Consider the following 57,671-nt stretch of genomic DNA (forward strand, 5'->3'; position numbering starts at 1 on the left):
TGGCTGCTCAACAGCGCCGATTCTCCCGCGGCCGCCGCGCGGGAGAGCCACGTCGGGCGCGCGTTCGACGCGCTGCGCGCAGGGCAATTCGATCGGCTCGGCGAGCTGATCGTGCGCAAGCTGCGGATGAACGTGCACCTGATCGGCGCATCCGCATGGAGCAAAGTGCTCATCACGAGCCTGTTCGTGATGGCGGTGCTGGTGCTGCGCCCCCGTGGGCGGCTTATGCTGTGGCAGCGCCAATACCCGTACTGGATGTACGGGTTCTCGGCCAATACGCTCGGAGCCGTAGCAGCTTTGCTGCTCAACGACTCCGGCATCGTGGCGGCGGCGACGATGATCGTCTACGTCGCGGTGCCGATGCTCCTGCTGCGCCTGCAGGAGCTGGAGCTCCGCCCGCCCGACTCCGCCAGCGGGCCTGCAGAAAGACTCGCCGGCTAGAGCCGGCTCATCTCCTTGGCAGCGCGGAGAATTGCTGCAACAGCCCGCCATGCCGCCGGGCGCCACCCATGCCGCCGTTGCCGGTTTATCATCCTTTTGCTGCTGGATACGCTTGCCTCGACTAAAAGCCTGCAAATTTCAGGCTGTTGAGAAAGTGATGCGTTAGAGGAACCGGAGGGGGCGCACCGTTCTCACGCAGGTTGCGGCGCTGCTCAGTGAGAGAGAGCATGAAGAGGCTGGACAGGGAGAAAACCTGCAAAAGTCAGGCATGTTGAGAAAGCCGCAATACTCAGTTAGGGCTACGGGAAAAAGTGAGGCCCTAATTTGAGGGACAGCCACTTTTTCCGGGCGCGCACCTCTCCTTGTGAGATCGCGGAACTGAACAAAATGGGCGGGAGACATCGTGATAGGGAAAAAACCTGCGAAAGTGCAGGTTTTTTATCCGAAATTGGCGTAATTTGGCGAAAATCCTGCGAAAGTACAGGAATTTTCGCTAAAAGTGAACCTGAGCCCATGTCCCCGCTGAAAAGCCTGCACTTTTGCAGGAATTGTTCGTGGACAGCGATCAAGGACGCAAATTCATGTATTTTTGCAGGTTTTCTTCGTGCAGTCAAGCAAATTGTGGTTATCGCCTCTGACGCGGGGGTTTTACAAAAGCCTGCGAAAGTGCAGGCTTTATCCGTGAATGCAGCCCGTCTGGAGGAAAAGCCTGCAATTGTGCAGGAAATTCCCGATCATACCGGGCCTAAGCCCCGAATTTTAGCGAAAAAACTGCACATTTGCAGGAATTCCCGGAAACCAGCGCATCAGTGAGTAAAAAGCTGCACTTTTGCAGGCTTTCTGTTCAGGGGCCCGCAGGGGCGGCGATTTTTTGCCCGCCGGATGCCTGGGAGTCCGACCGAGGGAGTTACTTTTGTACATCGTACAGACTTACTAGACCAGCAGCGTCTCCCATTCTTCATAGCAGGCGGCGAGCTCGCTTTTTTTCAGCTCAGCCGCTGCCGTTTTCTTCTGCACGAGCACGTAATTGTTGTACACGTCCGGATCGGCCAGCTCGGCTTCGACCGCCGAGATTTCTTCTTCCAGCCGGGCGATGTCCTGCTCCAGCTGTTCAAGCCTGCGCTGGCGGTTGCGTTCTTCGCGCTTAGCCTGCTTGTCGGCTTCGTAGCTGCCGCCTGCGCCTGCACCTGAGCCCGCGGAGCTTCCTCCGGCGGCGGCGCTTTTCTTCTCGGCCTCTTTGGCCAGGCGCTTCGCTTCCATTTCGGCCAGCTCCGCCTTTTTTTCCACGTAGTCGTCGTAGTTGCCCAAATATGTGTGGATGCCGGCAGGGGTCATCTCCAGCATGCTTTCCGCCATTTTGTTCAGGAAATAGCGGTCATGGGAAATGAACAGCAGCGTTCCTTCGTAATCGATGAGGGCCGATTCCAGCACTTCCTTGCTGTACAGATCGAGATGGTTCGTCGGCTCGTCGAGAATGAGCACGTTCGCTTTTTGCAGCATCAGCTTGGCCAGCGCGACTCTTGCCTTCTCGCCGCCGCTCAGGGCGGACACTTTTTTGAACACGTCCTCACCGCTAAAAAGAAAGCTGCCGAGCACCGTGCGAATGCGCGCTTCCTCCAGATTCGGGTAGGCGTTCCAGACTTCGCCCAGCACCGAGTTGGCCGGATTCAGGCCGGTTTGCTCCTGGTCGTAATAGCCGATCGTCACATTCGCGCCCCATTTCAGGCCGCCCTGATCCTGCGCATGCTGTCCGATCAGCGTCTTGAGCAGCGTCGATTTGCCGATGCCGTTCGGCCCGATCAAAGCGGCGGTTTCCCCGCGGCGCAGGTGGAAGGAGATATTGTCCGCCAGCCGCTTTTTCCCGCCGTAGGAAAGCGCCAGGCCGTCAACCTGCAGCACCTCTTTGCCCGAGGTCTGCTCGATTTCAAAAGAAAACGAAGCCCGCTTCAAATCGCCCAGCGGCTTGTCGAGACGCTCCATTTTTTCGAGCGTTTTGCGGCGGCTTTGCGCTCTTTTGGTCGTGGAAGCCCTGACGATATTGCGCTGGACAAAATCCTCCAGCTTGGCGATTTCTTCCTGCTGCTTTTCGTACTGCTTCATTTGGATTTCGTAGTCGGCCGCCTTGATTTCAATGAAGCGCGAGTAGTTGCCTGTATACCGCCTGGAAGCGTGCCGCTCGATTTCATAAATGGAAGTGACAAGCGCGTCCAAAAAGAAACGGTCATGCGATACGACGAGAATCGCGCCCGGATATCCGCGCAAATAGCCTTCCAGCCACGTCAGCGTGGCGATGTCCAGATGGTTCGTCGGCTCGTCGAGCATCAGCAGATCGGGCTCTTCGAGCAGCATTTTGGCCAAGGCGAGCCGGGTTTTTTGCCCTCCGCTGAGCGTCGCCACTTTCGTCTCCGGCGGAAACTGCCCGAAGCCCATACCGTGCAAAATACCGCGGATTTTCGCCTCGATCTCGTATCCGCCCTGCTCGCGGAACCACTCGGATTTTTGCGCGTAGCGGTTCATGGTAGCTTCGTATTTTTTCTCGTCGGCTGCGAGATCGGGGTCGGCCATGGACGCTTCCAGCTCGCGCAGCTCTTTTTCCGCATCCAGCAGTCCCGCGAAAACGCCGAGCAGCTCGTTCCATATCGATTTGTCCGTGTTCAAGCCGCTGTTTTGGCGCAAGTAGCCGATTTTGGTTTCCTTCGCCTTGAACAGTTCGCCGCTGTCGTAGGATATCTCGCCAGCGATGATTTGCAGCAGCGTCGATTTGCCCGCGCCGTTGACTCCGACCAGGCCGATGCGCTCTTTATTTTCAATCTGCAGCGTTATATTGGAAAGCACGGAGCGTACGCCGTAACTTTTGGATAAGTTCGATACTTGCAATAACATCCTGCCTCTTGCCTCCTGCTTGAGTAATAATGCCGTCAATTTATTAGTATACACCATTTCTGCGGCGCGTCGTAAGCCGGATTTGCCCGGACACGGTTTCGGCCATGCGCTATTTTGCCTGCTGGAGGCGGTTTCGGCGGGCTTCGGGGTACGAGTGTAGTTTTTTTTCTTGTTTATGTTAAAATGAGGGAAACCACTCCTCTTTAGTGAAGGACTGAGCATCTATGAACATCCGAGAGCGGAAAATTGAACTGCGCAAGGCCGTTGAAGCGAAGCGCGCCTCCCTGACGCCCGAGGAGCGCAAAGAGAAGCAGCAACGCATCCATGAGCGCCTCGTCGCGCTGTGTGAGGACAAGCTGAAAGGGGCGGACGGCAATCAACCGGCTTCCCGCGTTCCGACGCTGCTTTCTTATATGCCGTTTCGTACTGAACCCGATATTGCTCCGCTTATGGCCTGGTGCTGGGACAACGGAATCCGCGTTTTGCTGCCGAGAGTGGCTGCCGATACGAAAACGATGAATCTGCATGTCGTACAAAGCCCGGATGATTTGGAAAAAGGCGCATACGGCCTCAGGGAACCCCGCCCGCATTTGGCGGTAGAGCACGATTTGTCCGTCATCTCGATGATTTTGGTGCCGGGACTCGCTTTCGATACGGATTATGGCAGGCTTGGTTACGGCGGCGGCTACTACGACCGCTTCATGCAGTTGTTTGCCGCACGCGGGTTGAAACGGCCTTTGGCGGTTGCCGCCGCTTTCGATATTCAGCTGATTCCCCAGGTGCCTTCTTCCTGGCACGATTTTCGGGTGGACTGTCTTGTAACCGAAAGCAGACAAATGTTTAAATCATAAAAGATTGAGGTGAGTGCGCTGAGCGAATCTCCGGATTTGACCCATTTTAACGAGCAGGGACGGGCGCGGATGGTCGACGTTTCCGATAAAGCGGAGACAAAGCGAACTGCAACGGCGCGTTCCGCCATCATCATGAAGCCTGAGACGCTGGATTTGATCAAACAGGGCAAGCTGAAAAAAGGCGATGTGCTCGCCGTAGCCCAGGTAGCGGGCATTATGGCGGCGAAAAAAACGGCGGACTGGATTCCGATGTGCCATCCGATTCCGCTCACCGGCATTGACATCGTTTTTGGCGACAACGGTTTGAATGAATTATACATAGAAGCAACCGTGCGTACGACCGGCCAGACCGGAGTCGAGATGGAGGCGCTCACTGCCGTATCGGCGGCGGCGCTGACGGTCTATGACATGTGCAAAGCGGTGGAAAAGGACATGGTGATCGGCCCCACGATGTTGATCAGCAAAACGGGAGGCAAGAACGGGGACTTTCACCGCAGCGATCGATAAAGGGAGAGGTGACAGAGGATGAGCTGGAAGGTTGCGATTTTGACAGCCAGTGATCGCGGTTACCGGGGAGAGAGAGAAGACACAAGCGCACAGGTAATTCGCGAACTGGTCGAAGAAGAGATTCAGGGGGAAATCATCGAGTATCGGGTAGTGCCGGATGAAATGGATGAAATTATGGCTTCTTTGATTGAAATGACCGATTATTATCAGGCTGACCTCATTCTGACCACCGGAGGGACGGGGCTCGCTCCCCGGGATGTCACTCCGGAGGCGACCTTGAACGTAGTTGACCGCGTCGCGCCGGGATTCGCCGAGGCGATGCGGATGGTTTCGATGCAGCGGACGCCCAGGGCGATGCTTTCGCGGGCCGTCTCCGGCATTCGGGGGCGGACGCTCATTATTAATCTGCCGGGAAGCCCGAAGGGCGTGCAGGAAAATTTGATGGCGATTATCGATCAGCTGCCGCATGCACTCGGCATTTTGACCGGCAAAGAGGGTGATCACGGTTGAGCAAAGTGGATGGCATGCTTCGTGAAGTCAAAGTGGAAGATGCGGTCGGGATGATCCTGCCGCACGATTTGACGCAAATTTTGCCGGGCGAATTCAAAGGCCGCCTCTTTCGCAAAGGGCATCAAATCAGCGAAGGGGACATTCCCGCGCTCCTGAGCATAGGCAAGGAGCACATCTATGCGATGGAGCTTGAGCCCGGCTATCTCCATGAGGATGAAGCCGCCCTGCGCATGGCGCGGGCGGTTCAGGGAGCGAACGTGACGCTGACGGAGCCGCACGAAGGCAAAGTGAACGTGAAGTCGGCGATTCACGGATTGGCGCGAATCGATCGTGCTTTTATCGATCGCGTGAACGCGATAGATCAGATCGTCATGTCGACGATTCGGACGAACACGGTCGTGCAGGCCGGCGCTTCGCTGCTCGGGACGCGCGTCATTCCGCTGATCGTCGAGGAAGCGAAGATCGAGGCAATCGAGCGGCTCGCTGCGGAGCGGCGGGCGGAAGGCGCGGCTTTGGTCGAGGTCAAGCCGTTTCGCCGGCTGCGTGTCGGCGTCATTACGACCGGCAGCGAGGTGTTCAAGGGCCGAATCGAAGATAAATTCGGCCCGGTTGTCAAAGCCAAGGTCGCCGCGCTCGGCTCCGAGGTCGTGGACCAACGCTTCGTCCCGGACGATAGCGAGGCGATTGTTCGCGAAATCCGCGCTTTCCAGGCGGAGGGCGCGGATTTGATCCTGGTCACGGGCGGCATGTCCGTGGACCCTGACGATCGTACCCCGGGCGCGATCAAGCAGGCCGGGGCCCGTGTGGTCAGCTACGGCACGCCGATGCTGCCGGGCTCGATGCTGATGATCGCCTATCTGGGCGATCTGCCGGTTATGGGACTGCCGGGTTGCGTGATGCACGACCCGTACACGTCCTTTGACGTGCTTCTGCCGCGCATCTGCGCCGGCGAAGAGATTGTGCGCCAAGACATCGCCGAGATGGGCTACGGCGGCTTTTACCAATGTTAGCGGATGTTTAAAGAGCCGGCTTTGATAACGAAGCTAAATCCGAGGGATTACTCGGCATCGAATCTTGAACGAAATCGGGAAGTCCGGTACTCATGCAGCAAATCACTGCACTCCGTTCCTCCTTCTCCGATTATCGTCCAACCTTCTCGGTTCTGAAAGCAAGTTAAGCATAATAGATGGAGATGAAGCGATATGTTTCAAAATATCGGATTTACCGAGCTGCTGCTGATTGCGATCGTCGGGCTGCTGCTGTTCGGTCCGCAAAAGCTGCCGGAACTTGGCAGGGCGATAGGGCGGACGATCAGCGAGTTCAAAAAAGGGACGCGCGACCTGATGAATGACGTAAAAACGGCGCCGGGGCAGGAAACGGCGGTTAAATCCGACGTTATTGAAGCCGTCGGCGGGCAGGCGCCGCAAGGGCCGCAAGCCGAGCCCGCGCGCAAAGAAGCGGACGTGCCGGGCCCGTCGCGGCGGCTGCCGGACTAAGCCGGGGCTGTCGGGGATTAAGTGAGCGGGCAGACCGTTCGCTTCACAAAGGTTAGGTTGGTGGACACATGACAACGAATGAAGAAATGTCGCTCGTCGAGCATTTGAGCGAGCTTCGCAAGCGAATCATCTGGGTTTTGGTCGTACTGGTGCTCGGCATGGTGGTCGGACTTATTTGCGCCAGACCGATCATTCGCTTTCTCAAAAATATTCCCCCGGCCAGCGGCATCGGCTGGAACATCTTTTCGCCGTGGGATGCGCTGCGGTTATATATGAATTTTGGTCTGGCCGTAGGCATTCTGGTCACTTTGCCTGTCGCGCTTTATCATATCTGGGCTTTCGTGAAGCCCGGTTTGAGCGAAATCGAGCAGAAAGCTTCGATTATTTACATTCCTGCGGCGTTTCTGCTGTTTTTGGTGGGGATTGCCTTCGGCTATTTCGTCGTGTTTCCGATGGCTTTTTACTTTACGTCTTCCATCAGCAAAAGCCTGGAAATTACCGAGCTGTACGGGGCCGCACAGTATTTCTCTTTCATGTTCAACATCATCCTGCCGCTGGCGCTGCTGTTCGAGCTGCCGATTGTGGTGATGTTTTTGACCAAAATCCGCCTGCTGAACCCGAAACGGCTGCACAAATTCCGGCGCTACGCTTACATGGTGCTCGTTATTTTGGCCACCGTCATTACGCCTCCAGATGCGATTTCAGCGATTCTGGTTGCGGTGCCGCTTATCATTTTGTATGAGTTCAGCGTGTTTTTATCGGGAATTATTCATCGGAAGCAGCTCGCGAAAGATGCTGAGTGGGAAAAGGAATACGGCCCTAAATAACGACAGTCTGCGGTTTGCCGCAGGCTGTTTTTGGCGCTTAAGGGGGCTGGGCGGCAGGAACCCGCGGACTTTTTGCTGGGAACCGGGTTCTGCAGTAACTCCGCCCGCCGGAATCCTATGAATTTTCTCGCGGCGAAGAATATTTGCATCCGCTTTGGATAGAATGAGGGGGGTGCCCCAAGAAGTGAAAAATGTGTAAAAAGACTTGCAAAATGCTTCTGGAATGATTATCATAAGAATTGTTGTTAGCACTAAACACATTCGAGTGCTAATAAGCTTGAAACATATCCAATACCTATTTCTAAAGGAGGCTATTTTTCCATGATCAGACCGTTAGGTGATCGCGTAGTCATTGAAGCCATTGCGAAAGAGGAGACAACTGCCAGCGGCATCGTGCTGCCGGATTCAGCTAAAGAAAAACCGCAAGAAGGCAAAGTATTAGCTGTTGGCGCGGGTGCATTGAAAGACGGCGTGCGTGTTCCGCTTGAAGTTAAAGAAGGCGACCGCATTATTTTCTCCAAATACGCTGGAACTGAAGTGAAATACGAAGGCCGCGAACTGTTGATCTTGCGCGAAAGCGATATTCTCGCTGTTTTAGCCTAATTTAGCAGTCATAGAGCTGCAGCAGCGCCCTGCGCTGACGGCAGCGCCGGTTCGAGAGTATACTTAAGTTTTTACCGAAATCGCTACTTACTTCGTATATGGATCCGTTCCGTCACCGGCTTGGTGAGGACGGTTTCGAAATATTTATAAATACAAGGAGGCTTCCTATATCATGGCAAAGGAAATTAAGTTCAGTGAAGACGCACGCCGCGCGATGCTTCGCGGGGTTGATGCATTAGCGAATGCCGTAAAAGTAACCCTGGGTCCAAAAGGCCGCAATGTTGTTCTTGAGAAAAAATTCGGCAGCCCGCTGATCACGAATGACGGCGTAACGATCGCGAAAGAAATCGAGCTTGAAGATGCTTTCGAGAACATGGGCGCTCAACTTGTTAAAGAAGTAGCTACCAAAACAAACGATGTTGCCGGTGACGGTACGACTACAGCGACGGTTCTGGCTCAAGCGATCATTCGCGAAGGTCTGAAAAACGTAACTGCAGGCGCTAACCCGATGGTTATCCGCAAAGGTATCGACAAAGCGGTTAAAGCGGCTGTAGAAGAGCTGAAAGCTATCTCCAAATCAATCGAAGGCAAACAATCCATCGCGCAAGTTGCTTCCATTTCCGCAGCTGACGATGAAGTAGGCCAATTGATCGCGGAAGCTATGGAAAAAGTGGGCAACGACGGCGTCATCACCGTTGAAGAGTCCAAAGGCTTCGCTACCGAGCTTGAAGTTGTAGAAGGTATGCAATTCGACCGCGGCTACACTTCCCCTTACATGATTACCGATACGGATAAAATGGAAGCTGTCCTTGACAACCCATACATCCTGATCACTGACAAAAAAATCTCCAACATCCAAGAGATCCTGCCTGTGCTTGAAAAAGTGGTGCAATCCGGCAAACAATTGCTGATCATCGCTGAAGACGTTGAAGGCGAAGCGCAAGCGACTCTGGTTGTGAATAAACTTCGCGGCACGTTCACTTGCGTAGCTGTTAAGGCTCCTGGTTTCGGCGACCGCCGCAAAGCTATGCTGGGCGACATCGCTGCATTGACTGGCGGCCAAGTGATCACGGAAGAGCTGGGATTGGATCTGAAATCCGCAACTCCTGATCAACTGGGCAGCGCGCGTCAAGTTCGCGTAACTAAAGAAAACACGATTATCGTGGACGGCGCTGGCGACAAAAAAGACATCGGCGCTCGCATCACGCAAATCCGTGCTCAACTGGAAGAAACGACTTCCGATTTCGATAAAGAAAAACTTCAAGAGCGTCTGGCTAAACTTGCCGGCGGCGTAGCCGTTATCAAAGTTGGCGCAGCGACTGAAACCGAGCTGAAAGAGCGCAAACTGCGCATCGAAGACGCTCTGAACGCAACTCGCGCAGCCGTTGAAGAGGGCATCGTTTCCGGTGGCGGTACAGCCCTCGTGAACGTGTTCAATGCTGTATCCAAGGTAGCAGCTTCCGGCGACGAGCAAACAGGCGTTAACATCATCCTGCGCGCTCTGGAAGAGCCTGTTCGCACGATCGCGGCTAACGCCGGTCAAGAAGGCTCCGTTATCGTTGAGCGCCTGAAAAACGAAAAAGTCGGCATCGGCTACAACGCAGCTACCGGCGAGTGGGTAAACATGTTCGAAGCAGGCATCGTCGACCCTGCCAAAGTAACGCGCTCCGCGCTGCAAAACGCAGCTTCCGTAGCGGCTATGTTCCTGACAACCGAGGCTGTCATCGCCGACAAGCCTGAAAAAGACAAACCGGCTATGCCAGACATGGGCGGCATGGGTGGAATGGGCGGCATGATGTAAGAAGGGCTTCGAGCCCTGATACATCAATAGTTTCCGCCGAGCGGAAACGCCGTTTGATCAGATTTAATAAAAAAGAGGCTTCTCACGAGTTCAAATCGAACTTTGTGAGAAGCCTCTTTTCGCCTACCCCAATATCTTTTTCTTCTTCGCTTCGGCGATGGCTTTCGTGCGGCGGTTCACATTTAATTTGCTGAAGATGTTGTGGATATGGACTTTAACCGTACCTGCCGTTACGCCGAGTTGAAAGGCGATTTCTTTATTTGTCATTCCCGACGCCATCAGGTTCAGCACTTCGAGCTCGCGGTCGGTCAAGGAGTCTATGGACTGCTCTTCAGACTTTTCGGCCTGCTGGATAGCCGAGACAGACGCATCGCCGAAGGAGTCGGAAAGCTTCCAAACGAAAAGAGCCTGCGATGCCAAAATGCGGAGCGTTTCGATGCGCTCATCCGTAAACAGACGGTGAACACGATTATCCTCCAAGTACAACACACCGGAAAATTGTTCCTGAGAAAAAAGCGGCAAACAACAAACCGTTTTGCAGCGATTCCGGGCTATATATGGATCGGACCGAAAAAGATCGTCCTGTGCGGCATCCATCAGCTGAACCGGTTTCTCAAGCCGGGAGGTGTACTGAATTAAGGATACCGGCACATCTTTGCTGTCAACCAATAGCTCCGCTTCCCATGCCGATTCCCCGTTTGCGTCGAATACCGTTTCCACCCGCAAATCCCCGTTTCTGCGAACGATCAGGCATCCCTTTTCCGTTTCGGAAGCTTCCATAATGATCGACATGAGCTGTTTCAGAATATCTTTCAAGTCCATGCCTTGCGACAAGGATGCGGAAGCTTTTACAATAGCGGCCAGGTCAATCTCTCCTGCGCCAGACGCAATTCCTTCCAATTTGTCCGTTTGCAGCGAGACAAAGCTTTCATCCGCGGCTTTTGCGGCAGCGGCCAACGCATTACCGCTTGGCGGTTCATCCAGCCACCCCGGATACTCAGTCCGCATTTTGCTCCGCTTGGACTCCGCGCCCCACAATCCATACGCCTCATAAGCCTCTTTCAAATATCCGACCGCAACTCTCTCTCTGCCCTTTTGCAGATGATATTTCGCCGCTTGTTCACAAGCCACTGCCTGATACTGGAGGTAATTGTGCTCGCGTGCAAAAAGGATGGAGCGATCGTAAAGCTCGATAATCTCCTTTTCCAAACCTTTGAACCGGGCGAGTTCCGCTTGGAGCAGCAAAAACTTATGCCTGAAGTTTTCCGGCGACATCCGGTCCCAAGCTTTGAACTGGCGATACCGCCGTTTCAATCTTTTTGAACACTCGGCTCTTTCGTCGACGGGAAGTTCGTCCCAGGCAGCTAAAATAGATAGCGCTTCATACAAATGATGCTCCGGCAAATGAGGGGCATGGACAGAAAGGAGCTCATACGGATTGGCTTGTTCCGCAAAGCCGACCGCTTCCCGGTAGCGTCCGAACAAATAATAAATTTGTGCTTTGTAGGTGTATAGCTGATAGAGTGTTACGGCTCGGCTCTCGTCTTTCATCACGTCATCCAGGAAATTTGCTTCGCTTGCACGGCCGTCAGTGAGGTGGAACGCATCTCCATGGGGGGATTGCAGTTTTTTCGCCATATCCATGTACACTAATGCATTTTTAAAAACGAGATCCTCCTTGGTGTGCTCGATCACCTGCAAATTTTTGCGGTTGACTCTCAGCATATGATCCATAGAATCTCTGACATAAGACAAATTAATAAGACTTCCGACCGCATAACTGGCGTACACGTAATCGCCCGCTTCCAAACCAAGCTTTGCAGCTTGCTCCAGCTTGGCTTCATCATCCCGATCATATCGCACCCACGGGGAAATTACACCGTAAAACATCACATGCACCTTGCATCTCACAGAAGCAATGGCGGATTGATCGGCCAGATCAAGTGCGATTTTCCCCAATTGATACGCCATAGGGTACTGGTCGAGCACGGTGCCTAGCAACATGCCGAAAGAAGCATACAAGCTTGGCGCCACGGGGCAAGAACCGTACTTGTAAGCCAGCCGGATGAATTTCGAAGCAATGACGGCGAACACTTCCCGATTAGAAAAGAAGGTCGGCGCTACAAGCGAAACTAGCAGTTCCATCATGACTTTGATTTGAAGGTTGTCAATCTCCGGTAGCGAGAGGAGTTCGTTCATCCTTTTGTCCAACAGCCGCTTCGTTACAAGCATTTCTTTAATAATCACGAGCTTATGCGGCCGCTCTGATATGCGGATCCCGACTTCCCGAAGGGCTTGCAGCCCCAATTCGATAGCCTGCGAATATTTTCCCGTATTGCTGTACTGTCCGATTTTTAAAATATACACCTGGGCTCGCTCAGCCCACGTTCTTGCCCGCTTCAGCACATCGTTCAACCTGGCCTCAGCCCGCCCATAATGCGCACACAAATAATCGCACTCGGAACACTTTAAATAAAGCTGAAACGTGAATTCAAAATGGCCCGCCCAAAAATCGTTCGGAAGACATTCGATCCCAGTTTCGAAGTATTGCAGCGCTGTCGAGTAGGCGGAGGATTGCATCGCTTTCCTTCCCGCTTGCTCATTCAGCCGGGCTGTCAATTCCAGCTCCTCTGCGGACAGCAAATCCAACGCTTGATTAAAATGGTTCACGATATCGAACAAAGCTTGTTCTTTTTCGTTGGAATTGTCGAATTCAAGCAAAACCCGGCCTGCCGACAAATGAATTTCCATCCGCCGCCGACTGTTCAACAGCGAATAAACCGCCTGCTGAATCCGGTCGTGAGTAAATTGATACTGCCTGATAGCCTCAGGCTCTTCAAAAATGCTCAAAAGTCCTTCATTCACGGCGGACGATAAAATATGGACCAACCCATCCTCGTTGTTCCCACTAACGGCATGCAATACCCGGATGTTGAACTTGCCGCCCAGACAAGCACCAATCATCAGTAATTCTCTGGTTTGAAAAGGAATTTTGTTGATGCGCTCGACAAGATAGTCGAGTTGGCCGTCGATTTCCGGGAATTGGTTCAGAACTTGCATGTTCCATTCCCAACTACCGCTTAATGGGCTGGGACGAATGCATTGTTCGTCGTAAGCCGATTGCAGCAACTGTTTCAAATAAAGCGGATTGCCGACGGATTTTACATATAGCGTATGAGCGGCTTGAAAGCATTCGTCAGGGTCGCACTGCAGCGAATCCGACACCATGGTTTGAATATGCGAGAGCTCAAGCGGCTTCAACGAAAGCTGGCGAACTGAATATCCAGGATGTTCTCCCTGCAGCCATTCTTCGAGTAAATTCATGTTCGCGTTCCGTACTTGACTCCGGTATGCGGCAATGACGAGCAGATGCTGGCTTTCAGGGTCGACAATCAATGAATGCAGCAATCGAAGCGAAGCTTCATCCGCCCACTGCACATCGTCAAAAAATAAAACAAGCGGATGATCCCTGCCAGTGAAAACTTGCACGAACCGGCGGAACACCCATTCAAACCGATTCCGGGATTCCAAACTCGGAACATCCTCGCTGGGAGGAAACCGTCCGAGAAGCAATTCGGCTTCCGGAATGACGTCCGTTATTATGGAGCCGTTCGGCCCAACCGCCTCCTTTACCCGTTCAGTCCATTTTTGCAAATGGGGTTCAGGCTCGGTCAGCAGCTGTCTGATTATAATTTGAAAGCATTTTATAAAAGGCTCGTAAGGGCCGCCTGCATTGTATTGGTCGAATTTTCCGGAGGCAAAATAGCATCTGCCAATTACCTCGGGTTTGAAGGCATTCTGGACGAGAGCCGATTTACCGACACCGGGTTGACCGGATATCAGGACCAATTCCGTAGATCCGACAGAAGCCCACCGAAAAGCTTCCTGCAAAACGGCCAGATCGTCCTCTCTGCCATATAATTCATCCGATACCCGGAGAGTTCTGGAATGCTTTGACAAGGCTACACTTCCTTTGATGCACATGATGGATCCTAATAAAAAATTACAAAATAAAATTCGACAATATGTGTGAATTTCCTCTTGATTACGAGTAAATTTCCGGATCTATACCATTTGGTATATGTGAAATCGGTCGTTTTGAACTATACTGCTCGGGAAGAGCTGCCTGTAGGCGGAAAAAGCATTCAAAAATAACCATTTTGGAGGTGAAGATATGTTTCGAAAGCTTTTATTGGCGGCTGTTATTTGTTCGGGCATCGGTTACCTTTTTGCAATTGCAGACGGCAATATGACCGCACGCTGGATTTTAAAGCCGGGAACGATCATTCTCATAATTTTACTTGCTGCAACCTGTCGCGACGCTGCCAAGTCCTATAAGCGTTTCATCATTGCCGGATTATTCCTCTCCGCTATTGGCGACAGTTTTTTATTATTATCAGGCAATCAATGGTTCACGTTGGGAGTACTTGCTTTTCTCATCGCTCATCTTGTCTATACCGGCGCTTTCTTGACACGTTGGCGATTTTCTCTCCTGCGTGCGCTTTCTCTGATTCCGATTGCGATTTATTCCTTTTTTCTTTTGCGGGGACTTCATGCAGGCATGCTTACAGGCGGGAAAAGCGGATTATGGGGTCCCATTCTGCTATATGTCATCGTGATTTCCGTCATGATATGGAGCGCTGTCATGAGCAAAAGCCGGCTTGCCGCAACAGGCGGAGTGTTATTTTTCCTGTCGGATTCGCTGCTTGCCTGGAATATGTTTGTCACGCCGGTTCAATGGGCCGCATACGGGGTGATGATCACCTACTATATAGCCCAATTTTTAATAGCTGCGAGTATTGAAAAGTCATAGAATTATTTGGGATGGGAGCGGGAATAAGACATGATGGAACGGATCATAAATGCATTTTAAGCAGGCGGACGATTGCCGCGGTGATTGCGATGGAGATACCGTCGCTAGCGGTCCTGCCCGGGACGGCTAGTGCGGGGACAGTCGGCAATTTGTGGTATCGTGTGTACGTTGCAGGAGACGTTGCATCCATGTAATACTGCTTTAGTACCCTGAGCAGCGGATTGCCAAACGTGCAAACATCCCTTGCGGTTTTTTCCCCAATGTAGGCAAGTGCACACGCCTTGTCTAGGGGATAATCGTATAGTAACGTATACCCAATAAAAGGAGATGACCTGATTCATGGCTTACCAACCTCAAAGACATGTTCAATGTCCGCCTGCCGATCCTATAATGACAGATCCGCAAAGAGTCGTTAGAGATTTTTATCATCCGCAGCGCGTTCAAGTCGTTCATCCGATCGAGGTCGTAAACAGACATTATTGTATTCCGGTTTACGAGCACGTATATACTTGTTCGGAAAGAGACGAGTTTTGTGGAGTTCATCCGCACCACCACGCATTCAGAGAAGGATTTTAATTTCGGAAAAAAATACCGTATGCCGGCAAGCAGCAGGGCGATGCGCTCCTCAAGGAGACAACGCTTGCTGCTTGCTGCTATTTTGAAAATGATGCCCCTTTATTTCAATCATAGATCAATTTCTGTATACTTAAGGGATAGACCAATCATTAGAGGGGCAGTACGGATGGAAGAAGCAGATACAGTTATCGTTAAAATAATCAACACGTACCGGTCTTATTTCAGCAGTACCATATTGAACAGGGGCTGGCACTACTACGAGAACCGGGCGGTCAGGCAGATGCAAATGGAAGGCCTCAAATTGGCAAAAGCCAAAGTAAGAGGCTCATTTTCATACACCGTAACCATCAATTTGGAATCTTTTCACAACAGCAGTTGCAGCTGTCCTTACGGCGGGTATTGCAAGCATATGGCAGCTGTGCTTTTTGAAATCTTCGATGAACTCGGCTATAATCCCAAGGATTTGCGGAAACCTGTGCAAAGGGACTTGTTTGGCGATCCGATCGTTAGTTCTTTCGAAACGCGGACAGCTCGTCCAAAAGCTCAGGAGATGAGCCAAGTCCCCACAACGCCCCGGGAGTCCGAATCAACGGTTAAGTGGCACCAATATTTCGAGAAACAATTCGAAGGCACTACCGCTTATAACGTTTATTATGTGGATGAATTATACAAAAAGGCGTTCAACAAGCTGTATCCGATTGCCGAGCATTGGAATACGACCATTCGGGGCATATACCGGATTCATGTGCAGCTTTTTCTGATGAAGCTGTGCGAAAGCAAGTATCAGCAATTGGCGAGAGGATATTACTCTTATCAGGAAATGAGCAATTATTCAAGTGCGATCTCCAAAGACTGTATGGAAAAACTGTACCAGGCTTTGGCCGACTTGAATTCTGAGGATGCGAGAGCCAAATATCCGCTTCACTTGGCGGAAACGTGCGACTTTTTGGCGGAGCATGCCTTGAAAGGTTATCGACAGGAGAAGATGGACATGACAGAAGCTTATCGGCTGCTGTGGTGGAATCTTCTGAACGAAGAGAGCCTAATGAGCAAGGAGCAGCAAAGATTGCGGCTTGTGGCGGCTGATTCGTTGCAGTCGGTCGATACGAAGGATGCGGCCATCATGGCGCTTGCCCATTTTGAGATGATTGCGGGACGGGATGAGGAAGCCTGGCGGCTATTTTCCGGGGAAGTGGAACGTTTTGAGCCGGCAGAAGTTTTCGGTTATTTCCATACATTTGTGCAAGTGGAGCAGTGGGACAGACTTGCGAACTGGCTCCAGGAACTGCTGCCGCTGCTGAAATCACCCAGTCGAGAGCAGCTCGTCTACTATTTTAATCTTTGGAAAGAGGCCGCCAAGCATCGGGAGCTGAAAACACAGATCAGACAGGCTATGATTGCGCTGCTTCCGGGGAGCTACCCATGGTATTCGGCGCAGCTGCTGGGGGACAGGGAGTATCGGCAATGGGTGGATCTGTGCTTATTGATGGAATTGACCCCTTTCCAGTTGAGCACCGCTTACTTGAAGGAAATTGAAAAAGAAAATGTGCGTCTGCTGCTGCCGCTTTATCATCGTGCCGTGGAGCAGTTTGTACAGGAAAAAAGTAGGGATTCCTACAAGCTTGCTGTCAAGCTGCTCAAAAAACTGGCGCAGTTTTATAAAAAGCTGAAGGAACCGCTAACATGGGAGCGGTACATCGGTCAGCTCAGCAAGGAGTATGTGCGCTACCGCGCTTTCCAGGAAGAACTGAGGAAAGGAAAGCTGATCTCATGATTGGTTTGGAACCGATATTTGTATCGTCGGAATGGTTGAGTTCAGGCAATCTCGTGCTTAAAGGCACTAACTTGAACTATCTTGTTGAGTCTGATTGGCTTAGAAGGCTGCTTTTCGCCTGGCATGAGCGATCCTTCTATGGGACGCGGGTTGAATCCACTGAAGCGGAGGATGGTACCCCCGGGCTTGACTTATCCCCTTTAACAGCTATGGATTATCTGGCTGCCCCTTCGCCTGCGCTGCTGCATAGTGAGCTTGAATGGAGCGGGGAACTGCAGTTCTTGAAGCGGGCGGCGGCAATCTATAAGGAGGCGCTTGGCCATGGCTGGTTCCGGCCTTCGTTCAGCCGTTGGCGGGCCGGAGAATTCGGCTGGGAGCTTGCGCTGCCGGAAGAACAGGAAGCCTCCTATCGGGAGCTGCTGCAGCAAGGCGAACGCTCGAATATCGCTATGCCGGATCGTTGGTTCGATGAAATCGTCCAGGAACTGCTGCGCGAGGAGCCTGAAATCGCTGCCGCGTGGAACGAAGTTGTAAGCGAGAACGAACTGCTGCGTCTGGGCCCGGCAGTAGATAGCGAAAGCGTGGAAGCTTTGACTTGGATGCAGGAAGAGGACTGGCTGGCGGCCATAGGCTGGAAGCAGGATGAAGCGCCTTTTCGCATCTGCTTGCATCTGTTGGAGCCCGGTGAATTGGAATTGGATGACGGCTGGCGATTGCAGCTTATTGTTCAGGATCGCCGCGATCCGGGGCAATTTGCCGAATTTGACGTAAGCGGGAAGCATTTGTCGGGACATATACCTGAAGCGTGGGGGGGCGCGATTGAGCAGCGCGTCAGCGAAGCTGCAGATAAATTTGTGAGGATTGCTCCCGGTTTGGCAAATAGCGGGCAATTGATGGAATATGTTACGGATGACGAAGCATGGACGTTTATGAACGAGACGAGCCTGAGCTTGCTGCAGGCCGGGGTTTCCGTGCTTTTGCCTTCGTGGTGGGAAGAACTGAAGCTGTTAAGACCGCAGTTGAAAGCGAAGCTGCAATCTTCTGTAGGTTCGTCGCGAAACTCAATGTTCGGCATGGATCAGCTCGTGCAATTCAATTGGCGAGTCGCGGTCGGGAAAGTAGATTTAACGGAAGAAGAGTTCCTGCTGATGGCTGAGCAGAAAAAGCGGCTCATGTACATTCGCGGCAATTGGGTGCAGCTCGACCCGTCATTTTTGGCAAAGATCATGGCTGCCATGAAACAAGTGGAAAAAAAGAAGGGACTTACGTTCCGCGATGTGCTGCAAATGCATCTGGCCGAAGGGGACGAGCCACCGTCAGGAGATGCCGCGCTTGACGCCGCGGAGGCGATGCCCATTAAGGTAGAGCTGAACAATAACCTGCGCAATCTGATGAAACAGCTGAATCAAACCCAAAGCATTCCTCTTATAGAGCAAGTGGAAGGATTAGAAGCGCATCTGCGGCATTATCAGCAGGAAGGGGTATCATGGCTCGCGTTCCTGCGCAAGATCGGTCTGGGAGGCTGTCTGGCCGACGATATGGGACTGGGCAAAACGATTCAATTCATCGCCTACCTGCTGCATGTGCGAGGAGAAGAGGCTAAAGCTAAAGGACTCACGCTTGCGCCGTCACTGCTCATCTGTCCGACCTCCGTACTGGGCAACTGGCAAAAGGAATTGGAAAGGTTTGCTCCTTCCCTGAGAATTCATCTGCATTACGGCTCGCAACGCGCCAGAGGCGAGCAATTTGCAGAGGCTGTCCGGGACGCCGATCTTGTGTTGACATCGTACAATCTCTCACACCTGGACGAGGAAGAACTGTCGTCTCTTGAGTGGAACGCTCTCTGTCTGGACGAGGCGCAAAACATCAAGAACGCCTATACCAAGCAAGCCTCGGCGATCCGCCGCTTGAATGCAAGACAGCGCATCGCCCTGACGGGAACGCCGATTGAGAACCGGTTGACCGAGCTGTGGTCCATATTTGATTTTATAAACCCTGGATACTTGGGCAGTTTGGGGCAGTTCAATCATAAATACGTAAATCCGATTGAAAAAAACGGAGACGCCGCGCTGACCGCCCAAGTACAGCGGCTTATTCGCCCCTTTTTGCTGCGCAGGTTAAAAAAGGATCCTGCTATTCAGCTTGATTTGCCGGACAAATACGAGTTCAAAACCTACGTATCCCTGACTCCGGAACAGGGGGCTCTGTACGAAAACATCGTCCGAAACATGCTGGACACCATCGATACGTTAACCGGGATGGAGAAAAAAGGGCTAATTCTGGCTTCGCTTGTCAAACTGAAGCAAGTTTGCAATCACCCGTCCTTATTCCTCAAAGAAACGGGCGCTGTGCCCTCATTAGACCGCTCGCACAAGGTGGAGCGCTTGCTCGAAATGATTGACGAGCTTCGGGCGGAGGGCGAAAACTGCCTGATATTCACCCAATTCGTAGAGATGGGCAACATTTTGCAAGCCGTCATCGAAAGGGAACGCCAAGAGCCCGTCCAATTTTTACACGGCGGACTCAGCAAGCTCAAGCGCGATCAGATGATCGCTCGCTTTCAGGATCGTTCCTTGCCGCCAAGCGAGCAATGCGGCATCTTTGTCCTCTCGCTGAAAGCGGGGGGCACCGGTCTGAATCTGACCGCGGCGAACCATGTGTTTCACTTCGACCGCTGGTGGAACCCTGCCGTCGAAAATCAGGCCACCGATCGCGCCTTCCGCATCGGCCAGACCCGCGACGTTCAGGTGCACAAATTTGTCACCTTAGGCACGTTGGAAGAGCGCATCGACGAAATGATCGAGCGTAAGCAGGGCTTGAGCCAGCAGATCGTAGGAAGCGGCGAAAACTGGATCACCGAAATGTCGACAGGCGAACTGCGAGAATTGTTCGCCCTGCGAAAAGAATGGATCGAGAAGTGAGGCCGATGAAGATGAGCGAGAAAAGAAGAGGCCGCCCGCCCGCCGAAACTGCCGATACCGGCGGGACCGGCGAAGCGGATAGCTTGCCGGCAAAGCCGCGGAGAAGCAAAAAAGCCGCTAAAGAGGCGGCAGTACAGACGGAAGAGCTGCAGGGCATGTCGGCTGCCTGGAGGCGGTTTTACGAGGCTGTGAATAGGTCTGTAAAGTAAGAACACAGTAGTCTTGCCGAAGAGCAGAAATATAAATGCAAAAACAAGCCCTTTGACGGTGTTTAACCATCGAATGGCTTGTTTTTTTGGATTCCCGCGCTCGCTTCGGGATTAACGATTTTTTAGCTTTTCAATCTCTGTTTTAAGTTTCAATTGCTCACGATTCAGTATGTCGATGTTGTATTCATGCGTGTTCAAATCCGACGCCACTCTGCGCTCAAAAGCTTCCTTGTCCTTCTCGATATTTCTTAAAATCTCGGCGCTTTCAAGCACAGCCCGGCGAATAAGCGGAATGTCCGAAGTATCCGCTTTAATGGAACGCAGTTCTTCGCTCATCGAGCGCTGCTCTTTTTGTATGGAGCTCATTTCACTCTGCATGAGGCTCAATTCATTCCTCATTGAACCCATTTCATTTCTCATCGAGCGCTGCTCGTCCCGAACGGTACGCAGCTCATCCTCTACAGATTGCAGCTTCTCCAATATTTGATTCAAAATATTCTCACTCATACCCTACCTCCCTTTCCACGAGAAAATAACCGTCCCGGGCTGCCCACGAATCGGCGATTCGAAAGTCCTCCGCTAAAATATACTCCTACGATTATACCACAGATCTTGGTCAGGAGCAGTTCAAACACTACCTATCGAATCAACCTGAAACGGCAAACAGCCGTCACCCAGAGTGGGGACGGCTGCTTTTCAAAGGCTGTACTTATTTCAATTCAAAATTCGCCGCCTTAATGGACTCGATTACTTGCTTCTCATTCGCATCTTTGGCGATCAGCTTATCGTAAAGAGCTTGATCGTTCGAGCCTTGTTTTTGCAGCGCGGCGAGATACCAGCGGGCGGCAAGTCTATTTATTTGATCATCGAGCTGGTCACTCAAGTATGGCTTTATTGTATTAGCCGCTGCTGCATAATCTCCGCGCATATAATACACTTGCCCGACATTCAGAGCCATGCTCGGAGTGACGGCGAATTCGCGGCCCTGCAGCTGCCCTGTAGGCAAATTCTTCAACGATTCGACGCGATCGACCACGGTTTTATAAGTTGCAAGCACTTCGTCCCACAATTTGTTTGTTCCCTGGAAATCTTTGCTTTCCCGCTTCTGATTCGCTATCTCAACATCTAAAGCAGTAATTTTCTCATAGAGATCAATATACCAAGGGTAGTTGGCAATCTCGGTTCTGGCTACGTCCAGAGCTTCCTGCAGCTTGCCCTTAGTTTGGTACATATAAATTTGCTGAAAAGGAACCATGCGGTTGTGCGGCTCTTTCTTTTTCAAATCATCAAGCAAGCTCTGCGCCTGATTAAAAAATTCGTCGGCTTTGGCTTGATCCTGGGCTTTCATTTGGTTATACACCTGCAGCGTAATCCCGATCCGGCTAATATAGCCGCTCAAAATATAGTCAGGATGCCCGGGGTGCAGGCTGATCGCTTTATCCAACGGCGCTACGATATCGTTAAAATTGTTGTTGTTCTTGATAACATCCATTGCTTTTAAATAAGAACTGTTTGCCGAAAGCAGCTGCGCAGAGATGTAGAACATGACGATGGACAACACCGTCAAAAGCGCGGGAAATGCTTTTTTCAATGCCAGAGACTCCGACTTGATCCGCATAGGCGCCCCAGCGCTGCCGGCAAGCATAGCCCCGAGAGCCAGAAACAAAATTCCCCCCAAATAGACATAACTCAAATCAAAGTCAATCATACTGTGAATCAACAACGAGATTGCAATAATGAAAAAGATGAAGTGCAGATCCTTGTTCTCTTCAGAGCTTTTTATATAACTTCGAATATAGAAAAATAGCACAGCAGCAACAAACGCGATAAACGCCAAAAACCCAAGAGCACCGGCTTCTACCAAATATTGCAAGGCAAAGTTATGCGCCTGTCGGCTCGTATAAGGGTTGTTCTGATACTTTTCATAAAGGGAAGCCCACGCTCCGCCGCCGGCCCCGATAATCGGGTAATCCTTCCACAGCTTTACGGCATCTTTGTAGAAAGTGCCGCGCTCCAAAACCGAGTGCTGTTGAAAGTTGATATTTTCCAGACGCGTCTTCACGTTATCCGGCAGCACGTTTTTCAAACCGGTATCCCCGAACAAAAGCACAGCCCCGAGAATGCCGACAATAATCGCTGCAACCGGCAAAATAAAATTAACGAACTTCTTTTGAGCCAAACGCTCGGAAACGCGATTCAACCATGGCGCCAAAAAGAGCTGGATAGCGATAGCGAGAGCCGCATAAATGGCCGAGGCCAGCAGCAGAGTCGACCAGCCGCTCCACGATAAAGACGCAGTCGGCTTCGTTTGCAACTCCGTTCCGATCGTCGTGATCTTTTGCAAAATCACCAGAGAAGCCGCGAAGCCCAGTACAAGGTGGATCAAAGACAAAATTTGCCTGCTGAACGACAAGAAGAACATCATGACCAAGAAAATAACCGGCAGCACCACCAAAGCGCCGCGGGACAAAGTCAGCCAAAAAGATACAATCATGGGAACCATCAATAAAGCGTGAGGCAAAATCCCATACCATTTACGAGACTTTAAAATATAAAAAATCCCGCCAAGTATAAAAGCAATCAGAAAAGCCGCATACGTATTTGCATACTGGAAAACAGAGGTAAGACGCAGACCGTTCGAATCGGTCATCACCGCATCTTTATAGACCAAAGGAGCGTTTGACTGCATCAGTGCAAACCATCCGACCAAATGACCGGCAAAATTTCCGTTGCCCAGCCAGTACAAAAGTCCGAAAATAACGATGACATAACTGGAAACCATGAAGATCGTCGAAGTAATGGTTGTGCCAAGCTTGTTTTTTGTCAAAAAAACGCCTAAGATGAAGAAGGTGGCATACAGCATCTGGATGTAGACCATGTTCGTTGCCAAGTAATGCGACGCAGCATTCGACAAAGAGATCACATACGTAAGCGGCATTAGCAAGACGAGAATGGTTAATACATCTTTTTGATCATTGAGCTTGTACATAAAAAAAGCATAGATCGCAACCAAGAGCAAAATGATAGACGACCAGACCGAAGCCGAATAAATCGATCGTTCAAAATCGTAGGTCCCGCCGTTAAAAAGCCCTCGCTGAAATGGCGCCCAGAACAAAAACAGGCCTACAAAGACGGTCAAAAGCCAAAAAATGATCGAGCTCTTCTCTGTCGCCGTCCCGTTGGCCTTCGCTCTCGCAGCCGCGTACGTATTCTTGCTTGCACTCATGAGAAAATAGTCTCCTTCTTCGCTAAAGTTCGAGTTTTATTTTAGCATACTGGGTGAGGGTTTCCAAATGGTGTTTAGCTTGTTTCAGACTATTTTTTTTAGAGGGAGTCTATTTAATGGTTCGTTTAAAGGCGTTTCATCATATTCTAAAAGAGTTATTGAATCAAAGAAAAGTAGTATTTGCACTAGCTCATAAAGATTTCGAACAAAAATATCTTGGGTCTTACTTGGGGAACTCTATGCTAAGGCAAATATAGTACTTATTCATGAACAAGTACATCATGAAGTTCAAGAAGGTATTTCTTTAGAAGAATATATTGATCAATATGAAAAAAGGAATTATCTTTAGACATGATTAATAAGTATATTGAAAAATGTATAATTATATTTCGTAAAATTATTCATCGATATTGTCTTTTCCTAATTCGATTTCCAAAAGAAAAGACAATATCGGAATTACTACTGAATTATTATAAACAAACGGATAAAGAAATTGTTTTTGTTTTTCCACTTCCGACATGCCCGTGGGGAACATGTTTCAACGCCCTCAACAAATAGCAAAAGCACTCGCTTCAAAAGGATATCTTGTGCTGTATTGTGTAGATACTTCTTTTCCACACGCACCTGATTACTTTGTTAGAGGATTAAAGCAAATAGGTCCTAATCTGTTTCTGTATAATGATGGTCGCGGCGGAAAGGTACTAAAAAACTTGGAGGAAAAAATGAGGCTGGTCATTTGGCAGTACTGGCCTCATCAAAATAGCTTTTGAAGGAATTAACAACATATAAACTAATATAAGACTGTATTGATGATTTAATCACATTTAACCAGTATGAAAATATTGAAAGGCATCATCAAGATAGCATAGAAAAAGCTAATTTGGTTTTAACTAAAGCTGATAGTATTGCGGAGGAGCTGGCCGAATATAGGAAAGATTATGCTATGATTCCAAATGAGGTAAAATATGGGGATTTTGCTAACTGTAACTTTAATGCTACCTCTTTAAATTTCATTTTTTCAGAGGGGAATACCAAGATAGTTGGATATTACGGAGCATTGGCTGAATGGGTGGATTTCGAATTGATAGAATACTGTGCTAAATCTAGGCCGGAATGGCGCTTCGTATTTATAGGGCAACAATATCCTAATATTTCACTTCCTGAAATTCAAAATATTTATTATTATGATCGACAACCTTATGAGAAGTTACCTTTAATTTTATCTAAATTTAATGTGGCAATACTTCCATTTAAAGTGAATAGAATAACTATTAAAACCTCTCCTGTTAAAATTTTTGAATACATGGCAGGCAGAAAACCAATAGTCAGTACAAGGTTGCCGGAAGTAGAAAAATATGAACCTATTTTAATTGCGGATTCAAAAGAAATTTTCTACAGAAACTTGAGGAAGCCATGATTTTAGGTCATGATGAGAAATTTCTTACTTCTCTTGAAAAATGCGCGCTTGAAAATACTTGGGAGAGCAGAGTGGATGCTGTATTACAAAAGCTGGGTGAGAAGGTATTAGCATGAAAAAAGACCGTTAGGGTGATTTTCCAAGACGGTTTTTCTTAAGGACGTAGTTAAGGTTCGTTTAACCAATATGTTATTCATTTCAATTCAGAAAAGCATCTTTTATTTTAAATGGCAACATTGTAATAATTATTTCATACAATAATCACTAAAAATCGAAGTGATGTAAACATATTGTGTTATTCTGTAATAAAACAGTAAAATCATCATCTTTCGTATATATTAATTGATCATTCGTCATGCCTTCGAAAATAAATTAACTTTGATGAAAAATTCTATATACGGGAGGGGGGAATAAGGAAACTAAAACATTTAGGACAAGGTGGGGAAGTTTCTAAAGGATACTTTAGGGTGAACTAATGGTCTATCAGTTATTAAGCAGCTCATTAACTTAGCGTGATTAGCAGTTAGCGATTAACTCCTGCTCTTTTTAGAATATTAGAAACTCTATTCGACTAAAACGATTTCAATTCTTCGTTTGGCTTGAATTGAGCGAATTGAAAGGAACGGATATAAAATGAAGGGAATAATCTTGGCTGGCGGGACAGGTACACGTCTATATCCACTAACGAAAATTACCAATAAGCATCTGCTACCTGTGGGTAAATATCCAATGATATATTATGGGATTCGAAAGTTGAAAGAAGCTAAAATTACCGATATCCTAATTATAACGGGCAAGGAGCATATGGGTGATGTAGTAAACCTTCTTGGAAGCGGTAGAGAAATGGGCGTTACCTTTACTTATAAAGTACAGGATGAAGCTGGCGGTATTGCTCAAGCGCTTGGGTTAGCCAAACATTTTGTTGGCGACGATCGCATGGTTGTTATACTGGGTGATAACGTGTTTGAGGATAACATTTCATCGTTCGTTAGTAACTTCCGGCAGCAAGAAAAAGGTGCGAAAATTCTTATTCAAGAGGTACCTGATCCTCAAAGGTATGGGGTACCGGAATTGGTTGGAGACAAGATCGTTTCTATTGAAGAGAAGCCGTCAGCACCGAAGAGCAGTTATGCGGTAACCGGAATATATATGTTTGATAGTACTGTTTTTGATATTGTGGAGACGCTAAAGCCTTCCGGCCGAGGTGAACTGGAAATTACCGATGTAAATAATGCTTATATCCAAAGAAACGAACTCACTTACGATGTGTTGCAGGGTTGGTGGACGGATGCAGGAACTCATGCTTCGTTAGCTAAGGCGAATGAGCTGGCGAAGGATTTGGTTTTCGGCGAGGAATTTGGTAAGCTAAAATTATAAGAGGTGCGAGACATGCAAGTCATTCCGACAAAACTTGAAGGACTTTACATCATTGAGCCCGATGTTCATGGCGATCATCGTGGCTTTTTTATGGAAACTTACAGCAGTCAGAAGTTTGCTGATTTAGGTGTTGACTACTCTTTTATCCAAGACAATCACTCTCTTTCTGTCGAAACTAGTGTCCTGCGTGGTTTGCATTACCAATTGAATCCTAAGGCGCAGACAAAGCTGGTTCGGGTGGCTTCAGGGGCGATTTACGACGTAGCTGTGGATATTCGTAAAAGCTCCCCGACGTTCGGGCAGTGGGTGGGGGTCATTTTAAGCGAGACCAATAAGCGTCAGCTTCTTGTGCCGCGAGGCTTTGCTCACGGATTTTGCACGATTGTTCCGAATACGCAGGTGCTCTACAAAGTCGATGAATATTACTCTCCTGAACATGACAGGGGGATTCTCTGGAACGATCCGGCAATAGGAATCGACTGGCCGACGTCCAAGCCGATTTTATCGGACAAAGATCAGAAGCACCCGCTTCTTAAGGATGCGGAGATTAATTTTTAAGCGAAGATCAGATTTTAATAGGTTGGAGGCTTATTTGTTATGAAAATTGTTGTAACTGGCGGGGCCGGCTTTATTGGCAGTAATTTTGTCCATTATATGTTGAATCGTTATGCGGAATATGAAATTGTTAATCTTGATGCGCTCACGTACGCAGGGAATTTGGAAAATCTTACATCCGTGCAAAATAATGCGCAGTATACATTTGTTAAAGGCGATATCGCGGATTCGGCGCTGGTGGACGGCATTTTTGCGCAAGGTGTTGATGCTGTTGTTCATTTTGCAGCGGAGTCGCATGTGGACCGGAGTATTTTGGAGCCGGAAATATTTGTGAAGACGAATGTTTTGGGAACTCAGGTGCTGCTAGAGGCTGCCAAGAAATATAATGTGCAAAAATTTGTTCATGTTTCAACCGACGAAGTGTATGGAACTTTAGGGGAAACCGGTCTATTCACGGAAGAAACGCCGTTAGCGCCGAACAGCCCTTACTCTGCTAGTAAAGCAGGCTCGGATTTGATGGTCAGGGCTTATCATGAGACGTTTGGTTTACCGGTGAACATTACTCGCTGTTCGAACAATTACGGTCCGTATCAGTTCCCGGAGAAGCTAATTCCGCTCATTATTGCCAATGCATTGAATGATAAGTCTCTGCCTGTTTATGGGGATGGGCTCAATATTCGCGATTGGCTGTATGTGGAGGATCATTGCAGTGCGATCGATTTGGTGCTGCACAAAGGTGTGAGCGGTGAAGTCTACAACATTGGCGGCAATAACGAAAGAACGAATATTCATATCGTGCAGACGATTTTGAAGGAGCTTGGAAAGCCGGAGTCTCTGATTCAGTATGTCAAAGACCGTCCGGGTCACGATAGACGCTATGGCATTGACGCAACGAAGATTACGAGGGAATTAGGATGGAACCCGGTGCATCGTTTTGAGACTGGAATCAAGGAAACGATTCGTTGGTATTTGGATAACCAGGAATGGTGGAAGCGAATCCAATCCGGTGAGTATCAGCAATATTTTGCCAAGCAGTATGGAACACGTCTAGGGGCTGAATAGATGAAAGTTTTGGTTACTGGGGCGCATGGTCAACTAGGCCGGGATATCGTCAAATTGCTGGATGGCCGGCATGAGGTGCATGGTTTTGGGCGCGATCAGTTAGATATTGCGGATGAGGCGCACTGTCATCAAGTGATTTCATCGCTGAAGCCGGATGTCGTTATTCATAGTGCGGCGTATACGGCTGTGGATTTGGCTGAGACTGAAGAGGATCTGGCCTATAAAATCAATGCGTTTGGCACCAGAAATGTCGCCGCGGCGGCTGAGCGGGCAGGGGCGAAGTTTTGCTATATTAGTACGGATTATGTTTTTGACGGTGCGGCTTCGGCTCCATATAGGGAATATGACAATACGAATCCGCAGAGCGTGTATGGCAAGTCCAAGAGGGCTGGAGAGCAGCTTGTGCAATCTCTTTCGAGCAAGTATTTTATCGTAAGGACTTCTTGGGTGTATGGCTTGTACGGAACCAACTTTGTTAAAACGATGCTAAAGCTGGCTCGGGACCGCGATACGCTCAAAGTTGTGAGCGATCAAGTCGGATCGCCGACGTATACGGTAGATTTGGCTCAATTCCTTGAGCAGCTTGTACAAACGGAGCGCTACGGTATTTATCATGCCTCCAATTCGGGCATTTGCTCGTGGTTTGATTTTGCCTGCGCGATATTTGAGGAAAGCGGAAAGCAGATGAGGGTTGAGCCTTGTGCTACCGAGGATTTTCCCAGACCAGCCCCCAGACCTCGCTATTCTGTGATGGAGCACCTGGCCATACGGGCGAATGGGTTCGAGGATCTTAGGCCTTGGCGTGAAGGGCTGAGGGCTTTTCTGAAGCAGCTGGCGGAAAGCGAAGCATGAATACGGTTAGCGTTCATATTGTTACTTATAACAGTGCTGAACATATTGATGAGTGCTTGCAGGCCGTGCTGGCCCAAAGCTACCCTGTGCAGCAAATCATTGTAGTGGATAATGCGTCAAATGATGGCACGCTTGAAAAGCTGGCTAAATGGTCTGACAGGTGTGTCATTGTTCCGAATGCCGCTAACCAAGGTTTCGCAGGAGGGCATAATCAGGCCATCCGCTTGTCTGATGCCGATTATTGTTTGATTTTGAATCCCGATGTCGTGCTGGAGCCACAATTCATTCAGTTTTTGGTCGGGACTTTGATGGAGAACCCTTTGATCGGGAGTGTGACCGGGAAGCTTTTGTTTAAAAGCAATCGCCAGTTTGTAGATAGTACAGGACTTGTGATGAACAAAGCCCGCAGGGCTTTTGACCGTGGGGCGAACGAACCGAGCGAGGCTTATCTGGATGCCAGGGAAGTGTTTGGCGTTTCCGGCGCGGCTGCTCTATATTCTCGTAAAATGATCGATGATATCAGCATCAACGGTGAATTTTTCGATGAGGATTTTTTTGCCTACAAAGAGGATGTGGATGTTGCCTGGAGGGCGCGGCTTATGGGCTGGAAGGCGTATTTCGAGCCTACGGCGGTGGCTTATCATGAAAGAGGCTGGAAAGAGGGCGGGAGAAGTGGCAAGCCGCTCTTTGTGAGAAGGTTATCTTACATCAACCGCTATAAAATGATATGGAAAAACGACCGGCTATTGCCTGTTTTTCGACACATTTTTCCGATAATCTTCTATGAGCTATTAAGTCTGGCTTATGCCCTCGTTCGTGAACCGAAGCTGCTAGGTGCTTGGATGAGCTTTTATCGGAAACTTCCGGAGCTTAAGAAAAAGCGCAAGCTCGTTCAAAGTAAACGAAAAGCAAACGATAGTGAACTTTATTGCTGGTTTAGTTAGCAGTTCCTTGATCGGCGCTGTCGGGTTATAATGAAGTATACGATCAAAAGCTGTAGCAGGGAATTTCACCGTTCGCTTGGAGGTTGATGCAGTGGAAAACAGAGTAATAGAGATGCTTACACTCATGCAGGATCAAATGATGCAGGTGCAAGACCAAATGACGCAAATGCAGAAGCAGATGGGGCAAATGAAGGACCAGATGAGTAGGACAAGGTGATTGATATTCTTTCGGGCAGGACGACAAGGCTGCAGGCCAGATTAGCTCTCAGCAAGGAAGCATGAGTTGAGTGAATGTTTGAGGCGTCAGAGCGCGGAATGCTATTTGCGATACTAGAAGCGAGGCTGATGGAGAGGTCTTGCTTTTTTGTTATGTGAAAAATAGACCATGTCTATGGTATAATTGCAATAGACATGACCACAAATGAGGTTTTACCATGGATGTAAGCATCATCATTGTCAACTATAACACACGCGAGCTCACTTTGAATTGCATTCGGTCGGTGATGGAGTCGAGAGTCTCTTACGGCTATGAAATCATTTTAGTTGATAATGCGTCAAATGACGGCATGATTGAGGCCGTTGCCGAGCAATTTCCGCAGGTCGTTTGCATAGCCAACTCTGACAATGTCGGCTTCGCCAAAGCCAACAATCAAGGGATGAAGGCAGCCGGCGGGCGATACATATTATTGCTAAACTCCGATACCGTTGTGCAGCCTGATACACTGGAGGTTATGCTTCGTTTTATGGACGAGCATCCCAGGGTGGGGGCTAGCGGGTGCAAGATTGTCCTGCCGGACGGTTCGCTGGACAAAGCATGCAAGCGGGGGTTTCCGACGCCGTCGGCGTCCTTTTACTATGCGTTCGGGTTTTCGAAGCTTTTTCCGCATGTGCCGCAATTCAATCAGTACCAGTTAGGCTATCTGGACCCGGATCAGGAGTATCCGATAGATTCGCTTGTCGGAGCGTTTATGCTGGTGCGGCGCGAGGCGATCGATCAGGTGGGGATGCTGGATGAAGAGTTTTTCATGTACGGAGAAGATATCGACTGGTGCTACCGGATCAAGCAGGGCGGGTGGCAAAATTATTATTTTCCGCGCACGCAGATCATACATTATAAAGGGGCCAGCAGCCGCAAGAAGCCTTACAAAATCATTTATGAATTTCATCGTGCCATGATTTTGTTCCATAGGAAGCATTATCGCAGCAAATACGCATGGCCGGTGAATGCGCTGGTGTATGCGGGGGTTGGACTGAAGTTTGTGCTTTCCTTGATGGTTAACAAATTACGTGTTTTGAGGTGATTGTGCTTGATTCGCCAGAGCCAGCGTTTTTTAACGCAGTTGTACGCGGTCGCGGATTTTGTTTGTATACAGCTTGTTTTTCTTTTTTCGTGGTGGCTCAAGTTCGACAGCGGCTGGCTTCCTTTTGACGGCCCGCTCCCTTTCAAGCATTATGTGCTGTGGAGTTTTATTTACGGAGCGTTGGCGATAGGCATCAGCTATTTTGTCAACTTTTATACGCCGAAAAGAAGAAAGCAGTTTTCATTTGAAATTTTGAAAATCGTACAGGTGCATTTGTTCAGTTTGCTGCTGCTGCTCAGCATTTTGTTTATTTTTAAAGAAGTGGACATATCGCGTTCGTACTTGCTGCTGTTTCTCGTGAACAATATTCTGGTCGTCAGTTTTTACCGGTATGTGATCAAAATTTCTCTCAAACGCTTCAGGGAAAAAGGATACAACAAGCAATTCGTGCTCATCTTGGGGGCTGGGACGCTGGGGCGCAAGTTCTACAACAATTTGCAGCAGCACCCCGAGCTTGGGTACGAGGTCGTAGGTTTTTTGGATGACTATCAAGTGAAGCATGAGCCGTCCTACCAGCACTACAAGCCGATCATCGGCACGACCAGTGATCTGGAAGGGATTTTGAACAGGCTGATTGTCGACGAGGTGATCATAGCACTGCCGCTTGACGCGCATCCCAAGTTTGGAGCCATCATTAATGTGTGTGAAAAAATCGGCGTGAAGACGCTCATTATTCCGGACTTTTACGATTTTCTTCCGTCGCGTCCTTACTTCGATAACTTTGCCGACATGCCGCTGATCAATGTGAGGGACATTCCTTTGGACGAGTTCAGGAATCGGTTGCTGAAAAGGGTGTTTGACGTGGCGTTCTCGCTCACTGCAATTCTAATTACGCTGCCGGTTATGGCGGTGATCATTGCGGTCATTAAGGCGACGTCTCCGGGACCTGTTATTTTCAAGCAAGAGCGTGTAGGGCTTAACCGCAGAAGGTTCATGATGTACAAGTTCCGCAGCATGAAGATTTTGCCGGAGGGGGCTTCGGACACGCAGTGGACGGTCGAGAATGACCCACGGCGGACGAAGTTCGGGGCTTTTTTGCGGAAAACGAGTCTGGACGAGCTGCCGCAGTTTTTTAACGTGCTGTTCGGACATATGAGCGTAGTGGGCCCGCGGCCGGAACGTCCTTTTTTTGTGGAACAGTTCAAGGAGGAAATACCGAAGTACATGGTGAAGCATCATATCCGGCCGGGTATCACGGGTTTGGCTCAAAGCAACGGGCTCCGTGGGGATACATCCATCGAAGAGCGGATTAAGCACGACATTTTCTACATTGAAAATTGGACTTTTCTTTTTGATATTAAAATCATTTGGAAAACGATCGTCAACGGCTTCGTCAATAAAAATGCATATTAAAATTTAAATCGACAGCATAATTCGCCAGTATCCTTCCCATACTAGTACATATACTAAGTACGGGGAGGTTTTTTTATGATCGATCATGAAGACGCTTACGAAAATGAGCACCCTTCCATTGGAAGAGGCCTGATAATCGGTGTTATTTTCGGCTCCCTTTTTTGGGCTGCTATCATTTGCGGAATCGTGTACTTGTGGTATTGAAATAGGAGTTGAAAATAGAAGGGCTGCTCGGGCGGAAGATGCGCCTAAGCAGCCTTTTTATGTTAGGATGCGAGTTTCGGGGATTTGGCCCGCTGCAGGGTGACCATCGTTTTAATCCGGGCGACTAAAGGTTTTTCGGCCCAATGATACGCGATATAGCACAACATTAAAGTAAATACAACTACAAGCAGGTCGGTTAACAGGTATCCGAGCTTGTCGGCCAGATGAGTGGTCCGGGAAAGCTTCATCATTACCGAGATGAACAACAGATGCGTCAGCAAAATCGTATAGGACGCATTGCCGAGCTTGCCGAATCCGAGCACCCAGCGGGGCAGCTTGATGTCCTCCGGAATGGAGGCGATCCCCAGCAGCGCCAGTGTAGCGGGAATCAAGTACAATAAATAGCTGTGAAAAGGAACGGCCATATATTTGTTGTTCAGCCATATCGCGATGAAACCGGCCATTGCCGATGCGAGCAGCAGGTTGTAGCGCTTACCCCGGAGATATGGCGTCAGTCCGGCCAAGAGGCATCCCAGAGCAAATTCCAGGTTCACTTCGCTGAACAGGAAATTCAGATAAAAATGGCGGGAAATATCGAAGCCTATGTATGGGACAGGTGCGACATTGCAAATCGTTAAAGCGATCCATATGGAAGCAACGAGATAAGCCGGAGTTTTACCTATGGCCATGATGACGCTGAACAGGGCATAGAACAGAACAAAGTAACTCAAGGACCAAGCGACGGGAAGGATGGGTCCGTGTGCTTGCGGCAGCAAGAGCAGGGAACGGATGATCGTCCCTTTTTCCGTCTCGTATCCGTAGCCGAAGCTGGGAACGAGAAAGTAAACGGGAAGCACGATCAATGTAATGAGCCAGTAAAATGGGTAGATGCGAATCAGCCGGTTCCTCAAATATGGAAGCACGCTTTTTTTGGCGCCAATCTGATGTCCGTACGTTTTAAAGAGCAAAAATCCGGTTAGCACGAAAAAGTAATCGACGCCTCCCGAACGCGTCAGTGTGCTGATTCCTAAAAAATCGTATTGGAAGTATTTATACGACATCGATGACACGTGGAAAAGCAGCACAAAGCAAGCGGCAACTCCTCTGGATGCTTGCAGTGCAATGTTTTGATTGGAATTCACTTTAGGGCAGCCTCCGATCTATGTAAAAAATGCTAATCCTCTACATCATGCCAAACGATTGTGAAGAAACCGTGAATACAAGCTGAAAATTGCCTGACTCTTCCAGTTGGAGTGCACAACTCGTCTGCATAATCGTCCAAGTCCTCTCATATGCATGTACTAACACTGAAATCGGGCTCCGATGATGGGGCAGTTCAATTTCAGTACAATTGAGTTTAATTTTGTGTTGAGGGGATGATTGAATGCGCCGGGTCACATGGATGGTAGCCATCATGTTGTGCTTAGCAGTTGTTCTCGCGGGATGCGGGAAGAAGGATGCAGGATCAATTGTAAAGGATTTGGATCATGTGATCAGCAAGCAGAGCAGCTACCAGGCATCGGGAAGCATGGTTCTGCATACGGGGCAGCAGCCGCAGGAGTATCAGGTGGAAGTGGCGTATTCGCCGGAGCATTTTTACCGGATTTCGCTGACGAATGCGCAAAAGGATGTCACGCAGATCGTGCTGCGGAATGAAGAGGGCGTATTTGTGCTGACGCCTCATTTGAAGAAGAGCTTCCGCTTCCAGAGCGATTGGCCGGAAAATCAAGGCCAGGTCTATTTGTTCCAATCGCTGGCGAAAAGCATTATTGCGGATAAAGAACGCCAATTCACGACGGATAACGAGTCCTATGTATTTGATGTTGCGGCTAATTATCAAAATGAGCTGCTATCCCGCCAAAAAATTTGGCTGAACAAAAAGAATCTGGCGCCGCAGCAAGTGCAGGTGTCCGATGCGAACCAAAATGTGATGGTGCAGGTGAATTTCACCCGCTTTGAGTTCGATGCGAAGTTCGATAAGGATTACTTCCAAATGGAGCGCAACATGACGAGCTGGAATTTGAATACGCTGCCGACGATGGCGGATGCCGCGGCTCAGGGCGATGATTCCGGCAAGATGACTGCCGGCAAAAATTTGACGGCGACCGGCGGCCAATCCGATCTGACGGCGGGCAAAGCGGGCCAGACGTCCGGGACGGCAAGCAGCGGCAGCAGTAGCGGCAAGCAGGCCGATGCCTCCAAGACGGGCGTCCAGGCGGCAGGAGCAGCGACTCAGGACGGCAAGCAAGCGCCTGCCAAGCAGCAAAGCTTCGGCGTGATCGAGCCTTCCTATATGCCGAAGGAAGTCGTGAAGCAGGACATTACCGATATGAAGCTCGGCGAAGATCCGGCTGTACTGCTCCGGTATAAAGGTAAGTACAACTACAGCCTTATCGAGGTGAGGCCGCAGGCCAAGACGGTTTCCCTGCAGCCGGGCGACATCGTCGATCTGGGCTTTACGATAGCGGTTTTGACAGGAGATGAGAAAAAGACGCTGATGTGGACGGACGACGGCGTGGAGTTCCGTCTGACGACAGCGGATTTGCCGACATCGGAGATGATCAACATCGCCATGTCTATGCAGGGCCAATCCGGAAAGTAAGTTGACGGTTTGCACGTAAGGGATTAACATAGATCTATCGGTCCGAACGGATTCGTAAAAAGGAAGGGGAGCCCTGCTCGCACGTAGAGCAGGTCTTCCCTTGTCCTTTGCATATACAGACAAAGCAGGTTTTGCTTAAGATGAAGAGGTGAACGTCGGTGGATGCTTTTTATCGGCCTACTTGGGTGGAAATATCATTGGATGCGCTGCGCAGCAACATAGAAGGGTTTCAGCGGGTACTGCCGGATGGAATGAAGCTGATGGCGGTCGTGAAGGCGGATGCATACGGGCATGGGGCCGTAGGAGTGTCTAAAGAGGTTATCGAAGCCGGAGTCGATTATTTGGGCGTTGCGTTTTTGGATGAAGCGCTGGAGCTTCGGCACGCGGGAATTACGGCGCCGATTCTGGTGCTCGGTTATACGCCTCCTGACGGGCTGGAGATCGCGCGCCAGATGGATATCACGATTACGGTATACAGCAGGGAAGTGCTGGAGGAGCTGCAAAAGCAAGCGAAGCATACGGCGCAAGGGACTGCGCATAAGCTGAAAATTCATATCAAGCTGGACACGGGGATGGGCCGGCTTGGATTGCGGGCGGAACAAGAGGCGATTCCTTTTATCGAGGAGGCGTTGTCGCTGCCGAATGTGGCGGTGGAAGGGCTTTTCACTCATTATGCGAACGCGGATGAAACGGATAAGAGCTATACCCGCGAGCAGTACCGCAAGTTCGAACGGATCGTGGAACATTTTAAGCAAAAAGAAATTGAGTTCGTTTACCTTCACGCGGGCAACAGCGCGGGGGCGATCGACCTGCCCGAACTCACTTACAATATGGTGCGGCTCGGCATCAGTATGTACGGCTTGTATCCTTCGGAAGAGGTAAACCGGCAAAAAATCGACCTGAAACCGGTGCTTAGCCTGAAAACGGGAATCGTGAACCTTAAAACGCTGCCGCCGGGCTCCGGTATCAGCTACGGGACGATTTATCATACGAAGACCGATGAAAAAATCGCGACGCTGCCGATCGGTTATGCGGACGGATATTCGCGGATGCTTTCCAAGAAAGCGGAAGTATTGATTCGGGGGCAGCGGGTGCCGGTTGTCGGCCGAATTTGCATGGATCAATGTATGGCGAATGTAACCGGCGTTCCGGATGCGGATATTAGCGATGAGGTCGTGCTGATCGGCGAGCAGCAGGGGGAGCGCATTTCGGCTGAAGATGTGGCGGATCTGCTGGGAACGGTCAATTATGAGGTTACGTGCATGATTTCGCACCGGGTAGCCAGAGTGTACGTACGCGGCGGCGTGCGTGAAGACGCCATCAATCCGTTGATGCGGCACCGTTTTTAGCGCTGAAAAAATTACCACGAAAATTTTGCATTTATTTGAAAGGAGTTTCAGAACCGGATATCGAATAATAGGGATGAAGAATGTGATATCCAGCCCGTGTAACATAATTGATATACTCAAAGCATATATTATTGTATAATTTGGTTTTCATTATGGCATACTGGTAATACTGTCTTTTGTATCGTTTCCGGGGGTGGTTAAAGGGTGAGCAATGCGCACAATACGAAAAGAATCATGATCAGTCTGCCTGACCATTTGCTGCAAGAGGTAGACGGGATCGTGGAAAAGGAGAACTCCAATCGAAGTGAATTCATTCGCCAAGCGATGAAGCTCTACTTGATTGAGCGCAAAAAACGCAGTATTCGCGAGTCCATGCAGCGCGGCTATATGGAGATGGCGAAAATCAATCTCAGCATGGCATCGGAGGCTTTTCAAGCGGAGGCAGAGGCGGACAATACGGTGGATCGCTTAGTAAGCGGGGTGTAGACAGTGATTGTGAAACGTGGCGATGTGTTTTTTGCAGATCTCTCTCCGGTTGTAGGATCAGAACAGGGGGGCGTTCGTCCTGTTCTAGTCATCCAGAACGATATTGGCAACCGCTTTAGTCCGACCGTGATTGTTGCCGCGATTACGGCGCAAATCCAGAAGGCGAAGCTGCCTACGCATGTGGAAATAGACGCGGAGACGCACGGATTCGATCGCGATTCCGTCATTCTGCTGGAACAGATCCGGACCATCGATAAACAGCGGCTTACGGACAAAATTACGCATTTGGATGAGGAAACGATGCGAAAAGTTGACGATGCTTTGCAAATTAGCGTTGGACTGATAGAATTTTGAATAAGCTCCGGAACCGACGAGGGTGGCAGATCCCCTCGTTTTTTGGTTGTTCGGGGCAGGAGTCTGTCCGAATGAACCTCTTAGAAGGTATATATGGTCGACCGACCGCCGCCATGCAGCGCAAGCGGCAGTATATACACAAAAGTAACTCCGCCCGTCAGACTCCTAGTATAACGTTATTAAAATTACGCCCAGCATAACGACCAACAACGGACCATAACGCAGACTAACTGATCGTCCTGTAGGAACGTTTTTTTCGGAACGTTCTACCAGGAGTCTGTCCGATGAACTCACAAAAGTAACTCCGTCGGACAGATTCCTGGACTTACATAACTGAGGATTGGGGAAAAGGGAATGACTTTATTGGATATGTTGAGAAGGAAAATGTTTTTTGCAAAAGATGACGGCAGCGCGGGAGCTGTTGCTGCTGAAGAAAGCGGCGGGAAGGCGCAGCTTTCCGAAGAAAAGAAAGCGGAAATCCGCGAGCGCATCCTGAAGCAAATCTCGGCCGAGCTGCAGCTGCCGGCCGGCAAAGTGAAAACGACCGTCGATTTGCTCGACGAGGGGAACACGATTCCGTTCATCGCCCGGTACCGGAAGGAGATGACCGGGGAGCTGGATGAGAACCAGCTCCGGGACATTGAAGAGCGGCTGCAATATTTGCGCAACCTGGAGGACCGCAAAATCGAAGTGGTGCGGCTCATCGACGAGCAGGGCAAGCTTACGGACGAGCTGCGTCAATCGATCGAACAGGCGGCGAAGCTGCAGGAGGTCGAGGATTTGTACCGGCCGTACCGCCAGAAGAGGAAGACGAGAGCGAGCGTAGCCAAGGAGCGCGGATTGGAGCCGCTCTCTGAATGGATCTGGAAGCAGCCGCGCCAAGGCTCGCTGGAGCAGGAAGCCGCCCGCTTCGTGAACGCGGAGAAAGGCGTAGGAAGCGCCGAGGAGGCGATCCAGGGCGCGATGGACATCGTCGCGGAGAACGTGGCGGACGATGCCAAAATCCGCGCGTGGGTACGGAAATTTACGCAGGATCAAGGGATTTTGCGTACGGAAGCGAAGGATTCGCAGCAGGAATCCGTATATGAAATGTACTATGCGTACCAAGAGCCTGTGCGCAAGCTGCCGCCTCACCGGATTCTCGCGATCAATCGCGGGGAGCGGGAGGAAGTGCTGAAGGTTGGCATGGATGTGCCGATCGAACGGATTCACGAATATATGGCCCGGCAGATCATTAAGGGGCCGTCGGTTGTCCGCGATGTGCTGCAGGCTGTGATCGAAGATGCCTACAAGCGTCTGATCGCGCCTTCCATCGAACGTGAAGTGCGCGGTGTGATGACCGAGATGGGGGAGGAGCAGGCGATCAAGATTTTCGCGGAAAATCTGCGCAATCTGCTGCTCCAGTCGCCGGTCAAAGGGCACGTCGTGCTCGGTGTCGACCCGGCTTACCGGACAGGCTGCAAGCTGGCCGTCGTCGATGACACCGGCAAAATGCTGGAAATCGCCGTTACTTATCCGACCCCTCCGAACAATAAGGTCGCGGAAGCGAAGGCGAAGTTCAAGCAGTTGATCAGCAAGTACGGCGTAGAGCTGATCGTCATTGGCAACGGGACGGCTTCCCGTGAAACGGAGCAGTTTGTCGCGGAGCTGATCGGCGAAATCAAAGAGCGCGAGCTCAAGTATTTGATCGTCAGCGAAGCGGGGGCGAGCGTTTACTCCGCGTCGAAGCTGGCGCAGACGGAGTTCCCGGAGCTCGACGTGGCCGAGCGCAGCGCGATTTCGATTGCGCGGCGTCTGCAGGACCCGCTCGCGGAGCTGGTGAAGATCGAGCCGAAGGCGATCGGCGTCGGGCAGTATCAGCACGACGTCTCGCAGAAACGGCTCGACGAGAACTTGAAGGCCGTCGTGGAGTCGGCCGTCAACCATGTCGGCGTCGATCTGAACACGGCGTCGCCGTCGCTTTTGTCCTATGTGTCGGGCGTAAACGCGACACTGGCGAAAAACATCGTAAAGTATCGCGAGGAGAACGGCAAGTTCGGCAGCCGGCAGGAGCTGTCGAAGGTTCCGCGCCTTGGCGCGAAAACCTTCGAGCAGTGCGTCGGCTTCATGCGGATTCCGGGCGGCCGCAACCCGCTCGACAATACCCCGATCCACCCGGAGTCCTATGAGGTGGTGGATCGGTTGTTCAAGGAGCTGCGCCTGGAGCTGGAGCAGCTCGGGTCGCAGCAGCTTCGCGAGCTGCTGCAAGGTCTTGCGCCGGAGCAGCTCGCTCCGAAGCTGGGCGTAGGTGTCCCGACGCTGCGGGACATCCTGGACAGCCTGCAGCGTCCGGGGCGGGATCCGCGGGACGAAGTCCCCGCGCCGATCTTCCGCACCGACGTGCTGCAGCTTGAGGATCTTGTGCCGGGCATGGAATTGACCGGCACGGTGCGCAACGTCATCGACTTCGGCGCGTTCGTCGATATCGGGATCAAGAACGACGGCCTCGTTCATATTTCCCAGCTCAAGAACGGTTTCGTCAAGCACCCGATGGACGTCGTCTCCGTCGGAGACATCGTCACCGTGTGGGTGCTGGGCGTGGACGCGAAAAAAGGCCGCGTCAGCTTGTCCATGAAGAAGCCGCAGTAAATGATAGCGGTGGCAAGAGCAGCCGGATGCATGTTGGTGTCCGGCTTCTTTTTGCCTTTTTCAGTCGAGAAGGAGCCGGAGCTCTCACGATGAGGCATTATCGCACTTAGAAAACCCTGCAAAATTGAGACTGTTGATATAACTCGTCCGTTAGGGCAGAGCTTCGCTGTTAACGCGGCGCAGAAAACCTGCAAAAATACATCTTTTTGCTCGTAGATACGCTTGCAGCGGAATATTCCTGCAAATCTACAGCTTTTTTGCTAACATTTAGGATTTAGCCCTCTATTAAGGGATAATTCCTGTACATTTGCAGGCTTTTCCCTAAAATGGCCCGCTTCCTTCGAAAAAGCCTGCACTTTCGCAGGTTTCTTTACAAGCTGCCAAGCGCTAAACGAACGGCTGCGCCGACTATAACGGCCACACCTTTGTCCTGGGACAGTCCTGCAAATTGTCGGCTTTTCCTATAACAATGAAATAAAGAATCGCCATGGCTGGTTAACGCAGATCGACAATCTCCAAAAGACAACGGATCGACCTCTATACAAATTAATGCCCGTTCTATTATTGGTTCCTTTTTCAGTGAAACTCGTTTAGGAACTACTTTGAAAATAACTAGCGATACATTATTTTCATCTTTATGGGTACCGCCTAGCGGCATGAGGGCTTTTGTTGTTTTGTTGGTTTGCTTGGTCAGCGTTTTTCTGCTGCAAGCTTGAAAGCTGCAGCATTCTAAGCAGAAGCATGAACTTCAACAATGGATGGGTCACCTTCTTTCGTTTGACAACATGCGTGCATACATCAATTAACTGGAATTATCCTCATCCTCTCATCTATAAACTAGCCCGCATTCCGCAAACCCAACTAAGCTGCCTCACCACCAGCACTATTCGATTTGGTACAAGCGACCACCGTGGAAGGTTCACCATCCAGCAGCAGTCAATGCAGTAGTAGTCCTCATCCTCTCATCTGTAAACTAGCCCGCAATCCGAAATCCCAACTAACCCTGCTTCACCCCCAACACAACTCAAATTAGCAAAAGCGACTTCCTCAGAGGTGTCCATTATTCGACAGCAGACAAAGCATAGATTTTAGTGGTAACCCTCATCCTCTCATCTATAAACTAGCCCGCAATCCGCAAGCTCAACTAACTCAGCCTCACCCCTAACACAACTCAAATTAGCAAAGCAACCGCCACCGCGGTGTCCATTATTCGGTAGCAGACAAAGCATAGATTTTGGTGGTAATCCTCATCCTCTCACCATGTAAACTAGCCTGCATTCCGCAAGCCCAACTAACCCAGCCTCACCCCCAACACAACTCAAATTAGCAAAGCAACCGCCACCGCGGTGTCCATTATTCGGTAGCAGACAAAGCATAGATTTTAGTGGTAACCCTCATCCTCTCATCTGTAAACTAGCCCGCCGTCCGCAGGCTCTCAACTAAATAGCATCACCCCTTTCAAAGGTGCATGTGTCGTCCATCTGGACGATTTTCTCGGCAATCTGTCTCCACTTTGGCGGTTTTCAAAGGTGCCTGTATCGTCCTTCCGGGCTTTTTCCGTCCACTCAACGGACGGAATCGCTCAAGCTGTACACCTTGGACTGTTTGGGTCCGGCGGTGAGGGAGAGCATGCCTTCGACGGCGAGGCGTCTTAGCCATTCGGCTGCGGAACGGATGCTGATGTTGAACTCGGCTGCAACTTCGCGCGGTCTGATTGTGCCGTTGTGGCGCATGGCCATTTGAATGACGATCCCTTTTCTAAGTTCCCAGATGTCGGTTTCTTTGCTGGAGGAAGCGGTTCTGGGCGGTAAATGGCGGTAATCGGCCGCTTGCTTCAGCTGTTTTTGGCAAAGTCCGGGGTACCGTTTGATCAGTTCGGCGGAGAACCGCAGAAAAAGCCATCCTGACAAGATCAGGTCATTTTGCCAAAACAGCTGCTCGTTCGTCTCGCCCGGTACCGTATTGCCCAGGTTGTCCGAAGTGTCCGCGATTTCAATCAGCACTTTGGCGTCTTCCCGGGAACATAGGAAAACGGTGCACGGCTGATTTTCGAGCGTCAATCCCTCGTAATGAAAATGAAAGACGGGGCCCCATACCTCTTCGAGAAAAAGGATGGCGACGGGATGAAGCCTTTTGCGTACGGGGCCATTGGCAGCGGCTTGCCGTTCCATGGCAGTTACATATTTTTTAACCTCCGGATGCATGAATCTCTGCATTCCCCCCTGTTAAAGAGTGCAAAAAAGCACACCCGACATGCAGAAATCTCTGCATAATCGAGTGTGCTTCACTCCGTAGTGTATGGCATTTATTTACATTATAGAGCGCAAGGGAGATGAAAGCAATACTTGGAGCCAAAAATTTGCATTTACTCCGTTGTAACGGACAGCGGCGTGCTCGACGCCGATTCGTTGCCCGCGTCGTCCTCGGCTTTTACGGTGAAGGAGTAGGCGGTTTTGGAAAGCAGTCCTGTCACGGTAAAGCTGTTGCTTGCGGTGCTTCCTACACGGGCGGTTCCCGAATAAATATTGTATTGTTTGACCACATCGTTGTCCGTGCTGCCGGTCCACGTTAAGGTAACGGCTGAATTGCTTAAGCCCAGAAGGGTAAGGTCCTTCGGAACGGAAGGAGGCGTTTTATCGGAAGTAGCGGCTGTAACCGGATTGCTGGCGGCAGCGCGGTTGCCGGTAGCGTCCTTGGCTTTTATCGTGAACGAATAAGAGGTGTTCAATGCCAGATTGTTAATCGTTATACTGGTGCTCGTAGGCCCGGTAGTTCCGACCCAAACGGAACCGTTGGAAATTTCATACCCGCTTACGCCTACATCGTCCGCCGCTTTCGACCAGGCCAAATCGGCGGAACGCACTCGCAGCGCCGTTAAGCGGAAGTCCGAGATCGTTGTTGGAGCCGTGACATCGGCCGGATTCAGATTCGGACCAATGACTTTTTGCGGCGCATTCGTATCCATGGTCGTACCGTTCCCGAGTTGGCCGGTGTCATTGCGGCCGAAAGCATACAGAATGCCGTTGTTTCCATACGCGAGCGTCATATGCTCCCCGCCGCTAATAGCTTGAATGGAGGAAAGGGAAGCAATTTGCTCGGGGTAAGTCCGGTTGGAAGTTGTGCCGTTCCCGAGTTGGCCGTAGCCGTTATACCCCCAGGACCAGGCGGTGCCGTCGTTTTTCAAAGCCAGCGCGTGCGAGTAGCCGGCCGCAATCGCTTTAATGTCGGTAAGCAAGGAAACCTGAACGGGCACATTAGACTTGGCCGTAGTGCCGTTGCCGAGCTCACCGTTGCCGTTCGCGCCCCATGCCCAAACGGTGCCGTCGCTTTTGAGTGCGAGGGAGAAATTTTTGCCGGCCGCGATAGCGCTCACGGAGGTCAAATCCTTGACCTTAACGGGAATTTTCTGGTTTGTGTTCGTTCCGTCGCCTAACTGCCCTTCGCAGCATTGGGGCGGAGCAAGAGAAAAGAGGGGAAAACTAGGGAAAACCGGGGAAGACGATGCGGGTAAATAAAGGGGGTTTTTAGAATTAGGAAAAACGCAAAAAAAGAAAAGGGAGAGCGGATACATGGGTATCCAATGGAAGATCATGCGAAATCAGCGAGGTTTCATCACAAATTGGGGTAAGGCTGAGGGAAATCCGTGAAGGGTCTGCTGTCGGAAGACTTCGACAGGGGTTTATCTCATCTTATAGGCGATTCCTCCTTAAAAAGGGATGGGAATTTCTTTGAATGATACATATTGTATCAGAAATGATGCAGAAATACAGTGTTGTTTTTCGCATTTTAAAAAAATTTAAATTGCAAAAAGCTGACACCCGCTCGTTCAGGCGCCAGCTTCTTTATTAGTATTTGCGTTTGCCCGGGCCGTCCGGTGTTTGCGAATCGGTCCACTCCTCGTTAGAGCGGCGGGAACGATAAAAGAACCAGCTGTCGTTCAGCAACCGGATTTGTCTGCGGTTTTTGTTGTGGAAGGCCCGCATTAATTGATTACAGAGCCATTGCGGCATGTGCCCATCCCCTTCCTAGCCTATGTATGAATAGGATATGTGGAATGGGCGCATTAGGTGCAGGTCCTTTGCCGGGCCGACTTCCTGCTTCTGCACGTGAGGCAGCTTAAAGGCAAAAGTTTAAGCTTGCCATTCCTCTTCGTACCACTGCTCCAGCTGCGCCTGCAGGGCGCGAATTTCGGTCAGCAGAGAAATCAGCGGGTAAGTTTTTTCTTGTACGGCCGCGAAGGATTGCTCAAGCCTGTTGATGTAGTCCATGCCGTGAATCAGGCTGTACTTGGCCCCGATCAGCTCCAAATCGTCGCATTCGGCAATGACAACGGGCAGCTCCGGCACACGGTCGGCCGTAAGCTTTTCAAGCTCTTTATGCAGCCGTTGATTTAAGGCGGTGAGCTGGTACATGTAAGCGGAAGGCAGTTCGACAAATTCCAATTGTTCGTCCAGCTTTAGAATGGCGTATCTCATTTGTGGCATAATAATCGATAATTCCCCTCTCAGGAAAGGCTGCGTTCTACTTTTCTACTTGACAGTATAGCCGTTCATACGGTACAAATTCAAGTGAGAACTTCATAAAAGGAGCGTATTTTGATGGATGATCGGGAGCTGCAGCAGTGGGTAGAGCACATCTCTTTGACATCGTTCGGCAGACCTTTTCTACATCAAGCGCGGTTTAATCGAAGGTTAAGGTCGACGGGAGGGCGCTATTTTACGAAATCCCACGATATTGAAATCAGCTGGGTGCAGTGGGAATCGTTCGGCCGCGATGAAGTTGAGAAAATCATTAAGCATGAGCTTTGCCATTATCATTTGCACATTATGAAAAGAGGGTACCAGCACAGAGACCACGATTTCAAGACGCTGCTCGAACAGGTGGGAGGAACGCGATTCTGCCGCTCTTTGCCGCGCCCTTCGAAGAAACGGTCGTACAAGTACCGGCTTGAATGCGTAAATTGCAAAACGGAGTATTACCGGATGCGCAAAATGGATGTCGGCAAATACGCTTGCGGAAAATGCAGGGGCAAATTGAAATCGTATACACTTGACTTACAAACTCCTTCATAATAAAATAAAACTTGTTATTCCCTGATAGCTCAGTTGGTAGAGCACTCGACTGTTAATCGAGTTGTCACAGGTTCGAGTCCTGTTCGGGGAGCCATTCTGGAGAGATACCCAAGTGGCTATAAGGGGACCCTCTGCTAAGGGGTTAGACTGCGTAAGCGGTGCGAGGGTTCGAATCCCTCTCTCTCCGTATGTGAAAGCCGATAAACCTGACGGACGTCATGCCGTCGGGTTTATTTTTTTGCACTTTTCAAACAAAATTCTAAAACTTTCAACATCTTTTCCGGATACGATAGACGTAGTTTTACAACAAAAAGGGAGGACAAGCATTTGGCAAAATTGTTTACGATCCGGATCAGACTTATTTTATTGCTTCTCGTGCCTTGCTTGTTCTATTTGGGGACGAGCACGTACCTGTCGCGGCAAAATGACAGAAATGTGGAGGAACTGGCGTCCTCGCTCTATGAAACAACGGAAAAGAGCACATCGCTCATTCTGAATGCGGATCGGGATATGTACCAGGCGCTCGCCGCGTATCAGCTTCTTGTTTCCGGATCTTTAAGCGCGGATGAGAAAAAAAACCAGCTTCAAATTTTACAGGACAACATCGATCAGGCCAATACGCGAGTCGGGCAGGTCGAAACCGTTTTGAAAAACAAACAAATGCTTCAGATTGCGCATGAGAAATCGAAACTTACTTTTGAGCAAAATTTTTCCAATTTCCATAAATTGTTCGATCAATGGGCCCAAGCGGCAAAGCAAGCGGTTCAATCGCCGGCTCCCGCACAGGGTGCCATGAACGATCCGAAGCTGGAAGCGGTTTTCGAGGGCGGGCGCGAAGGGCTGAATCAAGCCGGCGAAATTTTGGATGCATATGCCAAATCGAGTATCGAAACCAAGCGGGTGCAATCGAGACAAACGATGTGGATGACGATTGCGGGCGTGATCGTGCTAATGATTATCATCAGTGCTGCGGGTGCATTTATCATTCGCCGCATTATGGTAACAGTGCGAAGGATCGCAGAAGTGACCGGCAAGGTAGCCGCAGGGGATCTTCGCCACGAACCGGCGCAGCGGTATACGCAGGATGAGCTGGGGAGCATTTTGCAATCGGTGGACAAGATGGTGATGAAAATGAAAGAGCTGATCGGCACGATCGCCCGTCACGCCGAATTCGTCCATTCGGCATCTTTGGATCTGAACGACAGCTCCAGGGAGTCTGCGTCTGCCGCCGAGCACATTGCCGGGAGCATCCAGGAAGTTACGCACGATGCGGAGCTCCAAACGCGCAGCAGCGCGGAGACAAGCAGAGCCGTCGAGGAGATGGCTATCGGAATTCAGCGCGTAGCGGAAAATACCGGCGTTATGGCCGAGCATTCCTCGCTCACTTCCCGCCATGCGGGGATCGGCAACGAATTGCTGGTGAAGCTGCAGCAGCAGATGACTCATATTTTGGCGTCAGTCGATTTGCTGGCCCAAACGGTACAATCGTTGACGCACAAATCCGAGGAGATCGGGAAAATCGCTCTGAGCATTACGCATTTCGCCAACCAGACGAACCTGCTTTCGTTGAACGCTTCCATTGAAGCGGCAAGAGCCGGCGAGCACGGCAAAGGCTTCCACGTCGTCGCCAACGAAATTCGCAAGCTGGCCAGCCAATCGCTCCAATCCGCCGAAGGAATCAACGGGCTGATCGACGCAACTCGGCTGGAGATCGCCAGCGTATCCGGTTCCATGAGCGCTGCGAAGCGGGAAGCCGATGCAGGTTCGGAGCTGATGATTGAAGTGAATCAGAGCTTCCATACCATTTTGCAATCGGTGCATCTCATCGTTTCTCAAATTCATGAGACGTCGGCCATTACCGAACAGATGTCTGCCAGCTCGCAGCAAATTTCCGCTACGATGGAGCATTCCTCTTCGGCTTCCGGTCAAATTCTGGTCGAATGCCAGGGAGCTGCAGCAGCCACCGAGCAGCAGCTTGCGATGATGGAGAACATTGCATCCGCCGCGGAGCAGCTTAAAGCCGTCGTTGCGGCATTGAGCGAATCGATATCTTATTTTAAAATTGCATAATAGTCGACAGTGGCGCCTACTGGACCTAACCGGCACGAACGCCGGGTGGCGCCGCTTTTTTTCTAAAACCACCGTTTGCGTTTGAAGTAGTACCACATTAAGACCCCGATGGACAGCATCAAAATCCACACATAGACGTAGCCGTACTTCCAATTCAGCTCGGGAATCAGCTTGAAATTCATCCCATACACACCGACAATAAAGGTAAGAGGGAGGAAAATCGTGCTGAACAGCGTCAGCGTCTTCATAATTTCATTCATCCGGTCGGATTTCATGCTCATTTGAAGCTCCAGCAAGCCGGTCAGCGATTCTCGAAAAATGTCAAGCGAATCCACCACCCGGGAAATATGGTCGACGATATCTACAAAATAAACGTTATCTTCCTGTCTGGTGTAGGGAAAAGAGTGATGGCCGATCGTCATCAGTATCGTCCGCTCTTCGGTAAATACGCGTCTCAACTGATGAATGGTCCGCTTAAGCTGGAAAATTTCCTGCGCAATGCGGATAGCGGGATCGTGGTAAATACCTTGCTCCATCGAATCCAGGCGGTCCTCGATCTGATCGACAAGAACGGAGTAATCGTCCACGCAGAGGTCCATAATGGAGTGAAGTATGGCTCCGGGATGGCTCATCCTGTTCTCAACTTCCTGGAAGGTTTGATAGAGCTGATCCAAAAACGGAATATCTTCTTTGTAGACCGTAATGACATAGTTTTCTCCGATGACGATGCCGAATTCCTGCGGCTCCAGGCGATCGGAGATCGCAAAAAAAGTAACAAAATTGTGATCGACGTACGTATCCAGCTTCGGCCGCTGATTGAGCTTGATGGCGTCCTCGACGAGCAGGGGATGGCACTTGAATAAGGTGCCCAGTACGTACTTGACTTCGTCCGGCGACGGGTTTTTCATGCGGATCCAGGCCACTTCGTCCGCCTGCGGAACGCGAATCGGCTCTTCATGAGCGGTTCCCTGATTAGTTCTGTATACCAGCATGGATGACGTGCACCTCGCGTCCTAAGTGTTTTTTTCAGAATACCATATGTATTTGATCAAATTCCAGAAATTATGCTTGTCAACGTCTGTAGAATCCGTTATAATAACAATTGTCGTCAAAACGGGCTGCATAGTTCCAAGGCGTAAATGGCCCGTTGGTCAAGGGGTTAAGACACCTCCCTTTCACGGAGGTAACAGGGGTTCGAATCCCCTACGGGTCACCATTTTTCCCAATTTGGGCTGAGAGCCATTAGCTCAGTTGGTAGAGCACCTGACTTTTAATCAGGGTGTCGAAGGTTCGAGTCCTTCATGGCTCACTTCTTACTATGGAAGAGCATTCTTCCCATATATGCGCGGTCGTGGTGGAACGGCAGACACACCATCTTGAGGGGGTGGCGCTCACAAGGCGTGAGGGTTCAAATCCCTCCGACCGCATCCCGAGTAAAACCCGGAATTCCTTGCACACAAGGGGTTTCGGGTTTTTTATAATCTTTTTGCTTCATAATGAGTCAGTATGGTATACTGAAATTAAGTAATGCGTACAATGCTAAGAGAGCCGTGCTGCCAACACGACTCTCCCGCGCAATATCCGCTTTTAAGGGCGGTAGGCTTTGAAAAGGATTAGGCTATAGAAATAGACCGCACACTTTTCTGGAGGGGCGGTCTATTTCTTTGAGTTTAGGTAAGTCAGCAAAGCCAAAATGAACATGCCGAACATGAACATTAGGGTTAGTGCATCTTTTACCTCCACAGGCATCACCCCCTTTCGAGGGAGTAGCCGACCGCCCATAAAGCCTATTATATTGCAAAACGATTATAGCATAAGCTTTTAAGTTAAGCGACCAGTATTATACAATAAGGGAAAAGAATGCAGTATAAAACCCGAAATTCCTTGTACACAAGGGGCTTCGGGTTTTTTCTTTGTTATATTGACGGATGACGGAGCTCTATTCACGAACGCTTCGGGCAGTAAAAAATACTCCTTTTTAGGTATGGCGGCATGAAGTGCATTGGTTTATTCTGATCCATGTAATTGCGTGCTGAATGCGATAGCGCGGATCAGGGGGGAGCAATTTGGGGGAATTATGGACTGTAGTCGGCGTCTACCTTTTCTGGTCGGGCTTTCTCGTTTATTTGCGGTGGATACACGGTTGGTTCTTTCCCGAAACCGATCTGTTCCATATTTTTAGCAGACGCGTCCAAAATTGGATGTTGTTTATCGGATTGCTGCTGGCGCTGCCTCTCTCTTTTGGGATCGTCTACTGGTGGAGTTAGGCAGGATACGGCGATTGAACGGAAGGGGGCGGACATGGAGCATGCAAAAGTTTTAATCGTCGGCAGCGAATCAAAAGTTCGAAAGCTGGCTTCGCATTTTGAAAACAAGGCGGGGTTTCTACCGTTGTGCGCATGCAATGGCAGCGAAGCGCTGCAAACGATGAGAACCGCCAGGGCGGATCTTATTATTTTGGATACTGCTTTGCCCGATACCGACGGGATGAGCTTATGCATGGAAATGCGCAAGAATACCGACATTCCGATTCTGTTTTTGTCGGGTAAATGCAAACGGGAAGATATCATTAGCGGCCTGGAGTCCGGTGCGGACGACTATATTACGAAGCCCTGCGATCCGGCCGTGCTTGCAGCGAGAGTGAGAGCCCATTTGCGCCGTTATGTGAATAGGCGGGAGAAGCTTTCGGAGCAGACATATAATGACGGCCGCATCACCATCGACTTTCACAGCTGCGACGTTTGGATCGGCACCGAGAAAGTGACTCTGTCGGCAAAAGAAAGAAAGCTGCTGATTTATTTAGCCAGCCATCCCGACCGGACATTCCATGTCGAGCAGCTCTACGACCGCATATGGGGATGGGATCATGCAGCGGGCGACCATACGGTTAAGGTACATATTTTCAACATTCGGAGAAAAATAGAACTCAATCCTTCCAAACCGGCATATATCCAGACGGTTCGGGGCTTCGGATACAAGTTTAACGCAATAAACTGCTGAGAGGCTGGCCTCCCAGCAGTTTTTTTGCTGAAAAAAGAGCTATTTTAAGGATTCAAATCAATGAGTACAGTCCTCGTCGCCTCATCCCAGCCGACTTTGGCGCCCAGCGCTTCGCTGACGAAGCGGACCGGAACCATGGTGCTGCCGCCGACGATTTGTGCCGGCTGCTCCAATTCAACCTGTTTGCCGCTTACTGTGGCAAGCTTGGAATCCGCCTGCAGCACGACGGTTGTGTCTCCTTTTTGTGCCGTGACGGTTCTCGTATCCCCGTCCCAGCTTATTTTTGCCCCCAATGCTTCGAAAATCGCGCGCAGCGGAACCATCGTTTTCTCTCCGACAATGACGGGAGGCTGCTCGAAGGACAGCGGCTTGCCGTTCAATTTCACCTTAATGCCCGTTCCTCCGACCGTGACGGCGGCCAGATCGGAGAATGCTTCGTTCTGGGCATAATCCACTGTATAGAAGCCGTACAAGTAGTCGCCTTCCGGCAGATCTTGCATCGTAAGCTTCAGCTTGTCATCTACCGTAAATTCTTTACCTGCCGTGAAGCCTTCCTTATCAGTGGCGGTATCGTGTGTGTAGAACAAAGGAGTAATTTTATCGCCTTTTTTGATTTTGATGATGTTCTTGTCGGCCATGCCTGTTTTCGGATCGATTCCCTTCCATGCGCCCAAAATTTCCGCTTCCGCGGCCCCTGCTTTAAACTCGGTGAGAATGTTGAGCTCTGTGCCGTTCAGCTTGGCAGGGATCGAATACTGAATGCTGTGTTCGCTCACGTCTGTCTCGAACATGGAGACGAAATGTCCGTTCAGCATGACCCACTGTCCTGTCCAGTTATCCTTCAATTCCCCGGTTTTCTCGTCAATATCGACGTTGCCGTCCATGCCGAGGAACATCACTTTCGTATTCGAGCCTTCTTCATACTTGGCGAGCACGGAATATGCTTCGGCGATGTCTCCGACGTCATTGGGGTTTACTTTGACGGAATAGGACGATTTGCTTCGGGATTGACCCTCCGCGCTTTCTTCTTCAAGCGCAGGAGCGGCGGTGTCAAAATGAACGCCCTTCGAGTCCGACTTGATTTGTTTCACGTAGTCGTGAACGAATTTTTTGTATTCCGGCGAAAAATCGATTTTGTCGTATTTCTCCAGGTTGGCTTCGAAGTTGTCTTTGTCCTTGAAAGGGAAGTAAATGGAAAGTCCCTTCGCATCAGGCTTTGCATCGCTGTTGATGTTGTACAGAACCGCCTGCCCGACCGCTTCCATAAGCTGCTTGGATTCTGCCGGATACTGATTGGCTGCGTTTTTCGCTAGATCGGCGAGGTCCACCATGTCCGTATTGCCGCCGTGCGCCCCGCTGCTGCCGTAATCTTCCGACTTGCTGCGCGCTTTGGCTACGGATTTGATGCGTTCCGGGTCGCTGATGTCTGCGCTCGTTTTGGCGATAAATGCGTTGAGCGCTTTTTCGACGGGTTCGATTTTAGACAAATCGGTGACGGAAAGAGTGATCGTATTCGCCGTATCCTGCTCAGCGGCTTGCTCTTTGTAACCATCCGCGATAGCGGTTCCAAGCTTGTCGCCGGTAATCGCCGGATTGTTCGCAATCGCCTGCAGGATGGGCGTATAGTTCCAACCATGGCCCGGCTCAAGCTCCTCCGAAGCGACCAGATAATGGCCGAAAGGCGAGAGCATTTTGGCGTTTTCCAGTGTCGCCATCAGACAGGCGTCGAAGCCGATCAGTTCGAAATTCGTTTTGGTCTGGGCCAGAGCGCCGCTGATTCCGGTCTGAATTTCATCCAGCGTAAGCGAATCGCCGTCATGGAGCTCATCCGAGGCAAAGCCATTGACCGAACCGGCGCCATGATCCCAGAAAACAAGCGCATATTTTTTCGCCGGATATTTCTTTACGCCCCACTCGATAAAATCTTTCAACGTGTTAGAATCGCCCATGTTCCGTGAGCCCAGATCGGGCCCGACATTCTCGATGTCGCCCTGCTTCACGAGCCATCTCTGGTTGACCTCGTTGCTGATCTTCGGGTTCACCCACTGCTTCGTGCCGCCGGTTTCGACGACGACCTTCAGCTTGGAGGACGATCCGACCTTCATCATCTCTTCCAGATCCGCCGATGCCGCGCCGGCGTTATTCGCGCTCTCAAGGTCGGATCCGTTCATGTACACCAGCACGGTGTAATCTGCAGCATCTTCCGCCGCAGCTATTCCCGCTTCGTAGGAAGCAGGCAGGATGGCCAGTGCTGCTGCCAATGAAGTCTTCAAAGCGAGTTTACCGGTTGTCTTTAACATTCGTTTCATACTTTTGTCCCTCTCCTTATGGTTCCAAAGTGCCGAACTCTGACACATTGTAGCACGGCAAGTTCAAAACCAGTTCAAATCCGGAGGACAATTTGACGAATTTTGCTATGTCGAAACCTGAGGGAATTATGCTGGAAAACAGGGAGTTTTACATCAAGGATAGGCCGTGACATCCCATAAAATAATGCTTGAATATAGACAACAAAACCGATGTTTGCTATAGTTCAATTGATAATGATTCGCATTATCATATATTTTGGGGAGGTTTATCATGCTAAAGAAAAAATCGCATTTTGTAATGGTTGCGCTGATGTTGACTTTCTCGGTACTTCTGAGCGCCTGCGGCGGAGCACAAAACGCGTCGACAACAGGCGCTGAGGCAACAGCGGCGCCGACCAAGGAAGCGGCGGCTGGGGCTGGGGCGGACAAAGCGCCCGAATCGGGAGTCCGCACCTATAAAACCGTGAAGGGCGATATCAAGATTCCGGCAAAGCCCAAGCGGATCGTTACCGATTATTACGGCGGTGAACTGCTGTCCGTGGGGGCCAATGTCGTTGGCGCCGAGCCGACCATTTTTGACAATCCTTTTTTGAAAGGTCTGCTTACAAATACGAAGGACGTAGGCGCCCCGATCAACACCGAAAAAGCGCTGGAACTGGCCCCGGATTTGATCGTAATCATGTACGACAAAAACTACGATGCGCTGTCCAAAATCGCTCCGACGCTGTACATTCCATACGGCACTGCAACTAACATTTACGAAACATTGCGGCTGTTCGGCGATATTGTCGGGGAGCCCGAGAAGGCGGAGAAGTTTATTGCCGATTTTGATAAAAAGGCGGCGGCCGGCCGCGAAAGGTTGAAAGGAGTCGTCGAAGAGAACGCGACTTTCGGCATTTACGAGCTGACGGACAAAGGCGATCTTTGGGTATTCGGCGACAACGGCGGCCGGGGCGGACAAGCGGTATATAACGCGCTGAAGCTGAAAATGCCGGACAATATCCGGGCTAAGGCGCAAAAAGAGGCCATGCAGCTTTCCATGGAGGTGCTGCCGGAGTACGCAACCGACTATATGTTCCTGACGACCTATGACCCGGACAAAAAGGGCGAAGCGCAGAAACAGTTGAGGAATTCCAACGTGTGGAAAGGGTTGAAAGCTTCGAAGAACAACAACGTTTTCTATAACGACTACGAAACGTTCTATCGTTACGATCCTATCGCCATCACCGCACAAATCGACATCGTTGTCGATATGCTGATCGCCAGAAAAGCCGAGAATAAGAAATGACGGAGAGGGGCCTCGGCCCCTCTTTTGCTTTTTCCGAGCGGGCAGCCGGTTGTGCAGGAATGGCAGTGAGCAGAAGCAGTGCAAAACAGACTGTTGAGAAAGTGGCGGGTTAGAGGAAACGGAGGGGGCGCAGCCGCTATTCCTCAAGCAACGCCTCTCCTACGCGGGGCTCAGAGTTGAAGTAGGGGCAATGGGACTTGGCAGGGAGAGCGTCTGCGAAAGTGGAGGTTTTTTCCTGCACAGGTTACGGGCTGAAGTAGCGGGCAAGGCGACTTAGAAAGGAAAAGCCTGCAAAAGTGCAGGTTTATTCTCTAAAAATGGCTCGTTTGGCGAAAAGCCTGCGATTGTGCAGGAATTTTCGCTGAAATTGAACCTGAGCCCATATTCGCGGCGAAAAGCCTGCACAATTGCAGGAATATGTCACGGGCAGCGTATCCGTCGAGCAAAAACTGCACTTTTGCAGTTTTTTTCGCGCAACTGGGCAGATTAGTGCGACCGGCTCTGACGCGCGGGTTTCTGGGCAGCCTGAAAAGCGCATCTTTTTGCCTTGCCTGCCGACACGCTTGCTTTCCGCAAAACGCAGGGCTGAGCCCGAACTCAGCCGACTCCCCCCCTTTAGCAGCATTCCCTTATTCCTATAAGGACCATGCGGATGGTAATGGTTCCCCATATAAAATAGGAAAGTCATCCCATAGTAGCTGAAAAATTTGTCATATATAATGAAATGGAAATATGTTGTAATGCTGGGGCGAGGGGCGCTTTTTGTGGAACAGCTACTGGGCAAAAAAATAAAATACGATGTGACGACCGGCTACGGGCTTGTCCTGGTGCCGAGCGAGTCCATCCTGGATCAGGAGCATTTGAATCTGATTCGGCAGCACCGGATCGATTTGGCGGATATCATTCTGGCGTCCGAGCAAGAGATGATGCAAGTCTCCGAAGACTCAAACACGTCCCAAATGCTTGTTCAAAAAGCTACTCAGTATGCCAAGGATTTATTCGAACGCATACAGCTGCAAAAGAAAGTACCTTTGCTCGAGGTCAAAAACGAGCTGATTCCGATTGTCCAGGAAGCTGCGGAGCATCCTGATTTGTTTCAATTGTTCGAAGCGGTGAAAGCGAAGGATGAGTATACGCATCGGCACAATATCGGCGTAGGCGTATTATCGACGCTGATCGGCAAGTGGTTGAACCTCGGCGATGCGGATGTCGCGCTGCTTTCGCTTGCGGCAACCATGCATGACGTCGGAAAAGTGCAGATTGCCAAGGAAATATTAATGAAGCCCGGCAAACTGACGGATGCCGAATTCGATGAAATGAAGCGCCATACGATCTATGGCTACAATATGCTGCGGGACACGGTGGGGGTGAGCTATCGCGTTTCGCTGGTTGCTTTGCAGCATCACGAACGTTCGGACGGAAGCGGATATCCGTTGAGATTGAAGCGGGATCATATCGATCCGATGAGCCGAATCGTAGCGGTAGCCGATATTTTTCACGCGATGTCCTCGACTCGTCCGTATCACGAAGCGATGCCGTTCTATGAGGTCGTGAGCCGAATGAGACAAGGCTTTTTCGGTGAGCTTGACCCTTACATCGTTGCGATTTTCCTCAATAATATGATTAACAGTCTGATCGGGCGCAAAGTGCTGCTGACCGACGGACAGTGGGGAGAGGTCGTTTATATCAACCCAAGCGACGATACGCACCCGCTTGTCAAAGTGGGCGAATCTTTTATCGATCTGAGCAAAGAACGCAACATCCATATCAAACAGGTGATTACTTGATTCAGAGCCCTCCGTAAAAGGAGGGCTTTTGTGTGTCATCGGCGTGGGCCCAACGATTGCGACAGACAGCGACAAAAATTTTTTTAGAAATTATGATACAAAACGGATAGTTATATGCTATAATAGATACATAACGTATCAAAGGCTAAGTTTTAGGGGGATTCGGCTTGATTGATGCCCAAGGCAATAATCTCATTTTTTTACTATGTGTACCCCGAAGCGGAAGCTCCCTTGTGACAGCCATGCTGCAAAACCACAGCCAAGTGTTCGCAACGCAGGAAATGTGGTTTTTGATGAGCTTGCTGGATCTGCGGGAAGGCAAAGCTCGCCCGTACGGGGGAGCGGGGATTATCAATCAGTTTTATAACGCCGTCGTCCCGCCGGACGTATATGAGCAGGCTTGCCGCTCCTTTGCGGTAAACATTTATAACGGCCTGATACGGAGCAGCGGAGCAACTTTTGCGGTCGACAAATCTCCCCGCTATTACGGCATCCTGGAGTTTTTGGACCGGCTGTTTCCGCAATCCAAAAGAATTTGGCTCATTCGGAATCCGTGGAGCATTCTTGCTTCTTATAAGAAAGTGAATGCCCATACGAATGTCAGCTTTGACCTTGTGCAAGACATGTACAATCCTCGTTTTGACGTCAAGATGACGGATCTTACGGCAGGAATGCTCCGATATACCGATTACTTCGCATCCCGGCATCCACAAGCTTACCGGCTCTCGTACGAGCGGCTGGTATCCAATCCACAGGAAGAAATGATACGGCTGTGCGCATTTTTAGGGATTACCTACGAAGAAGGACAAGAGAAGTATGGCGATCATATGAACACTTCCAAGTCCGAAATGTTTTACAGCATGGGAGTAGGGGACCCTTTCTTGTCGCACCATAAGGAAGCCCACCGAAACTCTCTTGACCATTGGAAACAAATTTTGAACAAAAAAGAAGTCGAAATTTACGGCCGGGTGCTTGGAGCGCGTATTTTTCACGAGCTTGGCTACAGCAGCCAATTGGAGGAAGCGCAGCAATGGACCGGCGTTCGGTTCGACCCTGAGCCGGATATGGAGCTTATTGGGCTGCGGGCCAGACAGTTCGCCGAGGCGACGGGCTGGATATGGCAGGACCGGTACGCCCTGACCTCGCATTCGGCAGCGGCTGCCACAGCCGAAATTACCCCCGTTAGCGCGCCTGCACCTGCACCGGCGGACTCTCAAGTGCTGCAATGGCAGGCAGCCATACGCTCGCTTGAACGGAGGCTGGAAAAAAACGCAGCGGACAACAAGCGTCTCCGCGAGCAGTTGCAGGCGATCAGGAGCAAGGTGAACCGGGTCAAATCGTTCATTCCGTTCGGGAATCGCCTGAGCCTTTGGGCTTCCCATTATTTGGCCCAACGAGGGAGGAAATCATGAGCGTTATAGTCGGTTTCTATAACCTGAATGGAGAGCAGGCTTCGCCGGAGCAATGCAGTGCATGGATTGCGGCGCTCGAGCGGTATCCCTCCGATAGTTCGCATGCCTGGTCGGACGGCCCTGTGTTTTTCGGCTGCCATGCCGTTTGGATTACGCCCGAATCCGTGCGCGAAAAGCTGCCTTATTACGATGGCATGCGCCGGGTGGCGATAACGGCGGACGCGATTCTGGATAACCGCGACGATTTGTTCGCCAAGCTTGATGTCGCGCCGGAAAAGCGCAAAGCGATGACGGACAGCGAGCTCATTGTTCTGGCATACGGCAAATGGGACATCGATGCGCCCAAGCATTTGATCGGCGACTTCGCCTTCATGATTTGGGACGAGGCGAAGCGCAGGTTGTTCGGGGCCAGGGATGAATCGGGCAACAGGACGTTGTATTATCGCGATCACCGCGATAAGTTTGCGTTTTGCACGGCGATCGCTCCGCTGCTGGCGCTGCCGGGGATGAAAAAAGAGCTTCACGAACAATGGCTCTCCGAATTTTTGGCCATACCGGGCATGTATGAGACGGTGAATGTGTATGCCACGCCTTACCGCAACGTCAAGCAGCTGCCTCCCGCGCATGCGATGACGATTGCGAACGGCAGCGTCGCTACCTTCCGCTATTCCTCGATCACTTCCGTGGAACCGCTCCGGCTTGGAAGCGGAGAGGAATATGTGGAAGCTTTCTGCGACGTCTTTCAAACCGC

Annotated in this window: 48 protein-coding genes, 5 tRNA genes and 1 pseudogene (1 of these 54 running past the window's edge); 42 read left to right on the forward strand and 12 right to left on the reverse strand. The window is 50.3% G+C overall.

The features are described 5' to 3' along the window. Window positions 1–441: pseudogene (locus AC0LWT_RS24575) on the forward strand (hypothetical protein); the annotation flags it as partial. 324 nt (window positions 442–765) lie between these two features. Beyond that, a complete protein-coding gene (locus AC0LWT_RS24580; RefSeq protein ID WP_474683917.1) occupies window positions 766–1,254 on the forward strand; it encodes a hypothetical protein in 489 nt (162 codons plus the stop codon). Window positions 1,255–1,374: 120 nt separating this feature from the next. Here AC0LWT_RS24580 and AC0LWT_RS24585 read toward each other — a convergent pair whose 3' ends face one another. Next, window positions 1,375–3,324: an ABC-F family ATP-binding cassette domain-containing protein gene (locus AC0LWT_RS24585; protein ID WP_474683918.1), complete on the reverse strand. Its 1,950-nt coding sequence runs from the start codon at window positions 3,322–3,324 to the stop codon at window positions 1,375–1,377. A gap of 224 nt (window positions 3,325–3,548) precedes the next feature. Between AC0LWT_RS24585 and AC0LWT_RS24590 the strand changes: the two genes are divergently transcribed. The 8 genes from AC0LWT_RS24590 (at window position 3,549) to groL (ending at window position 9,919) form a co-directional block, all read left to right on the forward strand. Then, window positions 3,549–4,175 carry a 5-formyltetrahydrofolate cyclo-ligase gene (locus tag AC0LWT_RS24590; RefSeq protein ID WP_474683919.1) on the forward strand — a complete coding sequence of 209 codons (627 nt, stop codon included), beginning with the start codon at window positions 3,549–3,551 and terminating at the stop codon, window positions 4,173–4,175. Window positions 4,176–4,184: 9 nt separating this feature from the next. Continuing rightward, window positions 4,185–4,682, forward strand: coding sequence for a cyclic pyranopterin monophosphate synthase MoaC (gene moaC / locus AC0LWT_RS24595; protein ID WP_474683920.1), 498 nt, complete (start codon window positions 4,185–4,187; stop codon window positions 4,680–4,682). A gap of 18 nt (window positions 4,683–4,700) precedes the next feature. Then, window positions 4,701–5,192: a molybdopterin adenylyltransferase gene (mog, locus tag AC0LWT_RS24600; RefSeq protein WP_474683921.1), complete on the forward strand. Its 492-nt coding sequence runs from the start codon at window positions 4,701–4,703 to the stop codon at window positions 5,190–5,192. Window positions 5,193–5,206: 14 nt separating this feature from the next. Further along, window positions 5,207–6,202, forward strand: coding sequence for a molybdopterin-binding protein (locus tag AC0LWT_RS24605; RefSeq protein WP_474684109.1), 996 nt, complete (start codon window positions 5,207–5,209; stop codon window positions 6,200–6,202). A gap of 192 nt (window positions 6,203–6,394) precedes the next feature. Continuing rightward, entirely contained in the window at window positions 6,395–6,688 is a 294-nt protein-coding gene (locus tag AC0LWT_RS24610) for a twin-arginine translocase TatA/TatE family subunit (protein WP_474683922.1), read from the forward strand. A 68-nt stretch (window positions 6,689–6,756) separates the two neighbouring features. Further along, the gene (tatC, locus tag AC0LWT_RS24615; RefSeq protein ID WP_474683923.1) at window positions 6,757–7,515 is read left to right on the forward strand and encodes a twin-arginine translocase subunit TatC; all 759 of its coding nucleotides are present in this window, start codon (window positions 6,757–6,759) and stop codon (window positions 7,513–7,515) included. Between the two features lie 321 nt (window positions 7,516–7,836). Next, complete coding sequence (gene groES, locus AC0LWT_RS24620; protein ID WP_474683924.1) at window positions 7,837–8,118, forward strand: co-chaperone GroES; 282 nt, start codon at window positions 7,837–7,839, stop codon at window positions 8,116–8,118. A 172-nt stretch (window positions 8,119–8,290) separates the two neighbouring features. Then, the gene (gene groL, locus AC0LWT_RS24625) at window positions 8,291–9,919 is read left to right on the forward strand and encodes a chaperonin GroEL (protein ID WP_474683925.1); all 1,629 of its coding nucleotides are present in this window, start codon (window positions 8,291–8,293) and stop codon (window positions 9,917–9,919) included. 123 nt (window positions 9,920–10,042) lie between these two features. Here groL and AC0LWT_RS24630 read toward each other — a convergent pair whose 3' ends face one another. Beyond that, window positions 10,043–13,879 carry a helix-turn-helix transcriptional regulator gene (locus AC0LWT_RS24630; RefSeq protein WP_474683926.1) on the reverse strand — a complete coding sequence of 1,279 codons (3,837 nt, stop codon included), beginning with the start codon at window positions 13,877–13,879 and terminating at the stop codon, window positions 10,043–10,045. Window positions 13,880–14,093: 214 nt separating this feature from the next. On the opposite strand from AC0LWT_RS24630, the gene AC0LWT_RS24635 reads away from it, so the two are divergent. The 4 genes from AC0LWT_RS24635 (at window position 14,094) to AC0LWT_RS24650 (ending at window position 20,212) form a co-directional block, all read left to right on the forward strand. Continuing rightward, the gene (locus tag AC0LWT_RS24635) at window positions 14,094–14,732 is read left to right on the forward strand and encodes a lysoplasmalogenase (protein ID WP_474683927.1); all 639 of its coding nucleotides are present in this window, start codon (window positions 14,094–14,096) and stop codon (window positions 14,730–14,732) included. Between the two features lie 742 nt (window positions 14,733–15,474). Beyond that, a complete protein-coding gene (locus tag AC0LWT_RS24640; protein WP_474683928.1) occupies window positions 15,475–17,082 on the forward strand; it encodes an SWIM zinc finger family protein in 1,608 nt (535 codons plus the stop codon). Beyond that, window positions 17,079–20,003: a DEAD/DEAH box helicase gene (locus AC0LWT_RS24645; RefSeq protein ID WP_474683929.1), complete on the forward strand. Its 2,925-nt coding sequence runs from the start codon at window positions 17,079–17,081 to the stop codon at window positions 20,001–20,003. Before AC0LWT_RS24640 ends, AC0LWT_RS24645 begins: the two co-directional genes overlap by 4 nt. Window positions 20,004–20,014: 11 nt before the next feature. Further along, entirely contained in the window at window positions 20,015–20,212 is a 198-nt protein-coding gene (locus AC0LWT_RS24650) for a hypothetical protein (protein ID WP_474683930.1), read from the forward strand. A 111-nt stretch (window positions 20,213–20,323) separates the two neighbouring features. Here the strand turns inward: AC0LWT_RS24650 and AC0LWT_RS24655 are convergent, their stop codons facing one another. After that, a complete protein-coding gene (locus AC0LWT_RS24655; RefSeq protein WP_474683931.1) occupies window positions 20,324–20,719 on the reverse strand; it encodes a hypothetical protein in 396 nt (131 codons plus the stop codon). A 202-nt stretch (window positions 20,720–20,921) separates the two neighbouring features. Continuing rightward, the gene (locus AC0LWT_RS24660) at window positions 20,922–23,438 is read right to left on the reverse strand and encodes an O-antigen ligase family protein (protein WP_474683932.1); all 2,517 of its coding nucleotides are present in this window, start codon (window positions 23,436–23,438) and stop codon (window positions 20,922–20,924) included. 880 nt (window positions 23,439–24,318) lie between these two features. On the opposite strand from AC0LWT_RS24660, the gene AC0LWT_RS24665 reads away from it, so the two are divergent. The 10 genes from AC0LWT_RS24665 to AC0LWT_RS24710 all read left to right on the forward strand — a co-directional run bounded on the left by AC0LWT_RS24665 (window position 24,319) and on the right by AC0LWT_RS24710 (window position 32,563). Further along, complete coding sequence (locus AC0LWT_RS24665; RefSeq protein WP_474683933.1) at window positions 24,319–24,855, forward strand: glycosyltransferase; 537 nt, start codon at window positions 24,319–24,321, stop codon at window positions 24,853–24,855. Between the two features lie 633 nt (window positions 24,856–25,488). Further along, window positions 25,489–26,232 (forward strand): sugar phosphate nucleotidyltransferase, encoded by a 744-nt coding sequence (locus tag AC0LWT_RS24670; protein ID WP_474683934.1) that lies wholly within the window; start codon window positions 25,489–25,491, stop codon window positions 26,230–26,232. A 12-nt stretch (window positions 26,233–26,244) separates the two neighbouring features. Then, entirely contained in the window at window positions 26,245–26,790 is a 546-nt protein-coding gene (gene rfbC, locus AC0LWT_RS24675) for a dTDP-4-dehydrorhamnose 3,5-epimerase (protein ID WP_474683935.1), read from the forward strand. Between the two features lie 39 nt (window positions 26,791–26,829). Then, window positions 26,830–27,849: a dTDP-glucose 4,6-dehydratase gene (gene rfbB, locus AC0LWT_RS24680; protein WP_474683936.1), complete on the forward strand. Its 1,020-nt coding sequence runs from the start codon at window positions 26,830–26,832 to the stop codon at window positions 27,847–27,849. After that, window positions 27,850–28,701 (forward strand): dTDP-4-dehydrorhamnose reductase, encoded by an 852-nt coding sequence (gene rfbD / locus AC0LWT_RS24685; protein ID WP_474683937.1) that lies wholly within the window; start codon window positions 27,850–27,852, stop codon window positions 28,699–28,701. Further along, complete coding sequence (locus AC0LWT_RS24690; RefSeq protein ID WP_474683938.1) at window positions 28,698–29,645, forward strand: glycosyltransferase family 2 protein; 948 nt, start codon at window positions 28,698–28,700, stop codon at window positions 29,643–29,645. The genes rfbD and AC0LWT_RS24690 overlap by 4 nt, the downstream gene beginning before the upstream one ends. Window positions 29,646–29,736: 91 nt before the next feature. Next, the gene (locus tag AC0LWT_RS24695) at window positions 29,737–29,862 is read left to right on the forward strand and encodes a hypothetical protein (RefSeq protein ID WP_474683939.1); all 126 of its coding nucleotides are present in this window, start codon (window positions 29,737–29,739) and stop codon (window positions 29,860–29,862) included. A gap of 217 nt (window positions 29,863–30,079) precedes the next feature. Further along, window positions 30,080–30,946, forward strand: a complete 867-nt coding sequence (locus AC0LWT_RS24700; RefSeq protein ID WP_474683940.1) for a glycosyltransferase family 2 protein — start codon at window positions 30,080–30,082, stop codon at window positions 30,944–30,946. Between the two features lie 6 nt (window positions 30,947–30,952). After that, entirely contained in the window at window positions 30,953–32,359 is a 1,407-nt protein-coding gene (locus tag AC0LWT_RS24705) for an undecaprenyl-phosphate glucose phosphotransferase (RefSeq protein ID WP_474683941.1), read from the forward strand. 75 nt (window positions 32,360–32,434) lie between these two features. Next, the gene (locus tag AC0LWT_RS24710; protein WP_474683942.1) at window positions 32,435–32,563 is read left to right on the forward strand and encodes a hypothetical protein; all 129 of its coding nucleotides are present in this window, start codon (window positions 32,435–32,437) and stop codon (window positions 32,561–32,563) included. 62 nt (window positions 32,564–32,625) lie between these two features. Here the strand turns inward: AC0LWT_RS24710 and AC0LWT_RS24715 are convergent, their stop codons facing one another. Continuing rightward, the gene (locus AC0LWT_RS24715; RefSeq protein WP_474683943.1) at window positions 32,626–33,705 is read right to left on the reverse strand and encodes an acyltransferase family protein; all 1,080 of its coding nucleotides are present in this window, start codon (window positions 33,703–33,705) and stop codon (window positions 32,626–32,628) included. A gap of 242 nt (window positions 33,706–33,947) precedes the next feature. Here AC0LWT_RS24715 and AC0LWT_RS24720 point away from each other — a divergent pair, with 242 nt between their 5' ends. The 5 genes from AC0LWT_RS24720 (at window position 33,948) to AC0LWT_RS24740 (ending at window position 39,982) form a co-directional block, all read left to right on the forward strand. Next, complete coding sequence (locus AC0LWT_RS24720; RefSeq protein WP_474683944.1) at window positions 33,948–35,165, forward strand: outer membrane lipoprotein-sorting protein; 1,218 nt, start codon at window positions 33,948–33,950, stop codon at window positions 35,163–35,165. A gap of 158 nt (window positions 35,166–35,323) precedes the next feature. Next, window positions 35,324–36,514, forward strand: a complete 1,191-nt coding sequence (gene alr / locus AC0LWT_RS24725) for an alanine racemase (RefSeq protein WP_474683945.1) — start codon at window positions 35,324–35,326, stop codon at window positions 36,512–36,514. Window positions 36,515–36,718: 204 nt separating this feature from the next. Next, a complete protein-coding gene (locus tag AC0LWT_RS24730; protein ID WP_474683946.1) occupies window positions 36,719–37,000 on the forward strand; it encodes a CopG family ribbon-helix-helix protein in 282 nt (93 codons plus the stop codon). A gap of 3 nt (window positions 37,001–37,003) precedes the next feature. Then, a complete protein-coding gene (locus tag AC0LWT_RS24735) occupies window positions 37,004–37,354 on the forward strand; it encodes a type II toxin-antitoxin system PemK/MazF family toxin (RefSeq protein ID WP_028553893.1) in 351 nt (116 codons plus the stop codon). A gap of 354 nt (window positions 37,355–37,708) precedes the next feature. Continuing rightward, the gene (locus tag AC0LWT_RS24740) at window positions 37,709–39,982 is read left to right on the forward strand and encodes a Tex family protein (RefSeq protein WP_474683947.1); all 2,274 of its coding nucleotides are present in this window, start codon (window positions 37,709–37,711) and stop codon (window positions 39,980–39,982) included. A gap of 1,565 nt (window positions 39,983–41,547) precedes the next feature. On the opposite strand, the gene AC0LWT_RS24745 is transcribed toward AC0LWT_RS24740, so the two are convergent. From AC0LWT_RS24745 to AC0LWT_RS24760, 4 genes are all read right to left on the reverse strand, one after another. Then, window positions 41,548–42,186, reverse strand: a complete 639-nt coding sequence (locus AC0LWT_RS24745) for a hypothetical protein (protein WP_474683948.1) — start codon at window positions 42,184–42,186, stop codon at window positions 41,548–41,550. Between the two features lie 161 nt (window positions 42,187–42,347). Continuing rightward, window positions 42,348–43,574: an RCC1 domain-containing protein gene (locus tag AC0LWT_RS24750; RefSeq protein WP_474683949.1), complete on the reverse strand. Its 1,227-nt coding sequence runs from the start codon at window positions 43,572–43,574 to the stop codon at window positions 42,348–42,350. Window positions 43,575–43,827: 253 nt separating this feature from the next. Then, window positions 43,828–43,992 carry a cortex morphogenetic protein CmpA gene (cmpA, locus tag AC0LWT_RS24755; RefSeq protein WP_474683950.1) on the reverse strand — a complete coding sequence of 55 codons (165 nt, stop codon included), beginning with the start codon at window positions 43,990–43,992 and terminating at the stop codon, window positions 43,828–43,830. Window positions 43,993–44,112: 120 nt separating this feature from the next. Further along, window positions 44,113–44,466 carry a hydrolase/acyltransferase gene (locus AC0LWT_RS24760; protein ID WP_474683951.1) on the reverse strand — a complete coding sequence of 118 codons (354 nt, stop codon included), beginning with the start codon at window positions 44,464–44,466 and terminating at the stop codon, window positions 44,113–44,115. Window positions 44,467–44,580: 114 nt separating this feature from the next. Between AC0LWT_RS24760 and AC0LWT_RS24765 the strand changes: the two genes are divergently transcribed. The 4 genes from AC0LWT_RS24765 (at window position 44,581) to AC0LWT_RS24780 (ending at window position 47,124) form a co-directional block, all read left to right on the forward strand. Then, the gene (locus tag AC0LWT_RS24765; RefSeq protein WP_474683952.1) at window positions 44,581–45,054 is read left to right on the forward strand and encodes a SprT family protein; all 474 of its coding nucleotides are present in this window, start codon (window positions 44,581–44,583) and stop codon (window positions 45,052–45,054) included. 18 nt (window positions 45,055–45,072) lie between these two features. Continuing rightward, window positions 45,073–45,148, forward strand: a tRNA-Asn gene (locus tag AC0LWT_RS24770). Between the two features lie 4 nt (window positions 45,149–45,152). After that, window positions 45,153–45,241, forward strand: a tRNA-Ser gene (locus tag AC0LWT_RS24775). A gap of 140 nt (window positions 45,242–45,381) precedes the next feature. Further along, window positions 45,382–47,124, forward strand: a complete 1,743-nt coding sequence (locus AC0LWT_RS24780; RefSeq protein WP_474683953.1) for a methyl-accepting chemotaxis protein — start codon at window positions 45,382–45,384, stop codon at window positions 47,122–47,124. A 62-nt stretch (window positions 47,125–47,186) separates the two neighbouring features. On the opposite strand, the gene corA is transcribed toward AC0LWT_RS24780, so the two are convergent. Continuing rightward, a complete protein-coding gene (gene corA, locus AC0LWT_RS24785) occupies window positions 47,187–48,116 on the reverse strand; it encodes a magnesium/cobalt transporter CorA (protein ID WP_474683954.1) in 930 nt (309 codons plus the stop codon). A 149-nt stretch (window positions 48,117–48,265) separates the two neighbouring features. Between corA and AC0LWT_RS24790 the strand changes: the two genes are divergently transcribed. From AC0LWT_RS24790 to AC0LWT_RS24800, 3 genes are all read left to right on the forward strand, one after another. After that, a tRNA-Glu gene (locus tag AC0LWT_RS24790) sits at window positions 48,266–48,340 on the forward strand. Window positions 48,341–48,360: 20 nt separating this feature from the next. Beyond that, a tRNA-Lys gene (locus AC0LWT_RS24795) sits at window positions 48,361–48,433 on the forward strand. Window positions 48,434–48,469: 36 nt separating this feature from the next. After that, a tRNA-Leu gene (locus AC0LWT_RS24800) sits at window positions 48,470–48,551 on the forward strand. Between the two features lie 229 nt (window positions 48,552–48,780). On the opposite strand, the gene AC0LWT_RS24805 is transcribed toward AC0LWT_RS24800, so the two are convergent. Continuing rightward, window positions 48,781–48,867: a putative holin-like toxin gene (locus AC0LWT_RS24805; protein WP_474684110.1), complete on the reverse strand. Its 87-nt coding sequence runs from the start codon at window positions 48,865–48,867 to the stop codon at window positions 48,781–48,783. A 323-nt stretch (window positions 48,868–49,190) separates the two neighbouring features. Between AC0LWT_RS24805 and AC0LWT_RS24810 the strand changes: the two genes are divergently transcribed. Together AC0LWT_RS24810 and AC0LWT_RS24815 are read left to right on the forward strand one after the other, a co-directional pair. Next, window positions 49,191–49,391, forward strand: a complete 201-nt coding sequence (locus tag AC0LWT_RS24810; protein WP_474683955.1) for a hypothetical protein — start codon at window positions 49,191–49,193, stop codon at window positions 49,389–49,391. A gap of 34 nt (window positions 49,392–49,425) precedes the next feature. Further along, window positions 49,426–50,124, forward strand: a complete 699-nt coding sequence (locus tag AC0LWT_RS24815) for a response regulator transcription factor (RefSeq protein WP_474683956.1) — start codon at window positions 49,426–49,428, stop codon at window positions 50,122–50,124. Between the two features lie 44 nt (window positions 50,125–50,168). On the opposite strand, the gene AC0LWT_RS24820 is transcribed toward AC0LWT_RS24815, so the two are convergent. Further along, a complete protein-coding gene (locus AC0LWT_RS24820; protein ID WP_474683957.1) occupies window positions 50,169–52,433 on the reverse strand; it encodes a clostripain-related cysteine peptidase in 2,265 nt (754 codons plus the stop codon). Window positions 52,434–52,704: 271 nt separating this feature from the next. On the opposite strand from AC0LWT_RS24820, the gene AC0LWT_RS24825 reads away from it, so the two are divergent. The 4 genes from AC0LWT_RS24825 to AC0LWT_RS24840 all read left to right on the forward strand — a co-directional run. After that, window positions 52,705–53,721 carry an iron-hydroxamate ABC transporter substrate-binding protein gene (locus AC0LWT_RS24825; RefSeq protein WP_474683958.1) on the forward strand — a complete coding sequence of 339 codons (1,017 nt, stop codon included), beginning with the start codon at window positions 52,705–52,707 and terminating at the stop codon, window positions 53,719–53,721. 764 nt (window positions 53,722–54,485) lie between these two features. Further along, entirely contained in the window at window positions 54,486–55,508 is a 1,023-nt protein-coding gene (locus AC0LWT_RS24830; protein ID WP_474683959.1) for an HD-GYP domain-containing protein, read from the forward strand. 167 nt (window positions 55,509–55,675) lie between these two features. Then, window positions 55,676–56,920, forward strand: a complete 1,245-nt coding sequence (locus AC0LWT_RS24835; protein WP_474683960.1) for a sulfotransferase family protein — start codon at window positions 55,676–55,678, stop codon at window positions 56,918–56,920. Continuing rightward, window positions 56,917–57,671 carry the 5' portion of an asparagine synthase-related protein gene (locus AC0LWT_RS24840; protein ID WP_474683961.1) on the forward strand. Its footprint extends 1,270 nt past the window's final position, so the window shows 755 of its 2,025 coding nt (coding positions 1–755); its start codon is at window positions 56,917–56,919; the stop codon falls past the right edge of the window. The genes AC0LWT_RS24835 and AC0LWT_RS24840 overlap by 4 nt, the downstream gene beginning before the upstream one ends.

It is taken from the genome of Paenibacillus sp. sgz302164 (assembly GCF_056120505.1).

What these genes read in the sequence shown, in the direction of transcription:
- AC0LWT_RS24635 (WP_474683927.1), top strand. Translation starts at nt 14,094, where the DNA reads ATGTTTCGAAAGCTTTTATTGGCGGCTGTTATTTGTTCGGGCATCGGT.
- AC0LWT_RS24740 (WP_474683947.1), top strand. Translation starts at nt 37,709, where the DNA reads ATGACTTTATTGGATATGTTGAGAAGGAAAATGTTTTTTGCAAAAGAT.
- rfbB (WP_474683936.1), top strand. Translation starts at nt 26,830, where the DNA reads ATGAAAATTGTTGTAACTGGCGGGGCCGGCTTTATTGGCAGTAATTTT.
- AC0LWT_RS24645 (WP_474683929.1), top strand. Translation starts at nt 17,079, where the DNA reads ATGATTGGTTTGGAACCGATATTTGTATCGTCGGAATGGTTGAGTTCA.
- AC0LWT_RS24585 (WP_474683918.1), bottom strand. Translation starts at nt 3,324, where the DNA reads ATGTTATTGCAAGTATCGAACTTATCCAAAAGTTACGGCGTACGCTCC.
- AC0LWT_RS24765 (WP_474683952.1), top strand. Translation starts at nt 44,581, where the DNA reads ATGGATGATCGGGAGCTGCAGCAGTGGGTAGAGCACATCTCTTTGACA.
- AC0LWT_RS24745 (WP_474683948.1), bottom strand. Translation starts at nt 42,186, where the DNA reads ATGCATCCGGAGGTTAAAAAATATGTAACTGCCATGGAACGGCAAGCC.
- AC0LWT_RS24720 (WP_474683944.1), top strand. Translation starts at nt 33,948, where the DNA reads ATGCGCCGGGTCACATGGATGGTAGCCATCATGTTGTGCTTAGCAGTT.
- AC0LWT_RS24690 (WP_474683938.1), top strand. Translation starts at nt 28,698, where the DNA reads ATGAATACGGTTAGCGTTCATATTGTTACTTATAACAGTGCTGAACAT.
- AC0LWT_RS24760 (WP_474683951.1), bottom strand. Translation starts at nt 44,466, where the DNA reads ATGCCACAAATGAGATACGCCATTCTAAAGCTGGACGAACAATTGGAA.
- rfbD (WP_474683937.1), top strand. Translation starts at nt 27,850, where the DNA reads ATGAAAGTTTTGGTTACTGGGGCGCATGGTCAACTAGGCCGGGATATC.
- AC0LWT_RS24640 (WP_474683928.1), top strand. Translation starts at nt 15,475, where the DNA reads ATGGAAGAAGCAGATACAGTTATCGTTAAAATAATCAACACGTACCGG.
- corA (WP_474683954.1), bottom strand. Translation starts at nt 48,116, where the DNA reads ATGCTGGTATACAGAACTAATCAGGGAACCGCTCATGAAGAGCCGATT.
- AC0LWT_RS24815 (WP_474683956.1), top strand. Translation starts at nt 49,426, where the DNA reads ATGGAGCATGCAAAAGTTTTAATCGTCGGCAGCGAATCAAAAGTTCGA.
- AC0LWT_RS24590 (WP_474683919.1), top strand. Translation starts at nt 3,549, where the DNA reads ATGAACATCCGAGAGCGGAAAATTGAACTGCGCAAGGCCGTTGAAGCG.
- AC0LWT_RS24820 (WP_474683957.1), bottom strand. Translation starts at nt 52,433, where the DNA reads ATGAAACGAATGTTAAAGACAACCGGTAAACTCGCTTTGAAGACTTCA.
- AC0LWT_RS24670 (WP_474683934.1), top strand. Translation starts at nt 25,489, where the DNA reads ATGAAGGGAATAATCTTGGCTGGCGGGACAGGTACACGTCTATATCCA.
- AC0LWT_RS24710 (WP_474683942.1), top strand. Translation starts at nt 32,435, where the DNA reads ATGATCGATCATGAAGACGCTTACGAAAATGAGCACCCTTCCATTGGA.
- rfbC (WP_474683935.1), top strand. Translation starts at nt 26,245, where the DNA reads ATGCAAGTCATTCCGACAAAACTTGAAGGACTTTACATCATTGAGCCC.
- groES (WP_474683924.1), top strand. Translation starts at nt 7,837, where the DNA reads ATGATCAGACCGTTAGGTGATCGCGTAGTCATTGAAGCCATTGCGAAA.
- mog (WP_474683921.1), top strand. Translation starts at nt 4,701, where the DNA reads ATGAGCTGGAAGGTTGCGATTTTGACAGCCAGTGATCGCGGTTACCGG.
- tatC (WP_474683923.1), top strand. Translation starts at nt 6,757, where the DNA reads ATGACAACGAATGAAGAAATGTCGCTCGTCGAGCATTTGAGCGAGCTT.
- AC0LWT_RS24655 (WP_474683931.1), bottom strand. Translation starts at nt 20,719, where the DNA reads ATGAGTGAGAATATTTTGAATCAAATATTGGAGAAGCTGCAATCTGTA.
- AC0LWT_RS24610 (WP_474683922.1), top strand. Translation starts at nt 6,395, where the DNA reads ATGTTTCAAAATATCGGATTTACCGAGCTGCTGCTGATTGCGATCGTC.
- AC0LWT_RS24605 (WP_474684109.1), top strand. Translation starts at nt 5,207, where the DNA reads ATGCTTCGTGAAGTCAAAGTGGAAGATGCGGTCGGGATGATCCTGCCG.
- AC0LWT_RS24825 (WP_474683958.1), top strand. Translation starts at nt 52,705, where the DNA reads ATGCTAAAGAAAAAATCGCATTTTGTAATGGTTGCGCTGATGTTGACT.
- AC0LWT_RS24700 (WP_474683940.1), top strand. Translation starts at nt 30,080, where the DNA reads ATGGATGTAAGCATCATCATTGTCAACTATAACACACGCGAGCTCACT.
- AC0LWT_RS24750 (WP_474683949.1), bottom strand. Translation starts at nt 43,574, where the DNA reads ATGATCTTCCATTGGATACCCATGTATCCGCTCTCCCTTTTCTTTTTT.
- AC0LWT_RS24660 (WP_474683932.1), bottom strand. Translation starts at nt 23,438, where the DNA reads ATGAGTGCAAGCAAGAATACGTACGCGGCTGCGAGAGCGAAGGCCAAC.
- AC0LWT_RS24650 (WP_474683930.1), top strand. Translation starts at nt 20,015, where the DNA reads ATGAGCGAGAAAAGAAGAGGCCGCCCGCCCGCCGAAACTGCCGATACC.
- groL (WP_474683925.1), top strand. Translation starts at nt 8,291, where the DNA reads ATGGCAAAGGAAATTAAGTTCAGTGAAGACGCACGCCGCGCGATGCTT.
- cmpA (WP_474683950.1), bottom strand. Translation starts at nt 43,992, where the DNA reads ATGCCGCAATGGCTCTGTAATCAATTAATGCGGGCCTTCCACAACAAA.